Source organism: Acinetobacter bouvetii (assembly GCF_902753875.1).
GTDB classification, from domain to species: Bacteria; Pseudomonadota; Gammaproteobacteria; order Pseudomonadales; family Moraxellaceae; genus Acinetobacter; species Acinetobacter bouvetii_A.
Genome location: NZ_CADDTS010000023.1, coordinates 57672 through 115342 on the forward strand (window position 1 = coordinate 57672; position 57671 = coordinate 115342).

Sequence of the window (57671 nt, forward strand, 5' to 3'; positions counted from 1 at the left end):
AATCACCAACTGACGAAGTTTACGGACATCTCCACCAGCACAGAACGCTTTCGGTGTAGTTGAATCGAGCCAAATCGCTTTTACGGCGTCATCGTATTGAAAATCTTGAAACACTTCCAGAAGTGCCGTAACAATGGATTCATCCAAAGCATGTAGAGATTTCGGGCGATTCAGACGAACGATGCGCCAGCCATTTCTTGCTTCTTCTACAATAAGATCAGGATGATAAATTTTTAATTCAGGAGATTGTGTCATGCGTCCAGCTGCCAATTTATAGGCTCAATGCCATTTTGTTTCAGATAATTATTTGCCTTGGAAAATACTTTACAACCAAAAAAACCACCACGATTTGCCGACAATGGAGAAGGATGTGCAGCCTTTAAGACCAAATGTTTGTTTTGATCAATACGTTGCCCTTTTCGTTGTGCATACGCCCCCCACAGGATAAACACAATATGCTCACATTGTTCATTCAGCACATCAATTACATGATCAGTAAAATCTTCCCAACCTTTCTTTTGATGTGAAGTCGGTTGACCCGCTTCAACAGTCAATACGGCGTTTAACAGTAACACGCCTTGCTCTGCCCACCGAGTTAAGTCCCCATGTTTTGGAATAGAAAGACCCAGATCTGTATTTAACTCATGGAAAATATTACGTAAAGACGGCGGTAATGCAACCCCTCTTTGTACAGAAAAACTTAAACCATGTGCCTGATTTGGTCCATGATAAGGATCTTGACCAATAATCACGACTTTGACGCGATTCAATGGTGTTGTATTTAAAGCATTAAAAATCAGTGAACTAGGTGGATAGATCACTTTTTCTGAATGTTTTTCAGTAACAAGAAACTGTTTTAAATCATCCATTTTAGTACTGAGCAAAAAATCGCTCAATGCACTCTTCCAGCTTGCATCCAACTGAATTTTATCAAGTTTAGCTTGCTGCTGTTCCGTTAAAAACATATAACTTCCTAATTCTTTAGCATCATGTCCAGTGATTGTTTAAATATCTTTAAATTTGAACTTGCAGATCAACCATTGGGTTTTGAAATTTAATGCCTTGTTGTAATTTCTCATACATTGACGGATCAGCCCACTCTATCTGGACTTGTTCAGAGAATACGATTTGTTCCAAACTCAATGCACCCATTTGGGCATTTTCTATATCTTCAATAAAACTTTGCGCATAACCGGTATCGGTTTCATGCACAATCACCGAGTAAACTTCAACATCACCTTCCCCATTTTGGGTAATGGTCGATGCAAGTACCTGTTGTGCCAGGAAGAAAAAAATACGTGAAAACTGCTCTGCTGATGGCGAAACCGGTAAGGAGACCCAGCGTGCACTAAATTTTTTACATGCTGTAATATAGTCCGCATCATCATGTTGCCAGAAGCAAATGGCATGATCAAAACTGTCAAAAATATCCTTGATCACGCCTTTTAATAATCCAAAATCATAGACCATTTGACCATGATCAAGCTTCGAAGCCTTAAGCAATAATTCAACCTTATAGCTGTGACCATGAATCGAACGCTTACAGCGATCCGATGTGCAATTTCGCACAATATGAGCATTTTCAAACTTAAATAACTTACGAATTAACATGTGCCGTGATGCAATCAAAAATCTGTGAATTAAAATTAATTATAAAGCAAAAGTGAAAGTCTGCGCATTTATTTTCCTGTTCAAGCTGATTGGCAAAACATATCCTGCACAAACAGACTAAATTCAAGACTTATTGAGTGGGTTGCTGTAACGGATTAAAGGGTGCCATACTACGATAAATTACCGATACAGTTTGATCCTTACGCAGCAAGTCCGTGCTGAACTGGCGCTTACGCTCACTTAACAACACTTCAATTTTGGCCTTAAAGTAATTGGATTGCACACCTAACAGATCATTGACCGCATTCCGATTCTCGTCACTGACCTGACTAAACGGCTCAATGGCCCAAAGTTCATTCAGATTGGAGAAATGCTCCAATTTGGCCTGACGCTGCTGTATAGCCTGTTGCACCTGATTAATATTCAGTTTGGGATCCAGACTCACCAAGACCATGGCCGGTGCGGTATTGATATTCACCTTGCTGTCAGAGGTCGGAACTGCAGTCACATAATCAGCAATTTGCAGATATTTTTTTCCTTCAAAACCACGTACCAGTTTAAGTTCTTCTACACTATGAAATTTCTTGTTAGGTGCCAAATAACCTTGCGGCAAACCTTGATAATAGCTGGCTTCCGCTCCCATTGCGCCAATGGTTTCATCATCAGCATCCTGCCAATCAATGACTGCCTCACTCAGCTGTTCAGGCAACCCCACACGCAGCAAAAGCTTTTCAAACCATGCTTTGGCCAGCGGATTGGGGGTACCATCGTCATTCACCAAACTGTTTAAATTGAATTTTCCAGATTCATCCTGCAAAACTCCAGATACATATCCATCTTCGACAGGAAATGCCGGCATAGGTTTGGCCCAATTTTCTTGCAGATGATCGACCTCACCGGCATTTTCAGCATCATCAACCAAAAGTTCTGAAAAAAAGGCTTCTGCACTTTTGGCATACAGCAATGACTGATTTTGACGCATCAGATAGGCGGTATTTTCCGCAGTATTGGCCTGACGTTTAGCAATTGTCGCAGCAAGAATCGTAGCCAATGCCACCATGACCAAAATTGTGATTAAGGCAATGCCCTGATGCTGCTTCCTGCTCAATTGTTTTAACCTTACGAAGTTGGATTGTTTAAATTATTATTTGAATTGCTGTTCTGATTAGTATTTTGCTGTCTTAAATAGTCAGTATTTAACAGGCTAAAAATCCATTCATAGGCCACCCCTTTCACTGTTAATTTCATTTTAATCCCTTTGGGTAACAGCTGTGTTTGCGTATCATCATTTAAGTCCACTTGACCATCTGGCCATGTGGCTGTTTCATTGGGATTCAAGGCTACAGTGTCAAACTGCTCGACATCATTTAACAACACACTAGATTCAGGTTGATCTCGACCATTGCCATTTAAATGACGATATTTCAAACGATAGAGTTTTTTCTCATCTGCACGATATTGATACTCTACCCGCTCATCAGGGGACATACCCTGCTGTAAAGGATCAGTAACTCCCGTTTTGCTAAAATTAAAACGACCATTTTGCAAAACCAAAGCAGGTTGAAGCTCATGATTAATATTGGCATTTACAGGCACAGCTTGCACGGTATCTCGCAAAATTTGCTGATAGGCTTCTTGTAATTGACCTAACTGCAGCTCATGCTCAGCATTACGATCTTTAACTTTAATCATATAATCAAAGACTTTCCACCCCAAAGCTGAAAGTACAGCAAAGATAGCAATTGCGACCAGTAATTCTACCAAGGTAAAGCCTAAGGCAAGATTCTTTTTCTTCGTGTAAAATGAAGTTCTCTGTAGCAAGCTTAGCATTTGATTTTTTTTATTTTTTTCTTGCATCAAACTTTGGCCTTATAGTTAAAAAATACCAAATGCGTCACTCCAGATTCAACCTTGCCCGTTTCGTTATTCAGCAAACTAACCTGTACTTCTATACGCTGTACATTAGGACTAATGGTCGATTGCGCCGCTTTGTCAATTTGCCAGCTTTCACCTTGCTGAGTGACTTGCTTGGACTGAGTTCCCTGCAACCATTCCTGATTGATTTCCATCAGGGCAACTTCATTCAATGCCACAAATTGTGCTTTGGTTCTTAAAATGGCATTCGATGTCGCCTGAGTGTATTGCATGGCCACTTTGGTAAAAGCAATCGCAGCTGTCGCAAAAATTGCCAAAGCTACCATCACTTCCAATAAGGTAAATCCTGAGCAGCGATGAGTGAAACGCTGTTTTACCGCTGCGCAAGACGAAGAGCTATGCTCGGAGTGAAGATTAAATCGAGTAACACTCGACCTGAGAGGTGCTTCCTCGCAAGAAAGTCCAAAAACTGTGTTTGAGGAGCAGCGATAAGTAAAACCTTGTTTCACAGCTACACGAGACGAAACACTCTGCCCAAAATCTCTAGCGTTCATTGATTTTACCTAAATGGTCAATTTCGATTTCTGCACCTATCGGACGCTGTTCGAAATAAAATTGAATACGGACAGGTTTGGCTTCCCCGTTGCCCAACCACACCAGTTTAGGGGCATTTGAATTCAGCAAATCGTCATTATTGGCATTTTCATAGGCTTGATCGAGCGGCTGCACTTGAAAACTGACCCGCTCTGGCAAACTGCGCTGCTTAAATTCAGCATACGCTTGCCATTTTTTATTTTCGGACAGTATAGGGTTTGTTGTTGAGGGCTGAGATGACAGCAGATATTCAAGCACCCCATAACGAAATGGTGAAACATCGGTCGCATTTTGGACATCCAAAGCGAAAATACGGGCCTGATCGGTGGATTCCCGGTTCAGCCTGCGCAAATCCATTATAAACACTTCACGCGCCTGCATGGCCTTACGCTGATCTACCCCATTGATATTGCTTAAAATTAAGGATGCCATGATCGCCATAATCACAATAACCACCATCAACTCTATCAGGGTAAAACCACGAATGGATGATGATTGCGCTGACTTCATGGCATACCTTTAAGCAAACTGTTCGGTAGAACTCAGTTGTTTCGGCATTGCTAAGGCCTGATCAATATAAGCCACGCGTAAAGTGTCGCGTGAACCTAAATAGCGCTGGTAAAAGCTCGAATTCAGGATTGCAGCTGCACCAAGGGTTAGCGCCCAAATCGATGCCAGATAGTCCCGAACCGTCATATGGCTCTGGATGCTTTCAAGATAGTTTTCCGTCATCCGAATGATGATGCGCAAGCGGTGCTTTCTGACCTGATACAGCTCACTAAATAACAGATTGATGCCAATACCGGTCGTGGACAGCCGCTCCTCGATCTGATGGAACAACACTGTCCGTTCAGGATGATGCAAATGGTGCAGCATAAAGAAAGCCAGATGTTCAGGAAAGGCTTTCTCGGAATCCTTAATCATCTCTAGCAACATGTTCTCATTACGGATAATAAGCAGCATATACAACTCATCTTTACTCTGGAAATGCTTATACAAAGTTCCCTTTGCAAGATCGAGTTCTGCGGCCAACGCATCAAGCGTCATCCCTGATTCGCCATTTTCTAATAACAGTTGCTCTGCAACCTGAAAAATTAACGCTTCTCTTGCTCGAAACTGAGCCTGACGATCCATCTTCACTCTGTCACTCTCTTTTGCGCTTAGACCAATTCTAATGATTTACTTTAAATTAAGGAGGTTTTCAAAGTTTTGCATTGTAATGAAAGCGATTTCCTCAACCGACTTATCATATACATCACTTAAGGCTTTGGCTACATAGGGAACGTATTTTGGCTCATTAGACTTTCCTCTATATGGTACGGGTGCCAGATAAGGACTATCTGTTTCAATCAAGACCCGATCCAGTGGAACCTGCTTGGCCACATCACGCAAATCCTGGGCATTTTTAAACGAAACAATCCCGGAAAATGACACATAGTATCCGCAGTCCAGCACGGCTTTGGCTGTTTCCCAGTCTTCAGTAAAACAGTGCAAAATGCCATGTGTCGACTTTTCTGCACGAATAATATCGACTGTATCGTGCTTGGCTGAACGTGTATGTACCACTACAGGCTTTTTTACTGCTTGTGAGGCATGGATATGACGGGCAAAACATTGTTTTTGCTCTGCAATAAAATCGGTGCTGTGAAAATAATCCAGACCGGTTTCACCAATTGCCCAGACTTTTTCTGGTTGAGCCAATTCAATTAAATAATCAGTGGTTGCACGAGCCATCGTGTCAGGATCTTCACAGGGATGAACCCCGACACTGTATCCAACATCCGCGTGACGTGCGGCTATTTTCGCAAGCTCTATATGATCATCCAGATCCACCGAGATACTCATGAACTTGGATACGCCCGCTTCACGCGCCTGTGCTAATGCCAAATCCAGATCACCTTCATAAGGTGTTAAATCCAGCAAGGTTAAATGGCAGTGAGTATCTACAAACACGGTGAAATCCTAAATCGTTTAAACACCTACATAGTGTAACTAGTTCGACCTTCAGACTTAATACCTGTTAGTATTTTTTCAGCTTCTGATTTGTAATAAACACCTTTTTCCCCAGTCAACTGCATGCCAAATCCCTGTAATTTGATGCCATTTTGCTTTTGTGAGACCCAGATTACCTTGCCTGTCAGAGGAATTTTTTGTGATTGTTCTGGTAAGGTGGCCAATACAAAAACTTCATCACCCAATTTTACTGCCTGTTTGGTTGGAATAAAGAGTCCGCCACCCACCACATAAGGCATATAACTGGCATACAAGGTGTCTTTGTCCGGGATATTGGCCTGAATAATACCGCCCATACGTGGTTGCATTTTATTCCCCTTAAAATATTCAAATGTTCATTAGTTTTATACACAATTGATCAAGCACTAAATTGCTTTGTACGTTTTGCTCAATAAACCGTTTCGATTGCTGCAAGTCAGCATAAATCGTAAATAAAAATTTCAATGTATAGTGTTCTGCCAACCCGCTCAGATCCAGATCTGAGTTTTTGACCTGCTGATTTAGCTTGACACAAATCAAATCAGACAACAAGTATTCAAACATTTGCGCAAAGTCACTAAAAGGCAGTGCTTTATTCCACTTGGTCGCAATGGCCATCGGCATATTTTTCTGTGTGACCAGTTTATGCCAGTCCGTTAAAAACTCCTGTCGTTTCTGCAGCCATTCCATTTCTGCCAACTGGATGGCTTGGAGTGGCATTTGATTGGACAGGTTCATCAACAACTGTTTTTGGTTTTGATCTAAATCAGGTAAATGTTCTGTTAAATAACCATCCGCCTGAATCGATGAAATGCGATCCAGGGCAAAATGCTGTAGACGGCTACGAATGGTGGCAGGAAGTTTCAGATAATGATCCGCCAGTAGAATAATTACCACCCGCTCACCCGGTTCTTCCAGCGTTTTTAACAAGGCATTGGCAGATGCCGTATTCAAGGCTTCTGCCGGTTCAATTACAATGACACGCCAGCCATCTACAGTTTGCTGAACAAAAGGCAATAAATCCCGAATTTTTTCAATCTTGATTTTGGCATTTTGTTTTTTATTGTCTTCATCGTTACTGATATAAACATAATTCGGGTGGGTGTCCGATTTCAGCCACAGACAGCTGCCACACTCACCACACGGCGCATTATGCACATGACGATTGCTACAAAGTATCCACGCCAAAAAATATTGCGCAAAAGCTTCCTTGCCACAGCCTTTTTTACCGTAAAACAGCAAGCCATGACCCAGCTTCGGGAAGCGCCCGGTCAGGGTTTCCCAAACACTTTGTTGCCAAGGGTAAACTTGTGCGACGATCTCATTTTGCATGGAATTCAAGCCCACCCTGTTCACCAGTCTTACTCAAAATGAGCAACATCCATGGCATTGAGACGATCTAAATCTGCCTGCGTATCTACACCTGGTGGCAAGTTGGCTTCAGCCACAGCAATGGCTATACGATGACCATTTTCCAGCACACGCAGCTGCTCCAGACTTTCCAGTTTTTCCAGTACACCCATATCCCAAGACACATATTCTTGCAGTAAATTCACCCGATAGGCATATAAACCTAAATGACGGTAGGCTTGTGAATGTAATTGTTGTACTGCTTGCTTGGCGCCATCACGATCATAAGGAATGGTAGCACGGCTAAAATAAAGCGCCTGGTTATATTTGGACATGACCACTTTAACAATACTGTCACGCTGAAATTCTTCCAGATGATGAATAGGCTCACACAGCGTTGACATAGAACAGTCAGGTTTATCTTCTAATAATTGAGCGACCTGCTTAACGAGTTGTGCAGGCAGTAAAGGCTCATCCCCTTGCACATTAACAATAATGTCTTCACTGGCCCAGCCTTTGATTCGCGCCACTTCACTAAGGCGGTCTGTACCTGATGGATGATCCGCACTGGTCAATACCACATCAATGCCTTCAGCCCGACAAATTTCTGCAATGCGTTCATCATCGGTTGCAACACATAAATCATCAAAACCGGCTACTTTTTTCGCTTGATCCACCACACGTAAAATCATGGCACGTCCATGAATTTCCAATAGTGGTTTACCTGGCAAACGTGAGCTTGCAAAACGCGCAGGAATAACAATATGTTTCATAAACGATGAACCTTAAAAAATTTGAATACCAAGTTGTCGTAATTGCTGATGCAAAAGTGCATAACACTGTGACGAAAGCACAGCCTCTACCGGAACAACCCAGATTGCCCGATTAAAATCTGGGTTTTGCTTCAATAAAGGCAGCAGCTTCACCGCATCTTTTTCAGTGGTAATAATCGGATTGTTGTCTTCAAACTGTAGATCGGTGATTTCATAATCATAATGATCTGGAAATTCATGACACTGAAACTGGTGGATGCCCATGGAATCCAAGGTTTTATAAAAACGCTGCGGGAAGCCAATACCCACCACGGCATAAAAACTGTCTAAGGGATTAAAAGGCTTGGCATCCACTGCATTGAGCAAATAAGGCTCAGCCACTTCGAGATGCATATTTAAAAGTGTGCCCGGTTCCGCTGCATGTTCAATCACTGTCGCAGTTTTTAATCGGCTGGCTGGTTCACGTAAAAACCCTTCCGGTAATAATTTTTGATTCCCTAGCCCACGATTCTGATCCAGCACGATCCACTCAATCTGGCGTTCCAAAGCCCAATGTTGCAGACCATCATCACTGATAATTAAATCCAGCTCATGTTTGGATAACAAATATTCAATACTGTGCTGCCGATTTGAACCCACGACCATGGGCACACCAGTAGACTGAACAATCAAGCAAGGTTCATCACCGACAACTTCAGGAACAGAGTCTAAATCGACATAGGCTGGAAAAGGCCCCTTACCGCCATAGCCCCGACTAATTACCCCAACACGGACATTGTGACTTTGCAAATGATCCACCAGTTGAATCAACAGCGGTGTTTTTCCACTACCACCCACGGTAATATTACCAATCACCATCACTGGAACCGGTGACTGATAGCGGGATTTAATGCCTAGTTGGTAAAGTTTTTTATTGAGTAAAAAGCCACCGCGATAGATCCATGACAAAGGCCTAAGCACAATTAACCATTTGGCTTGATGATTCCAAGCATCCTGAATAAATTGTGCAATTGACATAAATCAATTTTCCTCAAAATTACGCTGATGCAACTGATAGTAAGCACCTTTCATAGCCAGCAATTCAACATGATTACCTTGCTCTACTATTCTACCGTTATCCATCACCACAATGCGATCCGCATTTTCAATAGTGGATAAACGATGGGCAATCACAATAGTCGTGCGGTCACGCATGGCAGCATCAAACGCTTGCTGAATAAAGTATTCCGATTCATTATCCAGCGCACTGGTCGCTTCATCCAAAATCAGGATAGGCGCATTTTTTAAGATTGCGCGGGCAATCGCAATACGCTGGCGCTGACCACCAGACAAATTCAAACCTTGTGCACCCAGTGGCGTGTCATACCCCTGTGGCAGACGCATAATAAAATCATGCGCATACGCCGCTTTAGCAGCTTTAATGACATCTTCATCCGATGCACCCTCAAGCTGACCATAGGCAATATTTTCACGTACGGTACGGTTAAACATCACGACCTGTTGATTCACCATCGAAATTTGACGACGAAGATTATTCAACTCTATCTCTTGAATATCGATATTATCCAGCTTCAATTGACCCGAACTGATGTCCTGATAGCGTAACAGCAAATTGACCAATGATGTTTTACCTGCACCTGAACGTCCAACCAGTGCAACAGTTTCTCCGGATTTGACTGACAGATTAAAATCATGCAGCGCGTGATAACCATCGGAATAAACCAGATTTACATCTTTAAATTCAATATTGCCATTCAAGGCAGGAGTTAAAGTACCGGTATTTTTCTCTTCAGGCAGATCTAGCAATTCAAATACTGAATGTGCGGCCGCCATGCCCCGCTGAATTTTTTCATTCACATCAGTCAGTGCTTTAATAGGCTTACTGAGCATACCCGCTGCTGTAATGTAGGCCACAAACTGTCCAGCAGAAGTATCCTGCATAATCTCTGGACGTAAAGCGATATACATGATGATTGCCAATGGAATAGACATGATGAGCTGTACGGTCGGGCTGTTCAGCTGCTGTACAATCACCATTTTCATGCCACGGCGCAAGTTCTCCATAGACGTTTCGTAAAAACGCTTTTGCTCATATTCCTGACCAGAAAATCCTTTAACCACCACATTGCCGTTTACTGTTTCTTGTACCACATGGTTCACATCCCCCATAGTGTCTTGCACCTGAGTGGACAGTTTACGCATACGTTTAGAGGCTTTTCGAATGAGCAGGCCAATTAAAGGGGCAAAAAATAGAATGATGAGCGTCAATCGCCAGTTGCTATAAATCAGGTAACCAATCAGACCAGCAGTAATCAAGCCTTGTTGCACAATCGTTCTCAGCGACTCAGTTGAAGCTGCTGTCAACTGTTCAACGTTGTACATAATTTTCGCAGTAATATGACCACTGGAATTATCCAGATAATATTGCGAAGGCAGGCGCATCAGTTTAGAAAATACTTCCTGGCGGATATTAAAAATCAGATTTCTTGAAATAACCGCAGTGAAATAGCCACCAATAAAGGTACCAAGCCCCCGAAAGAACATTAAAAGAATGACAAATAATGGAAATAACGATGTAAAGTCCCGATCTCGATGCTGAATCGCATTAATAATCTTTTCAAGCAATTTGGCAACTGAGACTTCAGTTGCCGCATTGATCGCAAAGCCGATTACAACAAAGATCGCCAACCCCCAAAAGGGCTTTAAATAACTTAACAGGCGCAAATAAACTTTTACATCGTACTTCACTAATAACCTCTAGACGGAACTTTAGTACTAATATTGATGTTAACAAAACCCAACTGACCTGCAACATCCATCACCCGAATGACATCCTGATGAGTGGCTTTTGCATCTGCAGCGATCACGAACATTAAATCACGGCGATCATTAGAAATCTGTTTAATTGCAGTATTTAAATCAGCGACATCTTTCGTTGCAATTGATTGGCCATTAATTGAGTAATGCCCAGAAGAATCAACAACGACTTCAATTTTATGCTCATATTGTTTCGGCGGCACCCCTTGCGCATCAGGCAAGGTCAAATTCATGCGACTAAATTGGTTAAAGGTGGTCGACAACAGTAAAAACACCAAGATAAACAATAAACAGTCAATCATCGGGGTCAGGTTAATATGTATATCTTCAACTTGTGTGCGTTTGAATTTCATGAACCACCTTAACCCACTTTTCTAAGATCATGTTCTTCATCTTTAGAAGTTTGATAAAAAAGTGCCGCATGAAATAATGTCGATTGCTGCTCAAGTTCAGCCACATACTCTTGTACCAAACGCTGAAAATAACGATAGGCAAACAGTGCAGGAATCGCAATAAACATCCCGGCTGCGGTGGTAATGAGTGCTTTTGAAATCCCCGGAATCATCAAGGTGGGATTGCTGTTGGTCCCCAAATCAATCACCAGGAAAGATTCGATAATACCCAGCACTGTACCCAACAGACCCAGTAATGGTGCTACCGCACTGAGTGTGCCCAGAAAGTTGATATTTTTTTCCAAATAGCCAATTTCTTGAGATGCCGTGGTTTCCATTTGTGCACGTGCATATTGTTCATTTTGATGCTTACTTTCATAGCCTGCATTAAAAATTCGACCCAAAGTACTTTGTTGTAATGCCTGATCTTGTTGTAATTGCTGCATCACATTATCGATATTTTGCGCCTGATTTAATAACAATGCCTTAGGCAAAATCATTGATTTTTTTAAGCGTATAAAGCGTTCGATGGTAATCGCTACCGTAAAAATCGAACACAGCACGAGGGGCAACATAAGCCAGCCCCCTGCTTTAACGAGTTCCCACATCTGTTTTTCCCCAATAAAAACAAAAAATTATTCTGCGAAACAAATATTCAATATACCGTCTAATTCATCAAGAGAATGGTACTGAATCACCAGTTTCCCTTTACCTTGTTTATTATGATCAATTTTTACATCTGCACTAAAACGTTCTGCTAAACGTTGAGTCAACTGCTGGATATCCGGTGCCACTTCAGCTTTCGGTTTTTCTTGTTTTGGCGTATTTAAGTCGCGGACCAGTTGTTCGGTTTGACGTACCGATAAACTTTTTTCAATCACATGTTCCGCAACTTTAAGCTGATCTTTAGCTTTTAAAGTCAAAATGGCACGTGCATGTCCCATATCTAGCAGACCTTGCTGCATAAAGTCTTTTACCGGCTCACCCAGAGTCAACAAACGCAATAAGTTACTGACAGTGGTACGTGCTTTACCCACGGTATCGGCAATTTCCTGATGGCTTAAACCGAATTCTTCATGAAAGCGCTGTAATGCCATAGCTTGATCAATCGGGTTCAAGTCCTGACGCTGAATGTTTTCAATCAATGCCAAAGCGATTGCAACCTGATCATTCAAGTCACGTACAATCGCCGGGATTTCAGTCATACCCGCCAATTGCGCCGCACGCCAACGACGCTCACCGGCAATAATTTCATAGGGATGTTTGTCGTCATCAATCGGACGAATCACAATCGGCTGCATCACCCCATGTTTTTCAATCGATGCTGCCAGTTCTTGCAAGTCTTGCTCATGAATAAAGCGACGCGGTTGATATTCGCCACGTTTTAGCAAATGCACATCAATCTGTTTCAGCTGACCATGATCTAAAGCTTGAGCTTCCATTTGTAATTTTTCTTTTTGGATCGACCCAAGTAAGGCATCCAAACCACGACCTTTGGCTAGTCCGCGTTTTTTTGTGGTCATGCGTTACTTCCTTTTTTCACTTTACTTTTCTTTAACATTTCAGCTGCCAGATTTAAGTAAGCAACTGCACCTTTAGAGCTTTTTTCAAAATAGATAATTGGTAAACCATGTGCCGGTGCTTCAGCCAAACGCACATTACGTGGCACCACCGTATCATAGAGTTTTTTACCAAAATACTGTTCCAATTCTGCCGATACATCGCGGGTCAAGGCATTACGGGCATCATACATGGTGCGAAGTACCCCCACGATTTGCAGATCCGGATTCAGCGCTTGCTGGATGCGATCGATGGTTTGGGTTAAATCAGCCAAACCTTCCAGAGCATAGTATTCACATTGCATTGGAATCATCACGCCTTGCACAGCTGCCAAGGCATTGACTGTAATCAGGCTCAAGCTCGGTGCACAATCTACAATAATATAATCAAATGAAGATTCAATTTCTTTTAATGCTTCACGTAAAATATATTCACGTCCATCCTGCTCGGCAATGGCCAGTTCCACACCCGCCAAATCACGATTTGCCCCAAGAACCTTATAACCCACTTCAGCTTTGGTAATGGCCGTTTCAATCGGCACTTCACCCAGCAACACATCAGTCACCGAGTACAGTAAATCATTTTTTTGGATCCCAGAGCCCATCGTGGCGTTGCCTTGCGAATCCATATCTACAAGTAAAACGCGCTTTTTCAAAACAGCTAACGATGCTGCCAAATTTACTGCGGTTGTGGTTTTACCTACGCCACCTTTTTGGTTCGCAATCGCAATAATTTGTGCCATGGTGACCCCAATCCTTCAAAAATTTAAATATGTTTCAATAAAAGCAAGTGACGTTGTTCGTCTAAACGCGGAACTTTCAGTTCAATAATCTCACAACTGAATTGATCTTTTAAAGCTGCCACTTCATCCGCCGGGATTAAGCCTTTCATGGAAGCAATAATACTTTGCTCATGCATGAAAGGTTTCGAAGCTGCTACAAAATCAGTTAACGAGGCAAATGCCCGACTGGTGATCACATCAAACCGACCCAGTTCCTGAATGCTTTCTTCATTTTCAACACGAGTTTGTACAGCAACCACATTTTTTAGTTTTAAATCGGCAATAAACTGTTTAAGAAAACGAATTTTCTTGCCATTTGAATCCAATAATACACACTGACGTTCAGGTTGACATAATGCAATGATCATGCCCGGCATACCACCACCTGTTCCGATGTCCAGCAAACGCCCCTGAGGTAAATCTTTCAAAATACTCAAGCTATCCAGTAAATGCTTGACCAGCATTTCCTTAGGATCACGAATGGCTGTCAAGTTATATGCTTTATTCCACAGCACCAAAGCATCCTGGTATTTGAGTAATAAATTTAAAGCTTCATCGCTTAGCTCTAAACCTAAAGCCTGACTACCCTGCTGTAGTTCTTTGAAAAACTGGTGCATATACAAAAAGGTCTCGAAAAGTTAATGGAAGTATACCGATTTCTAAGCCGTGGAACAGTAGTTAACGCTTAGTGATTATGCACTTAAACGTACATCCCCTGACGAATCTGTAGATCTAGATCACTTAATCGCTCAGGTGTGCCAACATCGACCCAGGCCGTCTGCATTTTTTCGGCAGAAATTTTCCCGGCCAGCATCGCCTCTTTTAAAAGCGGTGCTAAAGGACGTTTTCCCTGCTCCAAACCAGCAAACATTTTCGGATGAATAACTGAAACCCCACTAAAGGTGAGATTTTCACCCTCAACATTTTGATCAAAGGTATAAGCACGACCTTCTTTTAAGGTGAAATCACCTTTGGGATGCTGTTCTGGATTTCTAACAAAAACCAGATGAGCCAAATCATCTTTTAAATCAAAATTGAATACGTTTCCGAAATCAAAGGTAGTCCAGACGTCACCATTCACCAATATAAAAGGCTCTGTACCCAATAAAGGCAAGGCATTAATAATGCCACCAGCTGTTTCCAGGCCTTCTGCTTCTCGTGTCCAGCGAATATTGACGCCAAACTGCGAGCCATCACCCAATGCACCAATTAGCACATCGGCCAACCAGGCAGAGTTAATGATAATTTCGGTGACGCCAATGTCTTTTAATTTTTCAATATGCCAAACGATTAATGGCTTGCCGCCCACTTCCAGTAAAGGTTTAGGCTTATACAGCGTCAAGGGACGCATACGGTTACCCAATCCCGCCGCTAAAATCATGGCTTTCATTAGGCAACTACCTCATAAGCACCGTATTTTGCTTCAAATTTCGGCATGACCCGAGCTTCAATAAACTGCATAAACGGTTGTAATTCTGCATAAGGTTTGCTTTCTTCCAGCAGATACCACATCACGCGCGGTAGGTCTTTTAAATAGCCAGATTTGCCATCACGCTCGAACAGACGCACAAAGATCCCCAAAATTTTAATATGACGCTGAATCGCCATCATGTCGGCATCTTTTTTAAACTGCTCAAAATCGCGATCCTGTTTTGCTGTTGCCGGCAACAAGTCATAGAACATCTTAAACCAGCGATACACATGATCAGCATTCCACTGTACATAGGCATCACGGGTAATCGAAATCAAGTCATAAGTATCTGCCCCAATTACTGCATCCTGAAAGTCGATGACGCCCAGATCAGTTTCGCCTTCAATCTGCATCAGGTTACGGCTATGAAAATCGCGATGTACGATCACTTGCGGTTGTGCCAGCGCGGCATTGGCCAAAATGGCAAAAGTACGTTTAATTAAAGCACTCTCCTCTGCTGTCGGTTGAATTTGCAGTGAAGGCAACATCCAGTCAGTCAGTAATGCCATTTCTGACATCAGTTTTTCGTAGGAGTAGTCTGGAAAGTGATTTGTTCCATTAATTGATTGTAATTGAATCAACTGTTTAAAACTTTGCGCATAATAATTGTCTACTGTTTGATCATTTAACAATGTAGAGAGCAAAACATCACCAAAGTCTTCAAGTAGCAAGAAGCCTAATTTCAGGTCTTTGGCAATGATATGTGGTACACGCACACCATTGTTATCAAAAAATTCATCGATCGTCACAAAAGGCCCACAATCTTCTTTTTCTGGTGGTGCATCCATGAGCATAAATGTTTTATTATTCAATTTGATTCGTGCATAACGACGGAAGCTTGCATCGCCTGCCAAAAAATGAGTTTCAAATTGATCTGAACCAAGTACAGATGTAATCCATGTTTGTATCAATTGTTCACGTTGTGTATTCATTTGCGATAAATTCTAATACAGGCTGAGTTTTTAAAGTGCTAAGTGTAGCCACTTATCAACTTTTTCTCTATGATGCGAGGATAATTAATTGCGATTAAGCATACTTGGTTAATGACACAAATGAAGCATCAGTTTAAATTTAATCCTTTAGCGACTGCTATTTTGACCCTTTTATGTGGCAGCTCGATTTCAAGCTATGCTGAATCCACAATTCCAGCTTCGACTGTCGACAACCAGAAAATGAAAGACAGTATTCAAGAAGCCTATCCTGGACAACAGTTTTTCGAACAATACTATGTAGACAAATCAGCACCGGAAGCTCAGCAACGTCAGGGGCAGAATTTAGGTTCGGCTTATTGTAAAGGCACCTGGATTACGCCAATCAGTCCGGAAACCAAAGCGGTAGACCCGGACAATGCAACCTCAACCGTAACTGCCGATTACGGCCATTATGACCCGAATGGCGATTCAGTCTTGGAAGGCAATGTCCTGATTGACCAGCAAGGTCGCCAAATTCGTGCCGATAAAATTACCATCGACCAGACCCAAACCTATGCCAATGCACAAGGCCGGGTACAAATGGCGCAAAGTGGCTTACTGGCACAAAGTGACCAAATCAATTACAACTTAAAGACTCAACAAGGCGATTTAAATAACAGCTTCTATATTTCTGAAGAGCAACATGCACACGGTCGCGCAGACAAAATTGCCCGTACCTCAGAAAATATAGTAGTCATGAATAATGCCACTTACAGCACTTGCCCACCGGATGAAAAGCCGACCTGGAAAATTCAGGCTGATAAAATCACTTTAAACAAGGAAACCGGTCGTGGTGAAACACGCGGCACCAAACTTTATGTCAAAGAAGTGCCGGTACTTGCGGTTCCTTATTTCAATTTCCCGATTGATGACCGCCGAACCACTGGCGTGCTAACGCCGAGTTTTGGTTTTTCCAATGATGGTGGTGTAGAACTAGCCGTCCCGGTTTATCTAAATCTGGCGCCTAATTACGATGCCACCATTACGCCGCGATATATCGGTAATCGTGGCCCGATGCTGGAAGGTGAATTCCGCTATTTAACCGAAAACTTCGGTTCAGGTATGATCTGGGGTGGTTATCTAGCTTCGGATAGTGAATATAACGACAAGGATCGTAAAGATTTACATTTATTGCATAACTGGCAAATCAATAATCAGTTTTCAACCAATCTTGAATATAATTATGCCTCCGATAAAGACTATTTTGCCGATTTAAACAATAATCCAAACTCCAAGACCGACTTAAACCTACGTCGTGCCTGGGAGCTGAATTATAAAAATGGCATTCCTGGACTTAAAGCTCAGTTAAAAGTAGAAGACTTCCTGACACTGGACGATACTGTTGCAGATAAAGACCGCCCCTATGCCCGCTTACCACAATTTTTATTAAATTATAAAACAGGCGATGCTCAAGGCTTACAATTTGAGTTTGACCACGATACTGCCTATTTCAAAAAGGACATGAGTGCGACAAGTTTAGCCAACAATGACTCTTATGAACCAAGTGGTACACGTATCTACAATGATTTTTCTGTACGTTACAACTATCGCAATCCATGGTCATTTGTCATTCCTGAAGTCTCACTGCGTAATGTCAATACCTTCTATGACAAAGACACTGTCAATACTTTAAACCAGACCAGCACATCATCTGAAAATCAGTCAGTAACGGTTCCTGAGTTTACTCTGGACACTGGTTTAACCTTTGAAAAAGAAGGTAAATACCTACAGACTATTACACCACGTGCATTTTATGCTTATGCACCATATAAAAATCAAAATGGTCATCCAAACTTTGACTCAGCAACTGCATCCATTAATTATGATCAACTGTTCAGTCCACGTCGTTTCTATGGCCATGACCGTCTAGAAGACAATAATTTCTTATCTTTAGGCTTAAGTTATAGCCTATTTGACGAAATTGGTCTGGAACGCTTAAAAACCAGCGTTGGACAAAGCTTTTATTTTGAAGATCGTCGTGTTCGTCTAGACAACGAATCTGATCAATTTGATACAGAACGCCATACTGGTCCTGTTTTAAGTGTGTCTAGTCAGCTTTCTCAGAACTTTACTCTTGGTGCCAATTCTGCATGGATGGCAAACGGTGATAATGCTCAACGTGATGTACAGCTTTATTACACAGGTAATCAGGGTAATCTCTATAATGTAGGTTACTTTTACCGTAAAGACATTCCGAACCGTCAAGACCAGTATGACCAGGTGGTTGCTTCATTCATCCAGCCTGTCTCCAACAATTGGCGCATCATGGGGCACGCTCAGTATGATCTAGACAATAATGTCGCACGCGAGTATTTATTAGGTGTAAATTATGAGGCGTGTTGCTGGGGCATTTCAGTTTACGGACGTTCTTACTATAACGACCTGGACAATGTAAATGATGATAGTGTTAAACCGAAACGTGCCATTATGGCTGAAATTAGCCTGAAAGGCCTAGGTGGATTTAACAACAAGCTTTCATCATTACTGGAAAGTCGTATTTTAGGTTTTAATAAAATTAATCAATCTTGGACACAACGTTAATGAAGACAATACAGTTAAAACATTTTTTTAAAGCCACAACTCTTGCTTTAGCCCTTTCTTCATCAATGAGTACCTTTGCACAACCCGCAGATGAAGTTGTTGCTTTGGTCGATAATAGTGTCATTTTAAAAAGTGATTTGGAACAAAGCATTGCCGAAGTTAAACATCAACTTGAAGCACAAAAAAAACCAGTCCCACCAGAACAGTATTTAAACCAGCAGGCACTGGATCAACTCATTATTCGTCAAGCACAACTTGAACAGGTCAAGCGCTACAATATCAAGCCGAATGAAAAAGAGCTGAATGAAGCTGTACTGAAGGTCGCTGGCCAGTCTGGGAGCAAGAGTCTTGAAGCATTCCAGCAAAAGCTTGATGGAATTGCTCCTGGCACCTATGAGTCGCTACGCAATCGTATTGCGGAAGATCTAGCCATTAACCGCTTGCGTCAACAGATCGTAATGTCACGCATTAAAATTAGCGACCAGGATGTTGCTAACTTCCTAAAAACGCCTCAAGGTCAAGCGGCTTTAGGCAATCAGGCACATGTTATTCATGTTCGTGTGTCAGGCACCGATCAAGCTGCCTTAGAAAAAACAGCAAAACTGGTCAAAGCTGAACTCAACAACAGTAATGATGTGAAAGCAATTGATCAAAAGTTCACCACCAAGACTGTTAAAGTCGAAGGTGCAGACATGGGCTTCCGCAGCCTGTCAGACATCCCTGCTGAACTGGCTGCTCGTGTTAGCGCCCTACAAGATGGACAAACAACAGAACTAATTCCTGTTCGTGACGGCATTCATGTCTTGAAATTGATTGAACGCAAAGGCGGTGAGCAAAAAGCGATTGTATCGCAATATAAAGCTCGTCATATCTTAATTCAGCCTTCTGAAGTGGTTAGTCCTGAAAATGCTAAACAGCAAATTGACAGCATTTACAATCGCTTAAAAGCTGGTGAAGATTTTGCAGTACTTGCAGCGACCTTTTCTAACGATCCAGGTTCTGCACGTGATGGTGGCAGCTTAGGCTGGGTTAGCCCTGGCGTTATGGTTCCTGAATTTGAAACACAAATGAAAAACACACCTGTCGGCCAGATCAGTCAACCTTTCCAGACTCAATTTGGCTGGCACATTCTTGAAGTGACTGATACACGTCAACAAGATATGACCCGTGAATATCAAGAACGTATGGCACGCCAAATTTTAGGTGAGCGCCAATTTGATGCAGAGCTCGATAGCTGGTTACGTGAAATTCGTAGTAATGCTTTTGTAGAAATTAAAGATCCTACTCTGGATCGTAAAAAGAATAAGTAATCTCACATCAAATGATTTAATCAAAAAGCCAGTTGCGTATGCAGCTGGCTTTTTTATCACCAGTATAAAAATCTGGGCATACAATTAATTTTAAAAATAAAAAAGCCTCTCACTTGGAGAGGCTTTTAAGAATCATCAATTAACGATTGTTTTCGTCATCTTGAGAATCTTCAAATTTTGATTCGCCTTCAAAACCTGGGTTTGATTGACCACCGAAGCCACCTTGACCACCAAAGCCACCTTGACCACCGAAGCCACCAGCTTGACCACCGAAGCCACCTTGACCACCGAAGCCACCAGCTTGACCACCAAAGCCACCTTGACCACCAAAGCCACCTTGACCACCGAAGCCACCTTGACCACCGAAGCCACCTTGACCACCGAAGCCGCCTTGAGATTGGCCACCAAAGCCACCAGCGCCTTGAGCACCAGCAGGAGCACCAGCAGGACGTGGGTTACGCGCAGGAACCACAGTAGAAATTGCATGTTTGTAAACCATTTGGCTTACAGTATTCTTTAATAAAACAACATATTGGTCAAAAGATTCAATATGACCTTGCAATTTAATACCATTCACAAGGAAGATAGAAACAGGGATACGTTCCTTACGGAGAGAATTTAAGAACGGATCTTGTAAAGTTTGACCTTTAGACATGTTATAACTCCAAAAAAAATTAAAAATCAGCGCAAAAAACTATCTTTATTTCTCAATAAAAATTATAAAAAAGATAGTTACTAAATTTTGCTTTATCCGTAACAGTTTCGCAAGTCTTCTTGAGCCTGCTTGATCGTCAAATATGTCTTAAAATTATGCGATTCTTGCAAAGATCTTAACCATGTATATTGACGTTTAGCCAGTTGTCGTGTCGCAAATAAAGACTTATCCTCCATTTCTCGTTGTTTTTCGATACTTAAGTCACTTTTTTGTATAAATTCTAGAGCTTGTCGATATCCAACGGAGCGCATCGAGGGTAAATTATCATTTAAATCGTATTTTTCAATCAGTCCTTTCACCTCATGCAAAAATCCGATATCCCACATGATTTGTAAGCGTTGTTCGATACGTTTATGTAATTCTACACGATCTGGTAGTAGAGCATGATTATGAAAAGTGTAACGGTATGGTACGTTTTTTGGTTGCTCAGCTTGTAGTTTTGTAATCGGTTGTCCAGTAAGCATAAATACTTCCAAGGCACGAATAATACGCTGTTTATCACTCACCTTAAATTTCTGGCCTGCCAAAGGATCAACCGCACATAATTCCTGATAGACCGCTTCCCAACCTTGCTGTGCTGCTTTTGCTTCAATTTCAGCACGAACAGCATAATCTGCACTCGGCAGATTAGTCGACAAGCCCTCCAATAATGCCTTGAAATACAGCATGGTACCACCCACCAAAATAGGTGTTTTTCCACGTGCATGTATGTCATCAATCAGCACACAGGCATCTTCCACAAACTGCGCTGCCGAATAAACTTCAAGTGGGCTAATGATATCAATAAGATGATGCGGATAACACTCCTGTTCCTCTTTGGTGGGCTTGGCAGTACCAATGTCCATATCTTTATAAACCAAGGCAGAATCGACCGAAATCAGCTCAAAATGACCTCGTTCATACAGTTCACATGCCAAAGCGGTTTTACCACTTGCAGTTGGTCCCATTAAATTGATGACCGGCAATTGATTTGACATGTACAACTACTCTCCTCGAGCAAAAAGTTTATCTAATTGTGACAGTGGAAATGCACGCCAGGTTGGACGTCCATGATTACACTGACTGGCAAATTCGGTTTGTTCCATTTGACGGAGCAAGGCATTCATTTCAGAAAGACTTAAGATACGATGCGCACGCACCGCGCCATGACAAGCCATACCCGCCAAAATCTGATCACGCTTTTGCAGTAAACCTTGGGCTTCATCATTCGGATCCAGATCATTCAGCAATTCAGGCACCAACGCCTCAAAATCCGCTTTGTGCAAAATAGCCGGCACACCACGAACAATCACCTGCTCATCACCATACTGGTCAATTTCAAGCCCCAAACGTGCTAGCTGAGCTTTTAAGTCATCTACCCGCATCGCCTGCATACGACTAATGCTGATCACTTTAGGAATGAGTAACTGCTGTGAGGTCCAAAATTCAGGCTTGTCCCATGCTGCTTTCATTTGCTGCAAGACAATACGCTCATGTGCTGCATGCATATCAACAATAATCAGACCTTCAGTGTTCTGTGCCAGAATATAAATGCCGTGTAACTGTGCAATTGCAATCCCGAGTGGATGCTCATCTACTTTGGATGATGGCTGTTCACCCGTATTGCTTAGGCTATTTACATTAGATGAATTAACCGAATCTGTAGACTCTTCACGCAAAGGTGCAAGATAGCTTTTCAAGGCATTATTCAGCTGTTGGGAAGCCTGATAACCCTGCTGTGTGGATGAGGACGCATAATGTACTGTTTGTGGACGACTGGCATTAAAATCGTTCAATAGTTCGGTAGATAGCTGTGCTTCAGGCTGTGGCGAATAGCGATCTACCGCCTTATGCAACTGAAATTGTTCTTGATAGCGTGGCTGAGGCTGAAGTGGTACGACATCCGCTTCATCCTTTTTCATTGCAGAAGATAATTCGGCAGTTGCCGTTTGAAACTGCGACAAGGTGTCTTTAGCAAAATGACGGACAAACTCATGTACTTCACGCTGATTTAAAAAGCGAATTTCATGTTTGGTCGGATGTACATTGACATCGATATTTTCAGGATCAACTTCCAGAAACAGCAAATAGGCTGCATGCTGATGACCATGCAGAATCCCGTCATAAGCCATACGTAAAGCATGCGAAATGGTTTTATCTTTGACAATGCGTCCATTCACATAAACATACTGCAAATCGGCTTGGGCACGTGCATCCGAAGGATGCCCCAACCAGCCTGAAAGCCGCATGCTGACACTATCTGCATCCATCCAGTAGGCATTTTCAGTAAATGGACGACCCAATAATTGTTGTACCCGCTGAAAACGGAGTTCACCGCTATCTGCCAGCGGCAAATTCAAACGGATAGTGTTGTTATGTTCTAAAACAAAACGGATATCAAAATGAGTTAAAGCAAGCCGGCGAACAATTTCTTCAATATGGCCAAATTCAGTGCCTTGTTTTTTTAAGAACTTACGTCGTGCAGGCACATTAAAAAACAGGTCCTGCACTCGTATATGCGTGCCTTTTTGCGTGGCAACGGCTTGTATTTCCTGATGATCAAAAGCCGTTCCATTGACTTCCACCTGATAGCCAATGCCATCGTCATTTTGGCTACTGGTTAAAGTTAAACGTGATACCGCTGCAATGGAAGCCAAAGCTTCTCCACGGAAGCCCAAACTGACAATAGCGTGTAAATCATCAGCCGTCTGGATTTTACTGGTGGCATGCCGCATAACCGCCAAAGCCAGGTCTTCTGGGTGAATCCCTCGACCATTGTCAATAATTTCGATTAGTGTGCTGCCGCCCTGCTCAACACGGATAATCAGTTCGGTCGCACCCGCATCAATTGCATTTTCAAGTAGCTCTTTGACAACCGATGCAGGACGCTCAATCACCTCACCTGCGGCAATCTGGTTTGCCAGTGCAGGATTAAGGGTATGAATACGACCGATACTTAAATTATCACGCATGGTTGAATTGACTCTCTAAGGCTTGTTTTAATGCTGCAGATGAGAAGTTCAAACTCGCAGTCCGGGTCAGCTCATCTTCAGATTTTTCAATATTGATCACCATTTCCGGCTGGGGAATTTCATCTCCACCTTTGGATGGCCACTCAAATAAAAATAGCGCATCTGGAGTTTCTAAATAGTCACGAATACCCATGAGTTCAAGTTCATAAGGGTCATTTAAACGATATAAATCAAAATGGAAAATATCTTTACCCTGAATATGATAGGGCTCAACCAGAGTATAGGTTGGACTTTTTACCGCCCCTTGATGACCTAAACTTTGCAGAAAATAGCGCGTTAGCGTGGTCTTGCCTGCGCCTAAATCACCAATCAAATAAACTACGCCCGTTGTAAAATGCTGTGCCAAAACCTGTGCTAAATTTTGGGTATCGTCTTCATTGTTCAAAGCTAAATTAAATGAATACTGCATATTACTCACGACAAGATTCCAAAGAGCAAATATGATAGCATCGCACTGCTTTATTGCCCATGCACGCACTTCTAAATGTGCAATTTTTCCTATATTTGATTGTAAATGATCTTGAATTCAAGCCCCCGATCTCATGCACCGTCCTGAATTTATTCCACCTATGCTTGATGGCGTCAGCGCAAGCAAAGTCTTTCTTCCAAAAATCGATCCTGTTCCTGCAAGTGTCTATCACTACTTATGTCAGCAATTCCCGCATATTGCTAAGCAAGAATGGCTGCAACGCTTTAACGATGGTTTGGTCTATGATGCCGCGGGTCATGTATTAAGCTCAGATACTCCTTATATCGAAAATAGTCATGTGTTCTACTATCGCTTTTTGGCCCATGAAATACCTGTTCCTTTTGAACATGAAATTTTATTTGAAAATGAACACTTACTTATCATTGATAAGCCACATTTTTTAACCATCAGCCCGACCGGTCAATATGTGCAGCAAACCCTATTGGTTCGTTTAAAAAAACAGACTGGCAATGAATTTTTAACCCCGATTCACCGTCTGGACCGTGAAACGGCTGGCGTGGTTTTATTTTCCAAACAACCCGCTACACGTGCAGTGTATCAGGAGATGTTTGCAAAGCGTGAAGTTCAAAAAACTTATCATGCCATTGCACCTTTTCAGGAACATTTAACCTTTCCCCGCCAGATCCGCTGTCGGATGGAAAAAGGACAACCGTTTTATACCATGCAAGTGGTTGATGGAACGGTAAATAGTGAAACCGAAATTGCTTTGCTGGAACATAATTTGCATTGGGGTAAATATGAACTCAAGCCCCATACCGGAAAACAGCACCAGTTACGTGTGCATCTCAACAGTCTAGGGATTGCAATCAAAAATGATGCATTTTATCCGCTAGTGCAACATAAAAGGGAAGATGATTTTACAGCACCGCTGCAACTGCTGGCCAAACACATTGCATTTGTTGATCCCGTATCACGCCAAACCATGCAATTTTCTTCTAATTATGAGCTGACGTTGTAATATGCTTGTCATTACAAAATATTTTCGTAAATATGGTGTATGAATATTGAAATTACATTCAATTTGATTAAAATAAATGCTGAAAAGTTAAGTAATTAGACGTATTTAAAAAATCATGAGAAAAACCGAAGTTTATCAAATACGACTTGATTCCCAAGAAAAGAAACATGCCTTTGCGGTATTTAAGCAATTAGGCATTACTCCTGCACAAGCGGTTCGACTTTTTTTCAAACAAGTTGTTTTAACTAAATCTATTCCATTTTCTATTGAAAATCAGAATATTAACCTTGATCAATTGAACAAAATCCGCAAATTAAAGCAGCAGCAAAATGCTTTGAATGCTCCTGCAGATCAAGCAGCCGCTCATGATCAAGACTTTGATTTAGATGATGATCATTTAGCCCTATTTGAAGAACTCAATGCCATTTTGGGTGAAAGTGACAAAACTTAACAGTGTTGCATTTACAAACAATATTTAGAAAAATTCTTATAAAAACTTAGGTATGCTTCATGCAAATACAATAAAAAAGCATGGAGTATAAAATGATCGTCAGGCGTGCTTCTTTAGAAGATTTACACCCACTTTCTGTTTTGTTCGATGAATATCGCCAGTTTTATGGTGCATCTTCTAATCTGGATTTATCTTATAAATTCTTAAAACAGCGATTTGAAAATCAAGAAAGCGTGATTTTTATTCACGTTAAAGATGATGTTTTTACCGGCTTTATTATGCTCTATCTCGGTTTTTCGTCAGTTGCCTGTTCTACCTATTTCATACTGGATGATGTTTACGTTACCCCAACTTATCGTCGTCAGGGCTCAGCCAAGCAACTGATTGATACAGCAATTTTATTTGCTCGTCATGAGAATGCTTTAAGAATTAGCCTAGAAACTCAAAGAACCAATTATCAGTCACATCAGTTGTATGAAAAAATGGGATTTGTGAAAGATACCGAATTTCAAATCTATCATTGCTTTCTTAAATAGCCATGCGCTGTTTTGCGAGATCAATTTGTACAGGATCCAAATAGATCCATTGCCCCTCTTCAAGTTCAGGTAGCGCCAAACCACCAATTTGCTGCCGATGTAATTGCTCAACTCTATTACCTACAGCGGCCAGCATGCGCTTGACTTGATGATAGACGCCTTGATGAATAGTGAGCTGCAATTCATTATCCCCCAATTGCATCACATCGGTTGCTGCAAAAAGCCCTGCTTCATTGCGTAATTCTACGCCCTGTTCCAATTGCTGGATTTGCTCTACCGTAACAGGATCAGCCGTATGCATGCGGTAAACTTTCGCCACGTGTTTTTTAGGATGGGTTAAGGCTTGCAGAAATTGACCGTCATCAGTCAGTAGTAATAATCCACTGGTGTCCTGATCCAGACGACCTACACACTGCAAACCACGGTTTAACAAAACATCATCAAATAAATCAAATACGCTAAAATGGTGAGTGGCCTGATGTGAACATTCATAACCCTGAGGTTTATTCAAGGCAATATAAACTTTTTCACGATAATCAAAACTTTCACCATACACGGTAAAAGTTAAATCATTTAAGTTCAGTTTATGTTTTACGTTGCTGATGACTTCACCTTGAATGGCAACCGCACCGTTTTTAATCAGCTGCTGGCAATGTTTGCGCGAACCAAAACCTTGCGACTGCAGCATCTTTTCCAAAAACATAAACTCAACCTTTTCATGACTAACGACCCAGCATGCCGCATTCTATACTGAAATGCGCACTATTTTTATGTTTTACAGCTTTTAAAGTTAATCCTTATGCAAAACCCGATACAATAACTATTACTTGCTTCATTCTCCCTGAAAGTCATGTCTAATTTAGATTTAAACCTAATCGTTCTATTGATTTTATTGGCTTGTGGCATCTTTAGTCATAATAGCGCAGTGACCATTGCAGCCGGGGTTCTGATTGTTTTTCGCATTACCCCACTCAGTGAATATTTCCCTTATTTGCAACAACATGGGTTAAATATTGGCATCATTATTTTAACCATTGGTGTGTTGACCCCGATTGCCAGTGGCAAAATTCCAGGTGATGCTATTTTGAAATCATTTATGAGCTGGAAATCATTACTTGCCATCGCTATTGGTGTTTTAGTCGCTTGGCTAGGTGGTCGAGGGGTCAAACTAATGACTAATCAACCAGACGTAGTTGCAGGCTTACTGATAGGTACGGTTGCAGGTGTGGCAGTATTACGCGGAGTACCTGTTGGCCCTTTAATTGCAGCGGGGATATTAACCCTGTTTATTGGACATTCTTAAATAAATATAGATGTGAAACGTATTCTGCTGAAATTGAATCTAAAAATATTCATAAACTATGATTTCTAAATATTTAGAAATCATTCAGTTGAATCTGTTTCTTCTCTCTTTTATTTTCATACATTTTCAGGTCAGCACATTCTAATAACTGTTCTAGCCCCTGCGCATCCTCCGGATATACAGCCAGGCCAATACTTGCCCCTATGCTTAATTGCACATTTTCAAACACAAAAGGTAAACCACAAGATTCAGCAATACGGTTCATAGCAGATTTTGCCAGTTCCTGATTGGCGATTGAAGTTAAAATCACAGCAAATTCATCACCACCCAAACGTGCAACCAAATCATCATGGCGCGTATTACTTAGAATACGTTTGGCAATTTCTTTTAAGGCTGCATCACCTATACGATGACCAAACTCATCATTAATCGGCTTAAGTCCATCCATATCAATCATGAGGATGCCCAGTACCTTGTTTTCAGATTTTGCTTTTTCCACACCTTGACGCAAACAGTCCAAAAATAGTGCTCTATTGGCTAATCCGGTTAGATTATCCTGAGTTGCGAGCTTATAAAGCTCCTGCGCGCCAAATTTGGTTGCGTGATACATGGCAGCAGCAATCAACTCAGACATCAGGCTTAAAATCTGTAAGTCGCCGGGTTTAAAGGCATTTACTCGTTCTGAATAAATCTTCAACACCCCAATAGGCTCACCACAGTGAATCAGTGGTACAACAGCCATAGAACGCAAACCGACACGACGACAGGCTTCACGATCTACACGAACATCATCTTCACTATCCTGACAATATAAGGTTTCATTTTGCGCAATACACAAGCCAGACAGACTGTTTTGCATTTTTAAACGCAAGCCTAAAAAATGAGATGCCCCACCGGATACTGCACGGTAAACCATATCTCCATCTTCAGCTAATTCAACCACTGCACCTTTGGCATTGGTAATACCTTGTGCCTGTTCAGCAACTAAAGTCATCACCGCATTCAAATCAAGTCCAAGCTTCGCAATAGCTGTTTGTGTCTGAATAACAGACATAAGCTGCTTGGGTGAAGGTTGTTTAGAGTTAGGCATACGTAGACCCGAAATTTAAATGCGAAGAGTTGAAATAGAAGTAGGTGAATTTTAGAAATTTTCACAGAAATTGTACAGGCAGTTTTCGAGCCTTGGTTCTCATTTTCAATATTTTATGTCACATGATTAATTTTCTAGATTTTGTGTAATGCTAAATAAAAGAACAGACAGGGTATTTTCCCCATCTGTTTGATTGCTCGTCTTCAGTTTTAAATTAACCTAATTGGCTATTTATTCAGAATAATACTGATTACGTTTTTGCGAGAACTTGGCCAGTTGTTTTAAGAAGCCTTCAAAGTAACTTTTTTCTTTCTCTTCAATACGATAACCCGCATATAAAGTACGACGCAATCCCGTAGAAGATACACAATCTAAACGACGCGAAGTCACCCAACCTTTTTGCTCATATTCATTCACCACCCAATCTGGAAGTGCGGCGATCCCTCGCCCGCTTGCGACCAATTGAATTAACATCTGGGTTAAATCAGTGGTGCGTATCTGCTTTGGTAAAATATTGGCTGGAATAAACAGTTTCGCCATAATATCCAAACGGTGTTTATCTACCGGGTAAGTAATCAAGGTTTCATCTGCCAGTTCTTGCACAGTTACGCGTTCCGCTCGCACCAAGGGATGAGTATTAGATAAAACCAGACGCGATTCATATTCAAATATCGGAAAATATTCAATGCCTTTTAATGCAATTGGATCTGCGGTAATCAACAGATCAAATTCGGCATTTTGCAAAAGCTCATGCGGATTGGCTTCAAAACCTGAAGCAAAGTCCAAGTCTACATCTGGGTATTGTTGACGATATTGATTAAGCAAAGGCATTAACCAGTCAAAACAGCTATGACATTCGGAAGAGAAAATAATACGTCCGGTCTGCCCATGCACAATGCGGGTAATGTCGGTTTGAGTAATCTGGATTTGTGGCAATACATCATCTGCCAGTTTCAGTAAACGCTGCCCTACATTAGAAAATGTGACTGGGCGACTGCGGCGATTGACCACCTCCACCCCATACCAATGATCCAGCTCTTTCAACTGATGAGAAAGTGCCGATGGTGTTAAGCACAAATCATTCGCAGCAGCGACCAGTGAACCATGCTCACGCAAGGCAGTTAAAGTTTTAAGATGACGAATCTCTAGCATGAGTGAAGACCAGCAAAGCACTGCTTTGCCTGAGCGCAAGACGAGAAGCTAGGCTTCGAGTGGCAAGGATCAGACAAAACGATAAAAAAAACCTTGCGCAAGACTTTCAGCTACGCTGAAAGTGCGAAGGACAACAAAAAAAGTAAGCTTTGCCTGAGCGCAAGACGAGAAGCTATGCTTCGAGTGGCAAGGATCAGACAAAACGATAAAAAAACCTTACGCAAGGCTTTCAGCTACGCTGAAAGTGCGAAGGACAACAAAAAAAGTAAGCTTTGCCTGAGCGCAAGACAAGAAGCCATGCTTCGAGTGTAAGGTTCCAGCAAAACAAAAATGAATATAATTCAATATATCATTAAATTAGTTATTTTGTTTCATGTTTTATTTTATTTGAAGATGTTTTCAACAAAAAGAAGATCTTTTAGGAAAGATCATCACCATTACTTTGCATATTGGGGGTTAACCGCGTATTAAGGCAAAATGTGAACTCAAATTTGTAGAGCATAACAACTAAAAAAGAAACTATTACAGCTGAAATGCTTACCAAATCTCAAGTGTTTGAAGACTTACAATGGGCAGGCTCAAATTCAACATTTTCTGTTCTATATAGCACTCATGGCTGTGCTACAGGCTACACTAAAGCTACAGCATGGGAAATAATGCAATGACTAGATACCATTGCCCACTATATTTTACCTGAAGTAAATTCAACTCAAGAATTTAAAGCTGATTTTTCTGATTTATTGTCGCAAATTGATCATGCCAAATAACTCATTTAGTCTAAATAAATGATTGTTGTAGGACTCATGACTTTATTGTACTTGGCTGTATATTCAAAGATAAAACAACTGAAGCTGACAACATGCTTCAACCTGAAGATTGCTCATCTCCAAAGGCTATTTTTAAATACAGTAATGCGCATATATTCCCTCTTTACGCATTAAGTAAAACGATAATATTCTCCAGTATCACAATCATAAAAAGTGATATTTGTACCAGTCACGGTAATCTCATAATAACTGGCATTGCCATAATGATAGCCTTCGTATTTTTTTATGCCTTTTTTCTTTAAACTGATAAATTCGTTATGACCATAATCATATAGATTGAACTCACGACCAGTATTTTTACCTTCAACGATCACAGATCTGTGATGATCAAAAAGTTTTGCTTCATGCTGGTTTACAGTACCGCTAATTTGAGGGTAGTCACTTTCTTCATAATCATAGATATTGGATTTATGGTTACCAAATTCCAGTTTGGCCACCACTAAAGCTAACGCAGCTCGCTGATACTGTTTCATAAAATTTCCTTTTTATTGTTTTAATTATCTTAATCAAATGAAGAAAATCCTGTTTTTCCATTTGAAGCATGATTGAAATTGTTTTTCTTGTCTTACAACATAGCAAATTATGTTTTTTACTTAAAGTGCTATTTTTGTAAGGTCTGGCATGTAATTACAAGCCTTGAAGCTGATTTTTTCATCTGCGAAAAACGAAAGCATGAAAGTCAACACATTCTTCTTTTTAAGATCCATTGATCAAAAAAATCATTTCATAAGCCTGTTTTAGCCCGCAAGATATATTTCATTTTCTGAAAATTAATCCGGTAGCTTTTCCCCACAATGCGGACAATAGGCATATTTTTCACGTTCCTGCTTTAAAGATTCTTCGCGTTGCTCGCGTATGAGTTGCAAAAGAATATCTCGTGTCTGCTCGCTCGTGAGACCAACCTGTTTACGAATCTCTTCAATCTTATCGGCGTCTTGCAGCAAGTCGATTTCAGAACTTTGCAATAATTCCCTAAATTTTAATTCCAAATGCTGCTTACGCTGCTCCAGTTCATTCGCGAGACCAGTTGCCAAAATACCTGCAGGTAAAGCTGCCAGCCCCACGCCTAAAATGGTAATCATTGCACCCAAAAAACGCCCCCAAGGGGTAATCGGTGTAACATCACCATAACCCACAGTGGTTAAAGTCACTACTGCCCACCACATAGAGGCCGGTATAGAGCTGAACACTTCCGGTTGGGCACGGCTTTCCACCACATAAATCCCTGCCGCAGCCATTACAATCATAATAATTAAAATAAAGATGACCGCCTGAAAAGACCCTTTTTCACGCTCAATCACGCGTAATAAAATTTGTAGCGAGACAAAATAACGTGTCAGCTTCAGCAGTCGCAACAACCGTAGAATTCTGAGGAAACGCAAATCCAGATGTACAAAGAAATTAATATAGGCTGGCAAAATCGCAAGCAAATCAATAATAGCACCGCCACTTATAATCCAGTTTAGACGGTTTTTCCAGCCAGATTGAAAAGGATCTTTTTCCGCAACTGACCAAAATCTTAATAGATATTCCGTGCTAAAAATAACGATGGAAAAATATTCAAAAGCATCAAACAACCCTTGATAAGCACGGTAGATATCATTAATTGACTCCAACAGCACTGCAATCACATTACCGATAATCAGTAAAATCAGAAAATAGTTGAGCCAGCGGCTAGAAGTGGTTTCGTAGTCTTCATTATGCAAATGATCATAAATGAATTTTCGCAACCTGAACCATGCATTAAGGGTCATAAGTCGTGCATTTTATTCTAAATTTTAAGCCTTCAGTTTAACCTAAGACCAAACCCTTCGCATACAGTGACAAGATATTTTGTAAATTAGCGCAGTATACGTTGTCTGCAAAAATGCCTTATTCCGTTTATTCCACAAAAAGTAACGCCAGACGCACCTGATCATATCCCATGCGCGGACTGGTGGCTTCAACAATCGGACGCAGCTTGATTGCACCATCTTCACTAAAGTTTTCAGGGCTTTGTCGTTTCATGAGGCGCTTATAAATTTTACGCACCTGCTCCACTACTTCATCACCGGGATGAGCCACAGAAATATCTAGACCTTGTTCTTTATGTAGTTTCGCCAAATGATTAATAATGGTTGCTGGGGTTAAGCCACGCTCGACAGCAATGTCCTGAATTTCATAACCTTCTTCAAACAGTTCACGGGTTTCATCCAGTGTGGCTGTCGCATAATTGGTTTTACCACCACTTTTGGCAATTTTCTTTTCATTGCGCTGAATTTCAGTCTCATTCAAGGTTCCACCGCAATGGCGAATAAAGGCCTTATGCTGCGGCGCCAAATCAATCAGTTCAAAATGATTTTCAGCTTCTTCAGACAGTTCCTGAAAACGGCGATCGGCCTTAATAGCTAAACTGTCCAGTTCCAAGGCCTGCTCATTCATCCCTAACAGTTTTAAACCACTTAATGCTTTTAACCGTGACAGTGCCACATAACCCTGACCTTTCTCAAAAGTATGTGCCAGATTGATTTCCGCGGCTTCCAAGGTCATCCCTTGAGACTTGTGAATGGTAATGGCCCATGCCAGTCGTAACGGAATTTGCTGAAAACTGGCAATGGTCTTACCTGCATCGTTATCTACAGACCAGGTTTCAGGCTCCACCACCAGTACCGTACCATCCGTCAATTTTACTTTCGGTAAAATGCCATGCTCATCATCTTCTTCAAAGCCAATTACTTCACCTAAACTGCCGTTGATATAGCCCATATCAAAGTTGTTTTTCACAAACATCACTTTGGCATTTTTCTTTAAGTTCAGGTTTTCAGGCGCACGAACGGATGATTTTAAAGTTTCAATCAGCTTGTCATTACCATCACAAATCGCGTCGAACTGCTTGCTTTCAGCATCAATGGCATTGAGATGCTTAAAGTTGATGCTATCCACATCCATATTATGGGTATACAAACGGGTGAAGGTTTCACTTACATCTTGCTGGCGGGTCTGTTCTAGAGCCTGAATATGTTCAGCTGTAATACTTTGGCTGCGAATGGCATTTAAAATGTCATTTAAATAGTCATTGCCCTGACGGTGCTGCTCGGTCAGATAACACACCCGGAATTTGGCTTCGACCCATGCATCCGACATAAAGCAGAATTTATCCCGATTGCGTTCATCATTTTTACCCACGGGCGGCAACTGGAAAAAGTCACCTGCGACAATGACCTGAATACCGCCGAAAGCTTCATCACTTTCTTTAAAGTATTTTAAGACCTGATTGACCAGATTCAGCTGCTTGGCGTGCAACATGGAAATTTCATCAATAATCAATACCTGGGCATTTTCCAAATGCTCTTTCAGGTACTTGCGTTCTTTCATGTTTTTCAGGTCAGCATCACCCAAAAAATCTTTAATACCAATGCCGGCCCAGGTATGAATGGTCATACCGTTCATATGCGTGGCGGCAATCCCTGTAGATGCCGTGATCGCGACAGGCACCTTACGCGCTTTCAGATAATTGATGTACTGATTAAGTGTATAGGTTTTCCCTGCACCAGCCGAACCTGTTAAAAAGACATTTTCGCCTGCTTTTAAAAGCTTGAGTGCAGTTTCTTGTTTCATAAGACCTATAACCGTAAATTAACGGCTATAGCCTACCGATTTTTTCGCTAAAAGTTAAGCCTAGAAAAAAGTTTCACGACAGCAGTTGTCACTTAAACGGCGCAAACTGGACATTTAACCAGGAGATAAACTGCAGTGCGATATTCACAAACAGATATTCGGTTTTTTTATTATGCGGATATTCCAGCTGGTCATAAATCAGCTGCCCATCACGTAGATGACAACCCAAAGTCATATGCAACTTGCCGGTTTGGGACACCATATGAAAAGCCACATATTCCCGTTCGATAATGCGCTGAGCATAGCTGGCCGCCAGACAATTCTGACAGCGATTAGATTCTTCAATAATTCGATCCAAATCTGAAAGTTCTTCAAAACTCCAGCTAGAAAATTGTATGACTTTTTCAGCCAGTACCGGTTGCCATTCTGCTACTGCAAAATTTTTCTTTAACAGGCTAATGATTTCCTGTTTCTGAATTTGATTGTGCCAGTGCATGGCCTGATGAAAAAAACCGATCCATGTCGTACTCTTGGGTATACTTTTATTATCCTTAAAATAATCGACCAGATAATCCCGCACATAAGCATCGAAAACTGAAATCCGCAGATGTCGCCCACGCAAATAAAAAATTTGCCTAAACTCATCCAGCTGCATTTTATAACGCTGTAATACACTATAAAAATCACGGTTTTGATGGGTTTCAGGACGGATGTATTGCATGATATCCGGCGGCAAGGCTTGCGTTATTTTGTGCAGATATAACATATAGGCCTGCATCACCCGACTTAAGCGCAAATAAATTTTTTTTACGATTTGCTCGTTGCCCTGACTGACATTGCGCATTAACTCTGTCCATTCATCCAGATATAAAATGGACGGACTGATCGCAATCCGGTGATCATCCAGAGCCTGCCGCTGCCCCTTTAAGATAAAACCATGCTGATTGTCCGGCTCAAACCATCCGTGTTGCATGGCATAATAATGACAGCTATGAATAAACATACGTGCTGAAGAATACTGAAAATATTGCAAAGTGGCTAAAATGACTTGCGGATGCATCTCGCTACTATCTACAAAACTTAAGGCAGTCACGGCTACCCGTACACTGCTATGCTGAATATTACGGCTTAACCAGTCCAACACGCTGCTGGATTGCTTAAACAGCCAGTTGGCTGTACGTGGATAATCCATCAAGGGAAGCTTGGCCACTTTCTTTTGCCAGACCATTGATCTGTTATCCAGAAAATTATATTTAGACAATAAGTCATCACGCTGCCAAAGCTCACGCCGCATTAAACGGACAAAACCCAATAAAGCCGATTTCTCTTGTGCATGCTGGTAAAGCAAATGAATATCATCCTGATGATCGATTAATTCATGTAAATTAAAACGATCTTCAAATGACAGCGCCATAATGCGATACATGGCAACAGGTAAAAATTGCGGCGCACTAAAGCAGAACTCATCCAGTGCATCCATTAAAGCCTGTAGCGGCAAAAAATCATCACCACAAAGCATTTGAATGCTACATATCTGTTGTATCCTCTGTACAAGTACTTCAGGCAGAGTTGTTTTGTTCAGTACATAATCGCTCAGCATAGCCGTAGAATAGAGCTTTGCTTTCATCATCAGCTGATCAATAATTTCCGCTTCGGGCAATGAGAGATGCTTTAAGAAGGCCTCGACCCGTTCAGCCCCATGCACCCAGACATAGACCTGTTCCAATAACAATTGTCGTAACTGCTGGGCTTTTTGCCGTAAATATAGCGAATGTTGCGGTTTTAAATCACCTGTTAAAAAATACAGGTCATGCAGCATAAATTCTTCTAATGCTTCCGCCTTCTGCCCCAAGTAGGTAAAATCACACTGCACAATGCTGTTCAGCGCTGACTCAGGCGCATGGAATTGCAGTTGAAATAAACCATTAGCCACCTGCACAGCATGTCGCTCCTGATCGATACTAAACATGTTATGTGCATTCAGATCACCGACGATATTCAGCTGATCTTGAAAAATTTGATTTAAACTTTTAGAAATTCTAAGTAACTGTTTCGCAATCCCTTGATATTGCGGTACTAAACTTTCCTGTTCCATACTCGCCTCAAATTCAACTGATTTGTAAGAATTTAATCATATTGTCAAGATAATGTATGCTGACTTGAAAATTTAAGCAAATGCAAGCAACGCATCATTCGCAATGGATGACTTAAGGTTTATTGTTAAAAATTCTAGCGAGATATCGAATATTTATTTTTCTAAGTTTTCACGTTGTTGTTTTAAATGCGCCAAGCCAGCATAGATTTGCTGCTGAATCACATCACGAAAATGATGCAAGTCCTGTATATTTTGAATATGACTCATATTTTGTCGTGGCATAAATTGAAAATAAAAAGGTAATCGTTTCGGAATGATATTTTTAGGCAAAGATGGAATAACATCACCATGGCGCAATAATTGATCCAGTTTCGGCAATTTCAATAATTTTTGAAACCAAAAACTTTCAATAATCCGGTTGGCATCAAAACCTAATTCAAAAACTTCGTCGCCGCCTAAAGCTGCAAACGGGACAATATCATAGTCAAATTCTTGAGCCAGTTTTAAAAAACCGTAACGCTGTTTCCAGATCAGCTGGTAGGCTTCCCCTTTTCGTTTCAGGACTTCACGCCCGCCACCCGGAAAGACCAGAATTGAATAGCCTTGCTGCATCAAGGCGCGAATATATTCTTTTTCCCCATCTACCGCGCCAAATTTTTTAAATAGGGTTCGCCATAACGGCAAATAAAAATGGCCATGATCAGCAATACTGACCACAGCCACTTTATGCACATTGTAAAGGTAATCAATCAAGATCGGTGAATCGAGCACACCATACAAAGTATGATTGCCAACATACATTGCAGGTTTAGCAGCATCAATATGTTCAGCCCCTAAAAAGGTCGGGGTGAAATACAGTCTGGATAACACACTAAGATGCTTGATCCATCTTGCATCATGCTCAACCTGCAATAGATTGTTCCTTATGCGACAACGTGTTTTTGTACCAGAATCGAACCGACTGAATAGCCTGCGCCGAATGAGCAAAGAACGCCATATTCACCATCATTCACTTCATGTGCAGAACGGTGCAATGCAATCATGACACCTGCAGAAGACGTATTGGCAAACTCATCTAAAATAATTGGCACTAAAGCACGGTCAGCATCTTTGCCCACAACATATTTCAAGATCAGGTCATTCATACTGGCATTAGCTTGGTGCAACCAGAAACGTTTCACGTTACTTGGTTCAATTTCATTTTTCTCAAGCTGCTTGGTTATGATTTTCGCAACCAGTGGACACACTTCTTTAAATACCTTACGACCGTCCTGACGGAACAATTTGTCATCTACAACCGCATCTTCACTACGGTTTAAATAACCGAAGTTGTTACGGATATTGTTTGAAAATTGCGTGAACAAATGTGTATCTAAAATATCAAAACCGGTTTTAGTAGTGGTATCTTCAATAATTGATGCTGTAGCCACATCACCAAAAATAAAGTGACAATCACGTGAACGGAAATCAGTATGACCTGAAGTAATTTCCACGTTCACCAATAATACACGACGTGCGCCGGTTTTAATGGCATCAGCCGCCTGTTTTAAACCAAAAGTTGCAGCCGAACATGCCACATTCATGTCATAGGCATAGCCTTCAATGCCTAAAGCAGTTTGGATCTCAATCGCAACTGCAGGATAAGCACGCTGGATGTTTGAACAGGACAGAATCACGACATCGATATCTGCAGCAGTCACACCGGCATTTTCCATCGCCTGTTTAGCTGCAATCACACCCCATTCGGCTTGAATGGAAAGTTCATCATTACTACGTTCGCGTAAACGTGGATATAGACGTTTTGGATCTAGGATGCCTGATTTTTCAGCAACATAGCGACTTTTAACACCGGATGCTTTTTCAATAAATTCTGCATTTGAACCGCGACGTGCTTCAATTTCACCCGCAGCAATTTTGTCAGCATTGTCGAGGTTAAACTGTTCCACATAAGCATTTAAACTTGCAACCAATTCTTCATTGCTGATGGATTCTTCTGGGTGATAAAGACCAGTACCGGTAATACGAATGCCCATGCAAAACTCCTGTTAATTTCGCGCTATGTTAACTGATGCCCAATTGCGTCCATACTTTTTGCAATCGGGTTGGAGAAATTGGCATCTTGGTTTTCATTGGCTGTGAAAACAAGGAAATACGATATTCTTCAACCATAAAGTACAGATCTTTCAGGCGAGCGTCATTTTTAAACTTAAACAATTTTTCCATCCATGGGTCAATTTGATCAATGGCAGAATTGTCCCTTTGTAGGTTATTTGGCAAGCGTTCCAAACGCAAGACCAAGGCCTTTAAATAACGTGGAAATTCCTGCCAAATATCTGAAGATTTGACATAGACACAGTCTGAAAGATTCATCAGGTCTAGCTGATCTTCAACATCATCAATATTTTTTCCAAAGATAGAATCGTCTAAAACCAATAATTTCCGACGAATATCCTGCCATTGGATATAAATTTCACTCAGTATAGATAATGCCTGTTGTCCATGCGTAAGGAAAGATTTTTTTACATTTAAAATCAAGTTTTGAAACTCTTCAGCATTGACAGGAAGATCATTTATTGTCATCTGCAGTGTGGCATAAACTAACATTTGCTCCAGTTGAGCCTTGTCACCCAGCGGTGAATAAGCCAAAGCCAAGGGCTTGGAAATCTGTTTTTTCAGTTGGCGAGCCAGGTCACCCAACTGCATATAAACCAGATGAATAACACCTTCCCGATGCTGTTTAATCGCTTCTGCCTGATCATTAAAGGTTTGAATCACCACTCCAGATTCATCTTTAATATCCAGTTGTGCAAAAGATTTGCTCGGAACTAGGGCCTGATATTGCTTGACCACCACACCTGTCACTTTTTGTGAAGCTTCAAAAGTGAAGTTCTCGGGGAAGGTTTTAAACTCACCTTTGAGCTGCTTGACCGGGCTATGGGTTTCAGTACGGCAACGCGCTTTCAGCTCAGACAGATCACGGCCTTTTTCAATTACTCGACCCTTTTCATCAATGACTTTAATAAAAGGCAGTAAATACTGCTCGACCCGTTCAAATGAAAAGTCTTTTTCAGTAATCTGTTCACCGCGCAGCTGGAAAGCCAAAAATTTGAAAATATGGTCGTGCAAATGAACCGCATCAATGCCATTCACGAGTTTGCGAGCCGTGTCTGGAATCGGCACCAAATTACGACGCTTGTCCTTAGGCAAAGATTTCAATAAGGCTTCGATCAAATCTTTACGCCAACCCGGTATACCCCATGACCAGATATTTTCATCCACCTGTGGCAAGGCCTGAACCGGAATTTTGATCATTGCGCCATCTTCATCATGACTTGGATCGAAACGGTAACTGGCTGCCAGACGCAATGCACCATTATGCAAATAATCAGGAAATTGCTGTGTCGTTGGACGGTCATTCATCCACAGCGCATCATCATCCACAAATAAATAGCGTGGATGTTGCGGTTCAACTGTGGCACGCCAGTCTTCAAAACTGCGACGGCTTGCAACTTCTGCCGGTACTTTCTCGGCATAGAACTGATAGATGGTTTCTTCGTCCACCACCAAATCGCGACGACGGAGTTTATCTTCTACCCGTTCCACTTCTTCAAGCTTAAGTAAATTATGCTTTAAGAAAGGCGGGGTAATGCCCAAATGCCCCGTGGTTAAAGCATCCCGCAGGAATATTTCATGTGCTGCCGGCTGATCTACCTTTTCATAGTTCATTAAACGCTTCGGTTCAATGATTAGGCCAAACAGCGAGATCTGGTCATAGGCATTCACAATACCGGCTTTCTTCGACCAATGTGGCTCGAAATAGTGATGCTTGAGCAGGTCACGCGCAGCCAGCAGAATCCATTCCGGTTCAATCTTCGCCAAAGTCCGCAAATACACCTGAGAAGTTTCCACCATCTCAAAGGCCATCACCCAGGATGCCCCCCCTTTATGCAGCGTCGAGGCCGGGAAAATTCGGGCTTTTTGCTGACGTACTGCCATGTAGACATTTTTTTCGTCAGTTTTATTGGCAATAAACGAAAGCAGCCCGGTTAATAAAGCGCGATGCAGATTTTCATAACTGGCTTTTTTGTCATTAAAGGAAAGCTTTAAGCCTTGAGCCAGTTCAAATAACTGTTCATGGGTCTTTTTCCACTCCCGTAAACGTAACCAGCTTAAGAAATGCTGCCGTGCAAAATTACGACGTTTATTTTCATTCATCGATGCACGGTTTGCCTGCAAGGTTTCCCATAACTTAATGTAAAACAAAAAGTCAGAATCCCCTTCCTTAAATAAGGCATGTTTCTGATCGGCCTGACTCTGTTTATCTGCCGGACGTTCACGCGGATCTTGCACCGCCAGTGCGGCCACAATAATCAGCACTTCATTCAGTACACCAAAATGCGCCCCGCCCAAAATCATCCGAGCCAAGCGTGGGTCAATCGGCATTTTTGCCATTTGCTGACCGATTTTGGTTAAGCCACTGCTTTGAAGTCTCCCTTTCTCAATAGGTGAGGCGTTCTTCGCCGCAAGTGAGGGATTTACTTTATCAGCTTCAGTTTTAGGGGGATTTTTCTCAGATAAAGCACCAAGTTCAATCAGCAGCTTACGGCCATCATTCACTAAACGATGATCCGGTGGCTCAATAAAATCAAAACTTTCCAGATCACCCAGATTTAGACTTTGCATCTGTAAAATCACGGATGCCAAATTGGTTCGTTTAATTTCCGGTTCAGTAAATTCAGGACGGCTCTGGAAATCTTCTTCACTATACAGACGGATACAGACACCCGGCGCAATACGGCCACAGCGACCTTTACGCTGATTGGCTGCCGCTTGAGAGACAGCTTCAATCGGCAAACGTTGTACCCGTGAACGGTAGCTATAACGTGAAATACGCGCAAAACCGCTGTCAATCACATAACGGATATTCGGTACAGTTAAAGCTGTTTCAGCGACGTTGGTGGCAATAATAATGCGTCGTCCGCCGCCGCCCGGATTAAAAATCTTTTGCTGTTCTGCTATCGCTAAACGGGCGTACAAAGGCAAAATTTCGGTGTGCCGTGGACCATGCTTTTGCAAGGTTTCCTGAAGTTCACGAATTTCCTGTTCGGTACTGGCAAAAATCAGGATATCGGCATGTTCTGGATGGCCTTTTTCCTGCGCATCTTGAAAACATTCTTCTACCGCCTGAACCACGGCTCGTGGCAAGTTTTCTTCGAAATCATCAAACTCATCATCATCACTACCGCCAATACTCATTTCTGAAATGGGGCGATAACGCACTTCAACCGGATAACTGCGGCCTTCTACTTCAAACACTGGCGCATCATTAAAATAATTGCTAAAGCGGTTTACATCGAGCGTTGCGGAGGTAATGATGACTTTTAAATCTTTACGACGCGGCAAGAGCTGTTTTAAATAGCCCATGATGAAGTCGATGTTCAATGAACGTTCATGTGCTTCATCAATAATAATGGTGTCGTATTTGGTTAAATAGCGGTCATTCGCCAGTTCCGCCAGTAAAATACCATCGGTCATCAAGCGAACAATCGAGTCCTGCGAACCTTGCTCGTTAAAACGGATTTTAAAACCGATGGATTCACCGAGTTTTTCACCCACTTCTTCGGCAATGCGCTGAGATACGCTACGAGCTGCCAGACGACGCGGCTGGGTATGACCAATCATCCCGGTCAGACCACGACCAGCCAGCATGGCAATTTGCGGTAATTGTGTGGTTTTACCGGAACCTGTTTCCCCGGCCACAATAATCACCTGATGCTGCTGAATTGCTGCAATCAGCTTATCTTTATATTGGGTAACAGGAAGGTCTTGATTCAGTTTGATATTCGGAACGCGTGACAAACGCTCCCGAACTTTATGATTCGATTTTTCAAAGAGTTCTTGATATTGTTTTTCGTTGGCATCTTTACCTTTGCGTAGCCGATTTAAACGATGACGGTCACGTGCCATGACCCATTGATCTACATTTAAATGACTGACCACAGATAACCTATCCCAAAACAAAAAATTGAACTGAGCATTTTACGCTGTAACGCATCCAAGAGAAAGACAGGTACAGATTTATTCATAGCCTTTGATATAAAGAATATGCAAAACCCTCAGCATGAACCCAAAGCTGAGCGTGATATTTACGTTTTAGATCATCATTCATGTTATTCATTAATTAAAAAATAAATCATCAGAATATATTTTGTACACATTCACCAAAATTATCCGGCAGATTTGAAAAGAAATTTATTTTTTAAAAATTTACCCTTGATTTTTAGTGCTTGAACCTTCATGTTCTTAACCAAGCTGAAAAACTGCTCTTTTGTCATTCGATGATCATTTTTATGTGCTTGAATAGACAAGAGAATCAGATTTGCCGGAATTGTAAGCTTATATTTGTTAATTCGGTTTTTCCGATTTCAATAATGTAAAAATACCATTTCAGCAATAAGAAAAAATTCGCTATCCTTTTGGAAATCAAATACAAACCTCGATCATGGAGACAATGATGAGCTTAATTAATACTGAAGTTAAACCATTCAAAGCACAAGCATTCCAAAACGGTCAATTCATTGAAGTAACTGAAGCTGATCTTAAAGGCAAATGGTCTGTAGTATTCTTCTACCCAGCTGACTTTACTTTCGTTTGCCCAACTGAGCTTGGTGACCTTGCTGACAACTACGCTGAATTCCAAAAATTAGGCGTTGAAATCTACTCAGTTTCTACTGACACTCATTTCACTCACAAAGCTTGGCACGATTCTTCAGAAGAAATCAAAAAAATCCAATATGTAATGGTTGGTGATGCGAACTGGACACTTGCTAAAAACTTTGACGTATTAATCGAAGCTGATGGTCTTGCTGATCGTGGTACTTTCGTTATCGATCCTGAAGGCAAAATCCAAATCGTTGAAATCAACGCTGGTGGTGTAGGCCGTGATGCTTCTGAACTTCTTCGTAAAGTTAAAGCAGCTCAATACGTTCACGCTCACCCAGGTGAAGTTTGCCCAGCTAAATGGAAAGAAGGCGATGCTACTTTAGCTCCTTCAATCGACCTAGTTGGTAAAATCTAATCTCTATTAGATTGAACTGATTTAAAAAAACCGCGCTTTTGGCGCGGTTTTTTTCAGGATGCATTTAACCAGCGCTGATATTTCACCAATACATAAGCAACACCCTAGCAATGCTTAATATATATGATCAGATTCAGACTGCTCTGCTTTAAAGATCCACTTAGATAGCACTAAACGCAGCCCATAAACCAGTGCCATTGCAAAGACACAATAACCAATCGATTGAATCAAAAAAGGAATAATCAGAATGACTGCTGCTGTTAAGGGATAAAACCATTTTCCCAGCCCATTCAAAAATGGCAAATCATGTAATAACCACAAACTAAAGCTATAAAGAATTAAAGTAATGGCAATAATAAAACCGGCGTATTGATGGCTAATTTCAGCATGTGATGCAGCTACATCCACCGCTGCTGCCAAAGCTGCGCCTACCGAAGCAATCGCAATAAAAATAAAGAAGTGCCCATATCCCCAAATAAAGACCCGTTTATGATTATTCAAACGTCCATGAATAGTCCGATCAAAATACATCCACCACATGGTAAACATCATCATGACCCCACCAATCGTTAGAAAAATAAGTTCGGTATTAATTACTTGATGCTTAACCGCATCAGATACGGCATTAAAGCTGGCTACAATCGACTCCCCTAACACAATGATCGTCAACAAGGAATAACGTTCTGCAATATGATGTGGATGCCAAGGCGTTTTGCCATATTTTTCTGCAATAAAAGGTACAGAAAGTTCAGCAAGAGCTAAGGCCACAAAAAAATATGCACTAAAATCAATGGGTGAAAAATGAAAAAATAACCATCCGATTTGAATAATGGCAATACCAATCACATAACGATAAATCGTACTGCGTCGCTCCGGATCATGTTTGGCAGCACGTAGCCACTGCAAGATCAGCACCGTCCGCATGACCACATAACCAAGGATAATGATATCAAAATCAGATTTTTGGAATGCGGCAGGAATACCTGCCGCAATGACCAATGCACCAATCATTTGTACCATGGTCATTAAACGATACAACGTGTCGTCATTATCATAGGCTGAGGCAAACCAGGTAAAGTTCATCCAAGCCCACCACAAAGCAAAAAACACCATAAAATATAATGGCAAGCTATGCATTAGATGATTTTCAATAATCGCGTGATGTAACTGTTGACCCGCAGATGCAATTGCCACTACAAAAATCAGGTCGAATAAAAGTTCGAGTGAAGTTGCAACCCGATGTGGTTCTTTCACATCTCTTGGTTGCATAGGTTTGAGACTTTTGAGAAAAAATGTCGACATAAAGAACCTTATTATTTTAGCCAAAGCAACATCGTGATGTTTTAAAGCGATGCTTAGACCATATTGATTTTAATCGATCTAGTTTATGGTGTTTTTGAAAAAAACAGGATACTAAATCTCAAAATTAGTCTACCTTCCACTTTTTATTTCTGTTATACATCAACTATGACCTTTTTGATTCGGGTCATGCTCACTAAGACATCAACAGACTTTGGTCATATAAAAAATGAGGTGCTTATGGGAACACTCAATGCAGTAACTTCTTGGAAATACAGTGCATCTTCACGCTATTTAAAAATTTTTTACGATAATGGCTCTGGTGACTTATATTATCCCGTACCACCTTTTATTTATGATAATTTGCTCCGATGTAATGACAAAGCGGCTTTTGTACATAAATATCTAGAATATGACTTACATTTTTCCCGGGTTTCGATTCATTAAAAAATCAGGGCTTTGACAGTAATTGCCCCATAGGTTGAATTTAAGCTAGTTTCGGATACATGAGGTGGCATGGATGCCACACGTTATCCATCCCTTGCGCTGCATTTTAAAGCAGTGCTTAAAACTAGCTCAGGACGTTGTGTATGGCTAACAAAGGCTTTTCTTGCGGACGCAAAATATATTTTTAGCTCCTCATTTTAGCCTCTTAAAAGTAAGACTTCGCCTACACAAATATCTTTCGATTTTATTGAAAAATTTCGGCAGTGAAAGCTTCTGACTTAAATAAGATAATTTTGAACCTTCATATAAGCAAAGAATAAGGGACAGTAATATGGTCTTTGCCCTGATTTTCATGTACGACATATTCATTAGTTGCATAGAATGGACGCTTATTTATAACAAATCATAAATAAACCTGCCCCAATCGACAGGGTCATGGTCATAAAACGCGCATCACTTTTAACAATTTCAATAAACTGTTTCACTTCACCTGCGTGCGATATCACATTGTCTACAAAGATTACTCCATGTTGCGGATGCAGCAATTTCTGTAAATAGGGCCAATAATCAATGTAGGCATCACGCTCAGCATCAAGCAAGATAAAATCATATTGCTGTTCGTCACTTTCCAGAAAAGCTTGCGCATCTCCCACCCAGAAATCAATCACCCCATCCAGCTCCAGTTCTTGAGCATATTGCTGGGCCTGCTGGGTTCGCGCCGGATCAATTTCTAAAGTGGTGATTCGTCCTGATGAAATCTGCACGGCATTGGCTAGCCATAAGGTCGAGTAGCCTGTTGAAGTCCCAATTTCCAGAACAGATTTGGACTGTTGCATACGAATTTGCATGGCCAAAAATAACGCAGAATCCGGTTCAATATTACGATAGCGCTGAATACGATTGCTTTGTAATGCGTCAAATTTAATGAAGCTTTGATACAAATCCCGCATTCGATTCTGGAATGTTTCGCTCATGCTCATATTCGATGTCCCTATCTTTATTTATTGCTTTTTTTCAGTCTAAATTTTTTAGCGCGTTTAATCTAGCTTAGCTCGTCTCTTGAATTAGTTTAAATCTCGGGACGACTTGGCCATCTTCCAAAGTGACCGTTTCCTGAAACATCGCCAAGGGACGAACCCACATTGAATAATCACCATATAAACATTGATATACCACAAGTTTTTCTTCTGTTTCACTATGGGTAGCCACATGAAATACCTGATACAGCTTGCCTTTATAGTGCTGGTAAATTCCGGATTTAAGTTGCATTTTTCTCACCTCTTTTAAAGCTACCGCCATCATAATCAAAAATGATACGTATCTTCAGTTAATTTATAAACATTTATACCGATTAACTACTTGAATATTCACATTAAACCTCCATTTATTCTGCAGAGATTTTTATAGATGGTTTTTATAGACAACTCAACAATCTATAAAACCGATTGTTTTTATAAAAATGAAATGTTTTACCAATTTAATGATTTATCCTACTATAGCTGTATTGAATAAGTATTGACTCCCTTGGAGACGTTAGCATGTTAGACCAAAACACTTCAGCACAACTGAAAACCTTATTAGAACGTTTAGAAAGCCCGATTGAACTGGTCGCAACTTTAGATGGTTCAGACAAATCTGACAAAATCAAAGAACTGGTGACTGAAGTTGCAGCGCTGTCTGATCAGGTGACTGCACGTTTTGATGGCAGCAACAAACGTGCACCTAGCTTTGGGGTGGCGAAAGCTGGTGAACAACCGCGTGTCTTCTTTGCCGGTTTGCCAATGGGACATGAATTTACCTCGTTGATTCTGGCCTTGTTACAAGTGTCTGGTTATGCCCCTAAAGTCTCTGACGAAGTATTGGCTCAAATTAAAAGCTTAAACATCAGCACCGACTTTGAAGTGTTTGTCTCACTGAGCTGTCATAACTGTCCAGATGTGGTGCAAGCCTTGAACCTGATTGCGATTAACAATCCGGGTACGACTGCCACCATGATTGATGGTGCGTTCTTCCAGGACGAAGTGGAACAACGCAAAATTATGGCGGTTCCGATGCTGTTCCAGGACGGCAACCACATCGGTCAGGGTCGTATGACACTGGAAGAAATCATTGCCAAACTGGATACCAACTCAGCAGCCAAAGATGCCGAGAAACTGAATGCCAAAGCTGCTTTTGATGTACTTGTGATTGGTGGTGGACCTGCAGGCAATACCGCAGCGATCTATGCTGCACGTAAAGGTATTCAAACTGGGATCGTAGCGGAACGCTTTGGCGGTCAGGTCATGGATACCATGGATATTGAAAACTACACTTCGGTGCAAAAGACCCAAGGTCCAAAATTTGCCGCTGAAATGGAAGCCCATGTTCGTCAATATGGCGTTGACATCATGAACCTGCAAAAAGTGTCTGCCATTAAAGGTGCCGATGAAACCGTGAATGGTCTGGTAGAAGTGACGTTGGAAAACGGCGCTAAACTGGAATCCAAAACCATCATCCTGTCCACCGGTGCCCGTTGGAGAGAAATGAACGTGCCGGGTGAGCAAGAGTATAAAACCCGTGGTGTGGCGTACTGCCCGCACTGTGATGGCCCGTTGTTCAAAGGTAAACGTGTTGCGGTAATTGGTGGCGGTAACTCGGGTGTTGAAGCGGCGATTGATCTGGCAGGGATTGTCGAGCATGTCACTTTGGTGGAATTTGATACCAAACTGCGTGCGGACCAAGTCCTGCAAGACAAACTCAACAGCTTGCCGAACACCACCGTGATCAAAAATGCCTTGTCGACCGAAGTTGTGGGTGACGGTTCACAGGTTACAGCTTTGAAATACAAAGACCGTGCCACTGATGAAGAGCACACAGTTGAATTGGCGGGGATTTTCGTGCAAATCGGTTTGTTACCAAACACCGATTTCCTGAAAGCCTCAAAAGTTGAACTGAGCAACCGTGGCGAGATCATGATTAACGAACGCAACGAAACCAATGTGAAGGGTGTATTTGCTGCCGGCGACTGTACCACAGTACCATATAAGCAAATCATCATTGCTACTGGTGAAGGTGCCAAAGCATCACTGTCTGCTTTTGATTATATGATCCGTTCTGGGCAGTAATTTGTCATCGACATAAAACTGCCTAAATCAGGCTTATATCACAAGGTGATATAAGCCTTTTTTTTCACTCAATTTTTTCATAAAAAATAATTACATTTAATCAACAATTTTCGATCGTTATTTGTTCATTTTTTTAGCTATATTCAAAATATCCAGTTTAAGTGGATGCCACAATTAAAAGGAAATGAAAAATGAATAAATTACTTATTGCTTTAGGTCTGGCTGCTACCGTTGCTTTAGTTGGTTGTAATAAAGAAAAAGCCCCTGAAACAGGTGCAACCACAGGCGAGCATCTTGAAAATGCGGCAGATCAAGCTGGTCATGACATTTCAAATGCTGCTGATGAAGCTGCTGCTAAAACTCAGGCTGCAACAGATGAAGCTGCTGCTAAAATTGATGCTGCCGGTGAAGAAGCTGCTGCTAAAACTGAAGCAGCTGCAAAAGATGCAAAGCAAGCAGCTAAAGATGCCACCGCAGCAACTGCAAGTGCTGTAGAAGACAGTGCTGCTCATGTGAAAGAAAAAGCGCAACAATAATCTGTATTGTTGAACGAAAAAAGCTCCTGATCAGGAGCTTTTTTTTATTGGATTAATCTTGGTTTTTATGAATATTTCTTTTATGGTGGAATAAATAACGAATTATTAAGGACATATATACATGTCATTTTCCCATCATTCTGAAAAACATTATATTCAAAGAACCGGCTGGCTGCGTGCCGCAGTACTCGGAGCGAATGATGGCATTATTTCAGTGACCAGTTTAATTATGGGCATGGCCGCGAGTGGTGCTTCAACTCAGACCTTAATCATTACCTGTGTTGCCGGCCTTATTTCTGGCGCAAGCTCGATGGCTGCAGGTGAATATATTTCAGTCAGATCACAGGTGGATATTGAAGAAGCAGATTTGCACATGGAAGCACGTGAACTTGAACGTAATCCACACCATGAACTGAAAGAATTGACGCAGATTTATGTCATGCGTGGTTTAACTCCAGAACTTGCCCATGAAGTAGCCGTCCAGTTGACCGCCAATAATGCTTTAGAAGCACATGCCCGCGATGAAATCGGCATTCATGAAAATACCGCAGCCAATCCCTTACAAGCTGCGGGTTCATCTGCCCTTGCTTTTTCAATCGGTGCACTTTTCCCGATGGTTTCAATTTTAATTAGTCCGGAACAGCATGTTGAAACAGTGGTCATGGTGGTTGGGATTTTATCACTGGCTGGATTAGGTGCTTTATCCAGTTATTTTGCCGGTACATCCAAACTGAAAGGAAGTTTACGTGTGGCCATTTGGGGCATCATTGCCATGAGTTTTGCAAGCTTGGTCGGTTCTTTATTTCATGTTTCAACATTTTAGCGAGCATATTATTAATTTTATTGATATAAATAATCAATTATTCTCAATTAAAAATCTCATAAACTATAGGTTTTGATAATATTTAAAGTTGAATAATGGATTAAAATATCCTGACTAATTTAGTCGGATTTATTCTCCCATGTCTGTTATTGCTGCACAAGCCAATCGATCTAATCTGTCGATTTGGGTTGCTGTTTTTCTGATATTGATTGGCACCCTCGGTGCTTATCAAATCGTCGGGCTGAATCAGGCCCTTTTATTTTTGGTGGGTGGTGCCTTGGGTATGACCTTGTACCATGCCTCATTCGGTTTCACCTCTAGCTGGCGAGTGTTTATTAAAGAACGTCGTGGCCGTGGTTTACGTGCCCAAATGATCATGCTTGCCCTTGCGGTATTGCTATTTTTCCCTGCCTTAGGTGCAGGTGAGCTTTTTGGCAATCCGGTTAAAGGCAACGTTAGCCCTGTGTCCATGTCGGTTATGATTGGTGCTTTTATCTTTGGGATAGGCATGCAATTAGGCGGTGGCTGTGCTTCCGGTACGCTGTATACCGTAGGTGGTGGTAGCGCCCGTATGATCGTCACACTGATTTTTTTCTGTCTCGGTTCTTTAATTGCCACTACCCATTTAGGCTGGTGGTTTAATCTGCCACACCTTGAACCGATTTCAATTGTGTCAAGTTTAGGTGTAATTCCCGCACTTATCCTGAGCTTTGTGCTGTTCGCTGCGATTGCGCTTGCAACCATCTTTTTTGAGAAAAAACGTCATGGTTCACTTGAAGTCGAACCCAAAGCTCAAACTCAAGGTTTTAAACGCTTCTTGCGTGGTCCATGGCCACTGATTTGGGGCGGCATTATCCTCACCCTGCTGAACTTCGCCACTCTCACTTTAGCCGGTCGTCCATGGGGTGTGACTTCTGCACTTGCCGTTTGGGCAGCCAAAACCGCCAGTTTTGCCGGTGTCGATGTAGCGTCCTGGGCCTACTGGCAGCAACCTGCCAATGCCAAAGCATTATCTGAGTCCTTGTGGTTTGATATTACCTCGATGATGAACTTCGGCATTATGCTGGGTGCATTATTGGCGGCAAGTCTGGCAGGTAAATTTGCTCCCAATTTCAACATTCCTAAACGTTCGCTCATCGCTGCTGTGATTGGTGGCTTACTGCTGGGTTACGGTGCACGTCTGGCCTATGGTTGTAATATTGGTGCTTATTTCAGTGGTATTGCCTCAGGCAGTTTGCATGGCTGGTTATGGCTGATCTTTGCCTTTATTGGCAACGGCATTGGGGTCAAACTTCGCCCTATTTTCTTCCCGGGTGAACGCCCTCAGCCTGAAAAATTAACTGGTTGTTAATTACAGTACTCAATCATTAAAAAGCCCATCACGTGATGGGCTTTTTTTATTTATGCAATTATTGAAAACTAGTTTAGAGCAGCTTTTAGATTACAGCCCAAGCCCATAATTTCTTGTGCCTGACGGTATGAGGTATAGCGGTTTAGAATAAAGTCATAAAACTGAGCTGAATCTGCAAAGTTTTTGCTCAAGTCTTCACCCTGCGCGTCTGGTAATTTGACCTGCCCGATGAACTTCGGATTTTGATGGCCCAACTGGTACATCTCGACAAAATAACGGTTCATCATTTCACAATACGCCAGCTTGACCGGTTTTAATGAGGTTCTACTCACAGCATGCAGATTTAAAGTATCCAGCTGATTGACATCAAGCACCGACTGATCTGAAAAGGCAATATTGTTGTTCTGCTTAAAAGCCTGATAATCTTTTGCTAACTGTTGATTCAATAACTCAAAACGTTGTTGCAATGTAACCAGATCCTGAACTTGGTATTTTTTCGGATCAATCTGCGGCTGATGTTGCTCTGAAGATGAACATGCTGAAACTAATACACTCGAAATTAAAGTCGCTAAAATTAACGGCTTCATCATAAATCATCCTCAATACCCAATAGCGTTCTATTATGCCCGAAATATTCAATTAAATTGATTTTTCATTCATATAACGCCAGTAGCGTTTCGGTACATATTGAATATGCAGCTTTAAATTCTGCCGTGCCTGAATATTAACGCTATGAAAATAGTCTTTCCAGAGCTGATCATAGAGCACTTCCTGTTCATCTAATTCCACACTAAAAGCCTGGCTGAATCCACTGGCCAATGTGCTATCGACTGCAACGGCATTCATTTCAACTGAGTGTACATCTTGCAAATCATAGTAAATGCCATATTTTCGCTTTTCATCATAAATAAGCCAGCTCTGATCTTGATAACGTGCTTTAAAATGTCGCTCGATTAAAGGTAAAACATTAAAATCTGGCCGAATCAAACTTAAAAACAAACCGCTTTTACATTTTTTAAAGCGTACAAAGGCTTCCATACGATGCTTCTCACGCCCCACCTGTTTAGCCCATTGTGAGAGTGCCAATACATCAGGATGTCCATAATTTTGATCGACCTTGTAGGTATGCTGAAAAATATAGAGACAATAATTAAAGAGATGCTGAAAAGCCGTTTCATTTTCCGACAGAAAACTATAGTAAAAATGCCGCTGGCTATCGCTTGACGTTCGTTGTTTTAAACCCCTCCATACTCGCTGCGCCTGCTGTTCATTTGAAGCCACCTGAATCAAATCATCAAATAGACCATGCTGTGCATTTAGCTCACTGGTCACTTGCACATGCCAGTCTTGAAACTGAAATGCACGGAATACACAGCTGAGTAAACCTGTCATCGTGCCATCAAAACAATAAGTGGCCATCAGAACCCAAAACCCAGTTGTGAGGATTGTTGTCGGCTATATTTCGATTGCCCGGATTGCAAAATTTGACTGCGAATCTGACTCGGTAACTGTTCCTTGATAAATTTAGGCGTATCTGCACAGCGGATAAAATGTTGCGCACGATTATAAGCAACGCCCATTCGCTTGAGCTGATCGATATGAATCTGGCCAAAACGGCGCGCTTGAACAATTTTTTTGGCAGAGCGCACGCCTATGCCAGGAACACGTAAAATCATCCGGTAATCTGCATGGTTCACGTCCACGGGAAACTGTTCCGGATGACGCAGTGCCCAGCCAAGTTTTGGATCGACCTCCAGATCCAGATTCGGATGCTGTTCATCGACCAGTTCTGTAGCTGCGAAACCATAAAAACGCATGAGCCAATCACTTTGATATAAACGGTTTTCTCGAATTAAAGGAGGTGCTGTCCCCATTGCAGGTAATGCCTTTTCTGCTTCATTGATCGGGATATAGCCTGAGTAATAGACCCGTTTAAGTTTAAATTCCCTGTAATGCCGGTCGGCCATCAAAATAATGTCTTGATCGGTTTCACTATGTGCACCCACCACCATTTGTGTGGTTTGCCCTGCCGGTACAAATTGCGGTACGGAACGAATCAGCTTGCGTTCATCATGCAGCTGAATCAGGCGATCACGCACAATGCCTAAATCTTTCTGTACCTCTGCATGGTTTTTTTCAGGGGCAAATTTTTGTAATCCTGCTTCAGTCGGCATTTCCAGATTAATGCTCATCCGGTCCACATATAAACCTGCTTCGGTGATGATTTCCTCTGAGGCCCCGGGAATAGTTTTTAGATGGATATAACCATTAAAATTTTCTTCCAAACGTAATTTTTTCACCACTTGCAGCATACGCTCCATAGTGTAATCCGCAGATTTGAATATTCCCGAGCTTAAAAACAAGCCTTCAATATAGTTACGCCGATAAAAATTCATGGTCAGATCAACCACTTCCTGCACTGTAAAGGCCGCCCGTTTCACATCATTAGAACGGCGTGATACACAGTAAGCACAGTCATAAATACAGACATTGGAAAACAGAATTTTTAATAAAGATACACAGCGCCCATCTTCAGTATAGCTATGACAAATTCCGGAACCGGTATTTCCTAGCCCTTTATCTTTATTTTTTCGATTGCTACCACTTGAGGAACAGGACACATCATATTTGGCGGCATCGGCTAAAATTTGCAGTTTTTCACGGATACGATCAGACATGGTTATGCGGGAGTAAAATAAAAAATAAATTATAAAATCTATAATTTTTTATACATGTTTATTCATCTATTGTGCGACACAGTCTGACGTTTCATTTATCCTGTTCAATTAGCCAATCTAAAAATATACAGCTTTTATTTCATAAAAAAATAACGAATATTATTTGCTTAATTTTAGGGGCTTAGGCAAAGTGAGAAATATGAGTAGGAGCCAAATATGACTTTATTAGAACAACTTGAGATTAAACATCCTATTTTCCTCGCACCGATGGCTGGGGTGTCTACCCCACAACTGGCAGCTGAGGTCTCTAATCAAGGCGGTTTGGGTTCATTGGGTTTAGGCGCAAGTACCGTTGCAGCAGCCCGTCAGCAGATTCTAGAAACTCAGGCACTCACCGAAAAACCTTTTCAGGTCAATTTCTTTTGTCATAAAAGTTCCGCGCTTGACCCACATATTTCAAAACAATGGATTGAATATTTAAGGCCTCAATTTGAGAAGTATCATGCGACACCGCCGAGTGAATTAAAGTGCATTTATCCCAGCTTTTTAGATAGCGATGACTACTTAAATCTGCTCTTGGAAACCCGACCTAAAGCTGTGAGTTTTCACTTCGGCATTCCTCATCCTCACCAGATCCAAGCGCTTAAACAGGCTGGTATTATCACCATGGTTTCAGCAACCAATCTGGCCGAGGCACTGGAGATTGAAGCTGCCGGCATTGATATTATTATCGCTCAGGGCATTGAGGCTGGTGGACATCGCGGTATTTTCAATCAAAGCTTCGATAGCGCAGTTAAAACTTCAGATTTGGTGCAATTATTAAAACAGTATTGCAGTTTGCCTGTTGTTGCAGCCGGTGGTGTTATGAACGGACAACAAGCTCAGCTATTAATCAAGTTAGGTGCTGAAGCGGTTCAACTCGGTACAGCATTCGTGCAATGTAAAAGCTCCAATGCAAATGCAGCCTACAGAAAAGCCCTGTTTAGCAATCCCATCACACAAATTACGGTCAGTATTTCAGGTCGCCCTGCCCGTGGGCTAATTAATCACTGGCATACCCAGATTGACCGTCCAGAACGTCCTGATGTTGCCGCCTACCCGTATTGTTATGATTTAGGAAAACAGCTAAATGCAGTTGCTGTGGCACAAGGCGATGAGGGTTTTGGAGCATTTTGGGCAGGTACCAATGTCGCTCAGATTCGTGAAATGGCCGCTGCAGATTTAATTAATCAGCTGGTACTGGAAATGAACATTCATCTATAAGGTTATTGGAAAAGGTTCAAACCTTTTCCATTCATTTCTTAAAATTAACTTAAATTTAACTATAATTTTTTATTATTAAACTCAGCTTCGCAATTTTTATTTCCAATACACAAATATAATATTATTTATCAATAATTTAATATAAATATCTCATTTTCAACATTTCATTCATCGTAATTATGATGCTACCCCATTGACCCAATTCAAGTGCAAAAATACACTGCAAACGCTTCACTTAATAATAATGATTATCAACATTTTTACGCCTATCAATAATAACAGCCGTAAAATAGGACTAAATTATGAATCGAATTGGCTTTGGAATCACCATTTTAGTCCTGGCACAAAGTGTTTGGGCAGATGAAAATCTTTTCGGATATGTGAAAGGTGCCGAAACCCTGCCCAAAGGTGGTCAGGAACTGTATCAATGGATTACCAACCGTCGTGATAAAGGTGCTGGACACTATTCTGCCTTTGATTACAAAACAGAATATGAGCGTGGAATCACGGACAAATTTAATGCATCTGTCGCTTTAAAAGCCATGTCATTAGATACGTCAGGAATTGTGATTAATGGCTATATGCCCAAAGACCGTGAATTTGATTTTAAGATTTCCGGCTTTGAGGTGGGTGGAAAATACAACTTTTTAAGCCCTGCTAGCGAAGTGATTGGTCTGTCCAATCAGTTTGAGCTGAGTTATTCCATGATTGACCCACATTCAGGCCAAGATAAAGATACGCTCAGCTTTGAAAATATGCTGATTGCACAAAAATACTTTATGGATGCCAGTTTAGTCTGGGTGGGTAATTTAATGTTTGAAGGTACCTATGCCAAGCGCAGTGCGATTCAAGATTTACCTGCAAATTTCGAATGGCCAACCGATCCTGAAATGGAACTCGAAATACAACTAGGTACAGGCTTAAGCTATCGTTTTGCGCCCAACTGGTACACAAGCCTAGAAACACAATATGAAACCGAATTTGAAACCGAAGTTGGACAAGAACGCTGGTCCTGGTTCTTAGGCCCTTCTTTGCATTATGGTTCTAAAGACTATTGGCTAACGGCAACCTAGTTTCCTCAAATACGTGGTGGACGTGAAAAATTCGATGAGCAAGATGACCGTCATTTACACCTGATTGAAAAAACCAAAAATGAATTCCGTTTGAAATTTGGTTATAACTTTTAACATGCTGATGAGGTCTTAAAGATGAAATGGATGCCCTACGCAGCAGCTTTACTGAGTGTTAGCCCTATCGTTGGGCATTCAGCAGTTTATCTGACCACAGAACAAGCGCAGCAATTGATGTTTCCGAACAGCAGCATGAAAAAAGTAACGGTGCATTTAACTGCAGATCAGATTAAAAGTTTAAAAAAATCCTCAGGCATTTATTATGCATTTAAGGCAGATCAAGTCTATAAAAGCAGTGATGGTGGCTGGATGGTCATCGATCAAGTTCTGGGTAAACATGAAATGATTACCTATGCCGTAGCATTAACTGCAAAAGGTGTAGTCAAACAGGTTGAGATTTTGCAATACAATGAATCTTATGGTGGACAAGTCCGTGATGCCTCATGGCGACAGCAATTCATTGGAAAGACATCTGCTTCAAAACTTGTACTCAATCAAGATATTAAAAATATCAGCGGTGCAACACTATCGTCCAAACACATTACCGATGGCGTAAAGCGTATTTTGCAATTTTATCAATTAGTGTTGCAATCACTGGGATGATCCGAGCACAACCACTATTGGGCACGCTGGTCGAAATTAAAATCCATGATTCGATCAGCTCGAATGATGCCCATAATGCAATCAATGCAGCCTTTTCCTGCATTGAAAAAGTACAACAGTTAATGAGTTTTCATGATCCTGACAGTGAATTATCTCAGTTAAATCGCAATGCCTTTTTTCAGCCTATTACCGTACATCCTTTCACCTATGCCGTGCTTAAGCGTGCCAAACATCTACATGAAGTTTCACTAGGGCTGTTTGATTGCAGTATTGCCAATTCCTTAGTGAATTGGCAAATCTTACCTAACCCCCTGTCAGATAAGCTTCAGCATCAGCCACATTCTTCTCAGACAGATGTCAAACTGCTTGATCAATACTCAGTCCAGTTTGCCGCCCCTATTCTGATAGATCTAGGTGGAATCGCCAAAGGTTTTGCTGTGGATTTGGCGATTCATATTTTAAAAAAAAAGGGGATAAAAAATGCTGTAGTCAATGCAGGTGGTGATTTAAGAGTTCTGGGTCATATGATCGAAAATATCATGATCCGCGATCCACAGCAGCCACAACAATTTCATGCAGTGGGTGGCTTAAGTAATGGTGCAATTGCCACTTCCGCCTGTTACTTCTCCAAAACAAAATTCAATCATCAATGGGTCAATGCCCTAGTCCATCCACAAACCAGACAAGCTTTAGATTCAGCACAGAGTTTTAGTGTAATTGCGCCCAATGCCTGCATCGCAGATGCACTCACTAAAGTTGTTGCAGTCAGTCAAGACCCTCAGCCCCCCTGTCTGAGTTTATTTGCAGCCCAAGCCTTTATTCTTTAGGTGTACCTATGACATTTTCGGTAAAAATCCCACATACACAACGTTACTTCTTATATCTGATCTGGCTGATTCTGTCACTAACGGGTCTGTATTTTGCTTATTCACAAGATTGGCAAATGCAAGAACCTAGTGATCTGACAGTGAATATTTTAAAAACTCATGGTATAGCTGCAGCAATCTTTCTGATTCTGCTTGGTGCATTGCTGGCTGTACATATTCAAATCGCATTAAAGCTAAAGCGTAATTTAGTCACAGGGCTGAGTATGCTC

56 protein-coding genes and 2 pseudogenes (2 of these 58 cut by a window edge) are annotated in these 57671 nt (G+C 41.4%); 17 read left to right on the plus strand and 41 right to left on the minus strand.

What is annotated here, in order from left to right; translation table 11 throughout:
- The 21 genes and pseudogenes from FB6_RS06325 to FB6_RS06425 form a co-directional block, all read right to left on the minus strand.
- Positions 1-255, minus strand: partial view of an enoyl-CoA hydratase/isomerase family protein gene (locus FB6_RS06325; protein WP_174559194.1) — the 5' portion only. The gene continues 870 nt to the left of window position 1, outside the view; 255 of the gene's 1125 nt are visible here — the first part of the coding sequence; its start codon is at positions 253-255; its stop codon lies off the left edge, out of view.
- Positions 252-965, minus strand: coding sequence for a uracil-DNA glycosylase (ung, locus tag FB6_RS06330; protein ID WP_174559195.1), 714 nt, complete (start codon positions 963-965; stop codon positions 252-254). The genes FB6_RS06325 and ung overlap by 4 nt, the downstream gene beginning before the upstream one ends.
- A gap of 49 nt (positions 966-1014) precedes the next feature.
- Positions 1015-1611: a 6-pyruvoyl trahydropterin synthase family protein gene (locus FB6_RS06335; protein WP_174559196.1), complete on the minus strand. Its 597-nt coding sequence runs from the start codon at positions 1609-1611 to the stop codon at positions 1015-1017.
- Between the two features lie 130 nt (positions 1612-1741).
- Positions 1742-2719 (minus strand): type II secretion system minor pseudopilin GspK, encoded by a 978-nt coding sequence (gene gspK / locus FB6_RS06340; RefSeq protein WP_174559197.1) that lies wholly within the window; start codon positions 2717-2719, stop codon positions 1742-1744.
- An 11-nt stretch (positions 2720-2730) separates the two neighbouring features.
- Positions 2731-3441 carry a type II secretion system minor pseudopilin GspJ gene (gene gspJ, locus FB6_RS06345; protein ID WP_254592203.1) on the minus strand — a complete coding sequence of 237 codons (711 nt, stop codon included), beginning with the start codon at positions 3439-3441 and terminating at the stop codon, positions 2731-2733.
- A gap of 26 nt (positions 3442-3467) precedes the next feature.
- A pseudogene (gspI, locus tag FB6_RS06350) lies at positions 3468-3842 on the minus strand (type II secretion system minor pseudopilin GspI); the annotation flags it as partial.
- Positions 3843-4029: 187 nt separating this feature from the next.
- Positions 4030-4590, minus strand: coding sequence for a type II secretion system protein (locus tag FB6_RS06355; RefSeq protein WP_174559199.1), 561 nt, complete (start codon positions 4588-4590; stop codon positions 4030-4032).
- Positions 4591-4599: 9 nt separating this feature from the next.
- Positions 4600-5214, minus strand: coding sequence for a TetR/AcrR family transcriptional regulator (locus FB6_RS06360; RefSeq protein ID WP_174559200.1), 615 nt, complete (start codon positions 5212-5214; stop codon positions 4600-4602).
- 45 nt (positions 5215-5259) lie between these two features.
- On the minus strand, positions 5260-6033 hold the full coding sequence (locus FB6_RS06365) for a TatD family hydrolase (RefSeq protein WP_174559201.1): 774 nt from the start codon (positions 6031-6033) through the stop codon (positions 5260-5262).
- A 26-nt stretch (positions 6034-6059) separates the two neighbouring features.
- Complete coding sequence (locus tag FB6_RS06370; protein WP_174559202.1) at positions 6060-6401, minus strand: PilZ domain-containing protein; 342 nt, start codon at positions 6399-6401, stop codon at positions 6060-6062.
- 19 nt (positions 6402-6420) lie between these two features.
- Positions 6421-7404 carry a DNA polymerase III subunit delta' gene (locus tag FB6_RS06375; RefSeq protein WP_174559203.1) on the minus strand — a complete coding sequence of 328 codons (984 nt, stop codon included), beginning with the start codon at positions 7402-7404 and terminating at the stop codon, positions 6421-6423.
- A gap of 29 nt (positions 7405-7433) precedes the next feature.
- Positions 7434-8195, minus strand: coding sequence for a 3-deoxy-manno-octulosonate cytidylyltransferase (gene kdsB, locus FB6_RS06380; RefSeq protein ID WP_174559204.1), 762 nt, complete (start codon positions 8193-8195; stop codon positions 7434-7436).
- 12 nt (positions 8196-8207) lie between these two features.
- Complete coding sequence (gene lpxK / locus FB6_RS06385) at positions 8208-9212, minus strand: tetraacyldisaccharide 4'-kinase (protein ID WP_174559205.1); 1005 nt, start codon at positions 9210-9212, stop codon at positions 8208-8210.
- A gap of 3 nt (positions 9213-9215) precedes the next feature.
- A complete protein-coding gene (msbA, locus tag FB6_RS06390) occupies positions 9216-10943 on the minus strand; it encodes a lipid A export permease/ATP-binding protein MsbA (protein ID WP_174559206.1) in 1728 nt (575 codons plus the stop codon).
- Positions 10943-11365: an ExbD/TolR family protein gene (locus tag FB6_RS06395; RefSeq protein WP_174559207.1), complete on the minus strand. Its 423-nt coding sequence runs from the start codon at positions 11363-11365 to the stop codon at positions 10943-10945. Before FB6_RS06395 ends, msbA begins: the two co-directional genes overlap by 1 nt.
- Before the next feature lie 8 nt (positions 11366-11373).
- On the minus strand, positions 11374-12012 hold the full coding sequence (locus FB6_RS06400; RefSeq protein WP_174559208.1) for a MotA/TolQ/ExbB proton channel family protein: 639 nt from the start codon (positions 12010-12012) through the stop codon (positions 11374-11376).
- Between the two features lie 27 nt (positions 12013-12039).
- Entirely contained in the window at positions 12040-12927 is an 888-nt protein-coding gene (locus FB6_RS06405; protein ID WP_174559209.1) for a ParB/RepB/Spo0J family partition protein, read from the minus strand.
- Complete coding sequence (locus tag FB6_RS06410; protein WP_174559210.1) at positions 12924-13706, minus strand: ParA family protein; 783 nt, start codon at positions 13704-13706, stop codon at positions 12924-12926. Before FB6_RS06410 ends, FB6_RS06405 begins: the two co-directional genes overlap by 4 nt.
- Before the next feature lie 23 nt (positions 13707-13729).
- Entirely contained in the window at positions 13730-14362 is a 633-nt protein-coding gene (gene rsmG / locus FB6_RS06415) for a 16S rRNA (guanine(527)-N(7))-methyltransferase RsmG (protein ID WP_174559211.1), read from the minus strand.
- An 83-nt stretch (positions 14363-14445) separates the two neighbouring features.
- Complete coding sequence (murU, locus tag FB6_RS06420; protein ID WP_174559212.1) at positions 14446-15135, minus strand: N-acetylmuramate alpha-1-phosphate uridylyltransferase MurU; 690 nt, start codon at positions 15133-15135, stop codon at positions 14446-14448.
- Positions 15135-16148, minus strand: coding sequence for an aminoglycoside phosphotransferase family protein (locus FB6_RS06425; protein ID WP_174559213.1), 1014 nt, complete (start codon positions 16146-16148; stop codon positions 15135-15137). Before FB6_RS06425 ends, murU begins: the two co-directional genes overlap by 1 nt.
- 120 nt (positions 16149-16268) lie before the next feature.
- Here FB6_RS06425 and FB6_RS06430 point away from each other — a divergent pair, with 120 nt between their 5' ends.
- Both FB6_RS06430 and FB6_RS06435 read left to right on the plus strand, forming a co-directional pair.
- Positions 16269-18728, plus strand: coding sequence for an LPS-assembly protein LptD (locus FB6_RS06430; protein WP_174559257.1), 2460 nt, complete (start codon positions 16269-16271; stop codon positions 18726-18728).
- Entirely contained in the window at positions 18728-20038 is a 1311-nt protein-coding gene (locus tag FB6_RS06435) for a peptidylprolyl isomerase (protein ID WP_174559214.1), read from the plus strand. Before FB6_RS06430 ends, FB6_RS06435 begins: the two co-directional genes overlap by 1 nt.
- Before the next feature lie 139 nt (positions 20039-20177).
- On the opposite strand, the gene hfq is transcribed toward FB6_RS06435, so the two are convergent.
- The 4 genes from hfq to tsaE form a co-directional block, all read right to left on the minus strand.
- Positions 20178-20693 carry an RNA chaperone Hfq gene (hfq, locus tag FB6_RS06440; RefSeq protein WP_174559215.1) on the minus strand — a complete coding sequence of 172 codons (516 nt, stop codon included), beginning with the start codon at positions 20691-20693 and terminating at the stop codon, positions 20178-20180.
- 92 nt (positions 20694-20785) lie between these two features.
- On the minus strand, positions 20786-21730 hold the full coding sequence (miaA, locus tag FB6_RS06445) for a tRNA (adenosine(37)-N6)-dimethylallyltransferase MiaA (protein WP_174559216.1): 945 nt from the start codon (positions 21728-21730) through the stop codon (positions 20786-20788).
- Between the two features lie 6 nt (positions 21731-21736).
- The gene (gene mutL, locus FB6_RS06450; protein WP_174559217.1) at positions 21737-23704 is read right to left on the minus strand and encodes a DNA mismatch repair endonuclease MutL; all 1968 of its coding nucleotides are present in this window, start codon (positions 23702-23704) and stop codon (positions 21737-21739) included.
- Positions 23697-24173 carry a tRNA (adenosine(37)-N6)-threonylcarbamoyltransferase complex ATPase subunit type 1 TsaE gene (gene tsaE, locus FB6_RS06455; protein WP_174559258.1) on the minus strand — a complete coding sequence of 159 codons (477 nt, stop codon included), beginning with the start codon at positions 24171-24173 and terminating at the stop codon, positions 23697-23699. Before tsaE ends, mutL begins: the two co-directional genes overlap by 8 nt.
- Positions 24174-24306: 133 nt before the next feature.
- On the opposite strand from tsaE, the gene FB6_RS06460 reads away from it, so the two are divergent.
- From FB6_RS06460 to FB6_RS06470, 3 genes are all read left to right on the plus strand, one after another.
- A complete protein-coding gene (locus tag FB6_RS06460; RefSeq protein WP_217427326.1) occupies positions 24307-25212 on the plus strand; it encodes a pseudouridine synthase in 906 nt (301 codons plus the stop codon).
- Between the two features lie 115 nt (positions 25213-25327).
- A complete protein-coding gene (locus FB6_RS06465; RefSeq protein ID WP_174559218.1) occupies positions 25328-25663 on the plus strand; it encodes a type II toxin-antitoxin system RelB/DinJ family antitoxin in 336 nt (111 codons plus the stop codon).
- Between the two features lie 92 nt (positions 25664-25755).
- Positions 25756-26199, plus strand: a complete 444-nt coding sequence (locus FB6_RS06470) for a GNAT family N-acetyltransferase (RefSeq protein ID WP_174559219.1) — start codon at positions 25756-25758, stop codon at positions 26197-26199.
- On the opposite strand, the gene FB6_RS06475 is transcribed toward FB6_RS06470, so the two are convergent.
- Positions 26192-26902 (minus strand): pseudouridine synthase, encoded by a 711-nt coding sequence (locus FB6_RS06475; protein WP_174559220.1) that lies wholly within the window; start codon positions 26900-26902, stop codon positions 26192-26194. The two genes, FB6_RS06470 and FB6_RS06475, sit on opposite strands and share 8 nt — an antisense overlap.
- Before the next feature lie 147 nt (positions 26903-27049).
- On the opposite strand from FB6_RS06475, the gene FB6_RS06480 reads away from it, so the two are divergent.
- Positions 27050-27502 (plus strand): DUF441 domain-containing protein, encoded by a 453-nt coding sequence (locus FB6_RS06480; protein ID WP_174559221.1) that lies wholly within the window; start codon positions 27050-27052, stop codon positions 27500-27502.
- A 73-nt stretch (positions 27503-27575) separates the two neighbouring features.
- Here the strand turns inward: FB6_RS06480 and FB6_RS06485 are convergent, their stop codons facing one another.
- From FB6_RS06485 to hrpA, 9 genes are all read right to left on the minus strand, one after another.
- Entirely contained in the window at positions 27576-28592 is a 1017-nt protein-coding gene (locus tag FB6_RS06485) for a sensor domain-containing diguanylate cyclase (protein ID WP_174559222.1), read from the minus strand.
- 231 nt (positions 28593-28823) lie between these two features.
- Positions 28824-29744: a LysR family transcriptional regulator gene (locus tag FB6_RS06490; RefSeq protein ID WP_174559223.1), complete on the minus strand. Its 921-nt coding sequence runs from the start codon at positions 29742-29744 to the stop codon at positions 28824-28826.
- 937 nt (positions 29745-30681) lie between these two features.
- Positions 30682-31044 (minus strand): hypothetical protein, encoded by a 363-nt coding sequence (locus FB6_RS06495; RefSeq protein WP_174559224.1) that lies wholly within the window; start codon positions 31042-31044, stop codon positions 30682-30684.
- A gap of 297 nt (positions 31045-31341) precedes the next feature.
- On the minus strand, positions 31342-32325 hold the full coding sequence (locus FB6_RS06500) for an ion transporter (protein WP_174559225.1): 984 nt from the start codon (positions 32323-32325) through the stop codon (positions 31342-31344).
- A gap of 127 nt (positions 32326-32452) precedes the next feature.
- Complete coding sequence (locus tag FB6_RS06505) at positions 32453-34168, minus strand: AAA family ATPase (RefSeq protein WP_174559226.1); 1716 nt, start codon at positions 34166-34168, stop codon at positions 32453-32455.
- 88 nt (positions 34169-34256) lie between these two features.
- Positions 34257-36263, minus strand: a complete 2007-nt coding sequence (locus tag FB6_RS06510; RefSeq protein WP_174559227.1) for a hypothetical protein — start codon at positions 36261-36263, stop codon at positions 34257-34259.
- 153 nt (positions 36264-36416) lie between these two features.
- A complete protein-coding gene (locus FB6_RS06515; protein WP_174559228.1) occupies positions 36417-37175 on the minus strand; it encodes a lysophospholipid acyltransferase family protein in 759 nt (252 codons plus the stop codon).
- An 11-nt stretch (positions 37176-37186) separates the two neighbouring features.
- The gene (locus FB6_RS06520; protein ID WP_174559229.1) at positions 37187-38296 is read right to left on the minus strand and encodes a beta-ketoacyl-ACP synthase III; all 1110 of its coding nucleotides are present in this window, start codon (positions 38294-38296) and stop codon (positions 37187-37189) included.
- 28 nt (positions 38297-38324) lie between these two features.
- Entirely contained in the window at positions 38325-42230 is a 3906-nt protein-coding gene (gene hrpA / locus FB6_RS06525) for an ATP-dependent RNA helicase HrpA (RefSeq protein ID WP_438819959.1), read from the minus strand.
- A gap of 547 nt (positions 42231-42777) precedes the next feature.
- Between hrpA and ahpC the strand changes: the two genes are divergently transcribed.
- Positions 42778-43341, plus strand: a complete 564-nt coding sequence (gene ahpC / locus FB6_RS06530; protein WP_174559231.1) for an alkyl hydroperoxide reductase subunit C — start codon at positions 42778-42780, stop codon at positions 43339-43341.
- A 114-nt stretch (positions 43342-43455) separates the two neighbouring features.
- Here ahpC and FB6_RS06535 read toward each other — a convergent pair whose 3' ends face one another.
- Entirely contained in the window at positions 43456-44643 is a 1188-nt protein-coding gene (locus FB6_RS06535; protein WP_174559232.1) for a low temperature requirement protein A, read from the minus strand.
- Between the two features lie 237 nt (positions 44644-44880).
- Between FB6_RS06535 and FB6_RS06540 the strand changes: the two genes are divergently transcribed.
- A complete protein-coding gene (locus tag FB6_RS06540) occupies positions 44881-45087 on the plus strand; it encodes a KTSC domain-containing protein (protein WP_174559260.1) in 207 nt (68 codons plus the stop codon).
- A gap of 389 nt (positions 45088-45476) precedes the next feature.
- Here FB6_RS06540 and FB6_RS06545 read toward each other — a convergent pair whose 3' ends face one another.
- Positions 45477-46067: an O-methyltransferase gene (locus FB6_RS06545; protein ID WP_174559233.1), complete on the minus strand. Its 591-nt coding sequence runs from the start codon at positions 46065-46067 to the stop codon at positions 45477-45479.
- A gap of 67 nt (positions 46068-46134) precedes the next feature.
- The gene (locus tag FB6_RS06550) at positions 46135-46356 is read right to left on the minus strand and encodes a DUF1653 domain-containing protein (protein WP_174559234.1); all 222 of its coding nucleotides are present in this window, start codon (positions 46354-46356) and stop codon (positions 46135-46137) included.
- Between the two features lie 269 nt (positions 46357-46625).
- Here FB6_RS06550 and ahpF point away from each other — a divergent pair, with 269 nt between their 5' ends.
- The 4 genes from ahpF to FB6_RS06570 all read left to right on the plus strand — a co-directional run bounded on the left by ahpF (position 46626) and on the right by FB6_RS06570 (position 50901).
- Positions 46626-48191 (plus strand): alkyl hydroperoxide reductase subunit F, encoded by a 1566-nt coding sequence (gene ahpF, locus FB6_RS06555; protein WP_174559235.1) that lies wholly within the window; start codon positions 46626-46628, stop codon positions 48189-48191.
- 191 nt (positions 48192-48382) lie between these two features.
- Positions 48383-48727 (plus strand): hypothetical protein, encoded by a 345-nt coding sequence (locus tag FB6_RS06560; protein WP_174559236.1) that lies wholly within the window; start codon positions 48383-48385, stop codon positions 48725-48727.
- 121 nt (positions 48728-48848) lie between these two features.
- A complete protein-coding gene (locus tag FB6_RS06565) occupies positions 48849-49550 on the plus strand; it encodes a VIT1/CCC1 transporter family protein (protein WP_174559237.1) in 702 nt (233 codons plus the stop codon).
- A 139-nt stretch (positions 49551-49689) separates the two neighbouring features.
- Entirely contained in the window at positions 49690-50901 is a 1212-nt protein-coding gene (locus FB6_RS06570) for a YeeE/YedE family protein (RefSeq protein WP_174559238.1), read from the plus strand.
- Positions 50902-50969: 68 nt separating this feature from the next.
- Here FB6_RS06570 and FB6_RS06575 read toward each other — a convergent pair whose 3' ends face one another.
- Genes FB6_RS06575 through FB6_RS06585 form a run of 3 tightly spaced genes read right to left on the minus strand, consistent with a single transcriptional unit; the run spans position 50970 to position 53579 of the window.
- Positions 50970-51488 carry a hypothetical protein gene (locus FB6_RS06575; RefSeq protein WP_174559261.1) on the minus strand — a complete coding sequence of 173 codons (519 nt, stop codon included), beginning with the start codon at positions 51486-51488 and terminating at the stop codon, positions 50970-50972.
- Positions 51489-51540: 52 nt separating this feature from the next.
- Positions 51541-52320, minus strand: a complete 780-nt coding sequence (locus FB6_RS06580) for a TIGR03915 family putative DNA repair protein (RefSeq protein WP_174559239.1) — start codon at positions 52318-52320, stop codon at positions 51541-51543.
- A complete protein-coding gene (locus FB6_RS06585; RefSeq protein ID WP_174559240.1) occupies positions 52320-53579 on the minus strand; it encodes a putative DNA modification/repair radical SAM protein in 1260 nt (419 codons plus the stop codon). The genes FB6_RS06580 and FB6_RS06585 overlap by 1 nt, the downstream gene beginning before the upstream one ends.
- 216 nt (positions 53580-53795) lie before the next feature.
- Here FB6_RS06585 and FB6_RS06590 point away from each other — a divergent pair, with 216 nt between their 5' ends.
- From FB6_RS06590 to FB6_RS06610, 5 genes and pseudogenes are all read left to right on the plus strand, one after another.
- Positions 53796-54842 carry an NAD(P)H-dependent flavin oxidoreductase gene (locus FB6_RS06590; protein ID WP_174559241.1) on the plus strand — a complete coding sequence of 349 codons (1047 nt, stop codon included), beginning with the start codon at positions 53796-53798 and terminating at the stop codon, positions 54840-54842.
- Between the two features lie 302 nt (positions 54843-55144).
- A pseudogene (locus FB6_RS06595) lies at positions 55145-56029 on the plus strand (DUF6662 family protein).
- 21 nt (positions 56030-56050) lie between these two features.
- Positions 56051-56575, plus strand: a complete 525-nt coding sequence (locus tag FB6_RS06600) for an FMN-binding protein (RefSeq protein ID WP_174559242.1) — start codon at positions 56051-56053, stop codon at positions 56573-56575.
- The gene (locus FB6_RS06605; RefSeq protein ID WP_174559243.1) at positions 56572-57402 is read left to right on the plus strand and encodes an FAD:protein FMN transferase; all 831 of its coding nucleotides are present in this window, start codon (positions 56572-56574) and stop codon (positions 57400-57402) included. The genes FB6_RS06600 and FB6_RS06605 overlap by 4 nt, the downstream gene beginning before the upstream one ends.
- Before the next feature lie 8 nt (positions 57403-57410).
- Positions 57411-57671 carry the 5' portion of a hypothetical protein gene (locus FB6_RS06610; RefSeq protein ID WP_174559244.1) on the plus strand. The gene runs 162 nt beyond the window's last position, so only the first 261 of its 423 coding nucleotides appear in the window; it begins with the start codon at positions 57411-57413; its stop codon lies beyond the right edge, outside the window.

Coding starts and splice junctions, on each gene's coding strand:
- ung (WP_174559195.1), bottom strand. CDS start 965: ATGTTTTTAACGGAACAGCAGCAAGCTAAACTTGATAAAATTCAGTTG.
- FB6_RS06335 (WP_174559196.1), bottom strand. CDS start 1,611: ATGTTAATTCGTAAGTTATTTAAGTTTGAAAATGCTCATATTGTGCGA.
- gspJ (WP_254592203.1), bottom strand. CDS start 3,441: ATGCTAAGCTTGCTACAGAGAACTTCATTTTACACGAAGAAAAAGAAT.
- FB6_RS06355 (WP_174559199.1), bottom strand. CDS start 4,590: ATGAAGTCAGCGCAATCATCATCCATTCGTGGTTTTACCCTGATAGAG.
- FB6_RS06360 (WP_174559200.1), bottom strand. CDS start 5,214: ATGGATCGTCAGGCTCAGTTTCGAGCAAGAGAAGCGTTAATTTTTCAG.
- FB6_RS06370 (WP_174559202.1), bottom strand. CDS start 6,401: ATGCAACCACGTATGGGCGGTATTATTCAGGCCAATATCCCGGACAAA.
- FB6_RS06375 (WP_174559203.1), bottom strand. CDS start 7,404: ATGCAAAATGAGATCGTCGCACAAGTTTACCCTTGGCAACAAAGTGTT.
- kdsB (WP_174559204.1), bottom strand. CDS start 8,195: ATGAAACATATTGTTATTCCTGCGCGTTTTGCAAGCTCACGTTTGCCA.
- lpxK (WP_174559205.1), bottom strand. CDS start 9,212: ATGTCAATTGCACAATTTATTCAGGATGCTTGGAATCATCAAGCCAAA.
- FB6_RS06395 (WP_174559207.1), bottom strand. CDS start 11,365: ATGAAATTCAAACGCACACAAGTTGAAGATATACATATTAACCTGACC.
- FB6_RS06400 (WP_174559208.1), bottom strand. CDS start 12,012: ATGTGGGAACTCGTTAAAGCAGGGGGCTGGCTTATGTTGCCCCTCGTG.
- FB6_RS06405 (WP_174559209.1), bottom strand. CDS start 12,927: ATGACCACAAAAAAACGCGGACTAGCCAAAGGTCGTGGTTTGGATGCC.
- FB6_RS06410 (WP_174559210.1), bottom strand. CDS start 13,706: ATGGCACAAATTATTGCGATTGCGAACCAAAAAGGTGGCGTAGGTAAA.
- rsmG (WP_174559211.1), bottom strand. CDS start 14,362: ATGCACCAGTTTTTCAAAGAACTACAGCAGGGTAGTCAGGCTTTAGGT.
- murU (WP_174559212.1), bottom strand. CDS start 15,135: ATGAAAGCCATGATTTTAGCGGCGGGATTGGGTAACCGTATGCGTCCC.
- FB6_RS06425 (WP_174559213.1), bottom strand. CDS start 16,148: ATGAATACACAACGTGAACAATTGATACAAACATGGATTACATCTGTA.
- FB6_RS06430 (WP_174559257.1), top strand. CDS start 16,269: ATGAAGCATCAGTTTAAATTTAATCCTTTAGCGACTGCTATTTTGACC.
- FB6_RS06435 (WP_174559214.1), top strand. CDS start 18,728: ATGAAGACAATACAGTTAAAACATTTTTTTAAAGCCACAACTCTTGCT.
- hfq (WP_174559215.1), bottom strand. CDS start 20,693: ATGTCTAAAGGTCAAACTTTACAAGATCCGTTCTTAAATTCTCTCCGT.
- miaA (WP_174559216.1), bottom strand. CDS start 21,730: ATGTCAAATCAATTGCCGGTCATCAATTTAATGGGACCAACTGCAAGT.
- mutL (WP_174559217.1), bottom strand. CDS start 23,704: ATGCGTGATAATTTAAGTATCGGTCGTATTCATACCCTTAATCCTGCA.
- tsaE (WP_174559258.1), bottom strand. CDS start 24,173: ATGCAGTATTCATTTAATTTAGCTTTGAACAATGAAGACGATACCCAA.
- FB6_RS06460 (WP_217427326.1), top strand. CDS start 24,307: ATGCACCGTCCTGAATTTATTCCACCTATGCTTGATGGCGTCAGCGCA.
- FB6_RS06465 (WP_174559218.1), top strand. CDS start 25,328: ATGAGAAAAACCGAAGTTTATCAAATACGACTTGATTCCCAAGAAAAG.
- FB6_RS06470 (WP_174559219.1), top strand. CDS start 25,756: ATGATCGTCAGGCGTGCTTCTTTAGAAGATTTACACCCACTTTCTGTT.
- FB6_RS06475 (WP_174559220.1), bottom strand. CDS start 26,902: ATGTTTTTGGAAAAGATGCTGCAGTCGCAAGGTTTTGGTTCGCGCAAA.
- FB6_RS06480 (WP_174559221.1), top strand. CDS start 27,050: ATGTCTAATTTAGATTTAAACCTAATCGTTCTATTGATTTTATTGGCT.
- FB6_RS06485 (WP_174559222.1), bottom strand. CDS start 28,592: ATGCCTAACTCTAAACAACCTTCACCCAAGCAGCTTATGTCTGTTATT.
- FB6_RS06490 (WP_174559223.1), bottom strand. CDS start 29,744: ATGCTAGAGATTCGTCATCTTAAAACTTTAACTGCCTTGCGTGAGCAT.
- FB6_RS06495 (WP_174559224.1), bottom strand. CDS start 31,044: ATGAAACAGTATCAGCGAGCTGCGTTAGCTTTAGTGGTGGCCAAACTG.
- FB6_RS06500 (WP_174559225.1), bottom strand. CDS start 32,325: ATGACCCTTAATGCATGGTTCAGGTTGCGAAAATTCATTTATGATCAT.
- FB6_RS06505 (WP_174559226.1), bottom strand. CDS start 34,168: ATGAAACAAGAAACTGCACTCAAGCTTTTAAAAGCAGGCGAAAATGTC.
- FB6_RS06510 (WP_174559227.1), bottom strand. CDS start 36,263: ATGGAACAGGAAAGTTTAGTACCGCAATATCAAGGGATTGCGAAACAG.
- FB6_RS06520 (WP_174559229.1), bottom strand. CDS start 38,296: ATGGGCATTCGTATTACCGGTACTGGTCTTTATCACCCAGAAGAATCC.
- hrpA (WP_438819959.1), bottom strand. CDS start 42,230: ATGGCACGTGACCGTCATCGTTTAAATCGGCTACGCAAAGGTAAAGAT.
- ahpC (WP_174559231.1), top strand. CDS start 42,778: ATGAGCTTAATTAATACTGAAGTTAAACCATTCAAAGCACAAGCATTC.
- FB6_RS06535 (WP_174559232.1), bottom strand. CDS start 44,643: ATGTCGACATTTTTTCTCAAAAGTCTCAAACCTATGCAACCAAGAGAT.
- FB6_RS06540 (WP_174559260.1), top strand. CDS start 44,881: ATGGGAACACTCAATGCAGTAACTTCTTGGAAATACAGTGCATCTTCA.
- FB6_RS06545 (WP_174559233.1), bottom strand. CDS start 46,067: ATGAGCATGAGCGAAACATTCCAGAATCGAATGCGGGATTTGTATCAA.
- FB6_RS06550 (WP_174559234.1), bottom strand. CDS start 46,356: ATGCAACTTAAATCCGGAATTTACCAGCACTATAAAGGCAAGCTGTAT.
- ahpF (WP_174559235.1), top strand. CDS start 46,626: ATGTTAGACCAAAACACTTCAGCACAACTGAAAACCTTATTAGAACGT.
- FB6_RS06560 (WP_174559236.1), top strand. CDS start 48,383: ATGAATAAATTACTTATTGCTTTAGGTCTGGCTGCTACCGTTGCTTTA.
- FB6_RS06565 (WP_174559237.1), top strand. CDS start 48,849: ATGTCATTTTCCCATCATTCTGAAAAACATTATATTCAAAGAACCGGC.
- FB6_RS06570 (WP_174559238.1), top strand. CDS start 49,690: ATGTCTGTTATTGCTGCACAAGCCAATCGATCTAATCTGTCGATTTGG.
- FB6_RS06575 (WP_174559261.1), bottom strand. CDS start 51,488: ATGAAGCCGTTAATTTTAGCGACTTTAATTTCGAGTGTATTAGTTTCA.
- FB6_RS06580 (WP_174559239.1), bottom strand. CDS start 52,320: ATGGCCACTTATTGTTTTGATGGCACGATGACAGGTTTACTCAGCTGT.
- FB6_RS06585 (WP_174559240.1), bottom strand. CDS start 53,579: ATGTCTGATCGTATCCGTGAAAAACTGCAAATTTTAGCCGATGCCGCC.
- FB6_RS06590 (WP_174559241.1), top strand. CDS start 53,796: ATGACTTTATTAGAACAACTTGAGATTAAACATCCTATTTTCCTCGCA.
- FB6_RS06600 (WP_174559242.1), top strand. CDS start 56,051: ATGAAATGGATGCCCTACGCAGCAGCTTTACTGAGTGTTAGCCCTATC.
- FB6_RS06605 (WP_174559243.1), top strand. CDS start 56,572: ATGATCCGAGCACAACCACTATTGGGCACGCTGGTCGAAATTAAAATC.